53 protein-coding genes and 1 pseudogene (1 of these 54 running past the window's edge) are annotated in these 57,671 nt (G+C 63.0%); 20 read left to right on the top strand and 34 right to left on the bottom strand.

What is annotated here, in order from left to right; translation table 11 throughout:
• Positions 1–123 precede the first annotated feature (123 nt).
• The 3 genes from XI08_RS07835 to XI08_RS07845 form a co-directional block, all read right to left on the bottom strand.
• Positions 124–651, bottom strand: a complete 528-nt coding sequence (locus tag XI08_RS07835; protein ID WP_271574006.1) for a hypothetical protein — start codon at positions 649–651, stop codon at positions 124–126.
• 684 nt (positions 652–1,335) lie between these two features.
• Entirely contained in the window at positions 1,336–1,647 is a 312-nt protein-coding gene (locus tag XI08_RS07840) for a hypothetical protein (protein WP_271574007.1), read from the bottom strand.
• 95 nt (positions 1,648–1,742) lie between these two features.
• The gene (locus XI08_RS07845; protein ID WP_271574008.1) at positions 1,743–2,045 is read right to left on the bottom strand and encodes a hypothetical protein; all 303 of its coding nucleotides are present in this window, start codon (positions 2,043–2,045) and stop codon (positions 1,743–1,745) included.
• A 1,360-nt stretch (positions 2,046–3,405) separates the two neighbouring features.
• On the opposite strand from XI08_RS07845, the gene XI08_RS07850 reads away from it, so the two are divergent.
• From XI08_RS07850 to XI08_RS07865, 4 genes are all read left to right on the top strand, one after another.
• Positions 3,406–4,845, top strand: a complete 1,440-nt coding sequence (locus XI08_RS07850) for a hypothetical protein (protein WP_271574009.1) — start codon at positions 3,406–3,408, stop codon at positions 4,843–4,845.
• Positions 4,846–5,087: 242 nt separating this feature from the next.
• Entirely contained in the window at positions 5,088–5,546 is a 459-nt protein-coding gene (locus XI08_RS07855; protein ID WP_027549458.1) for a hypothetical protein, read from the top strand.
• 140 nt (positions 5,547–5,686) lie between these two features.
• The gene (locus tag XI08_RS07860) at positions 5,687–7,423 is read left to right on the top strand and encodes a type I secretion system permease/ATPase (protein WP_271574010.1); all 1,737 of its coding nucleotides are present in this window, start codon (positions 5,687–5,689) and stop codon (positions 7,421–7,423) included.
• A gap of 116 nt (positions 7,424–7,539) precedes the next feature.
• The gene (locus XI08_RS07865) at positions 7,540–8,892 is read left to right on the top strand and encodes an HlyD family type I secretion periplasmic adaptor subunit (protein WP_271574011.1); all 1,353 of its coding nucleotides are present in this window, start codon (positions 7,540–7,542) and stop codon (positions 8,890–8,892) included.
• A gap of 145 nt (positions 8,893–9,037) precedes the next feature.
• Here XI08_RS07865 and XI08_RS07870 read toward each other — a convergent pair whose 3' ends face one another.
• The 7 genes from XI08_RS07870 to XI08_RS07900 form a co-directional block, all read right to left on the bottom strand.
• Positions 9,038–9,823 (bottom strand): response regulator transcription factor, encoded by a 786-nt coding sequence (locus XI08_RS07870; protein WP_049824052.1) that lies wholly within the window; start codon positions 9,821–9,823, stop codon positions 9,038–9,040.
• A 213-nt stretch (positions 9,824–10,036) separates the two neighbouring features.
• Positions 10,037–10,315 carry a hypothetical protein gene (locus XI08_RS07875; protein ID WP_271574012.1) on the bottom strand — a complete coding sequence of 93 codons (279 nt, stop codon included), beginning with the start codon at positions 10,313–10,315 and terminating at the stop codon, positions 10,037–10,039.
• An 810-nt stretch (positions 10,316–11,125) separates the two neighbouring features.
• Positions 11,126–12,709 (bottom strand): adenylate/guanylate cyclase domain-containing protein, encoded by a 1,584-nt coding sequence (locus XI08_RS07880; RefSeq protein ID WP_271574013.1) that lies wholly within the window; start codon positions 12,707–12,709, stop codon positions 11,126–11,128.
• A complete protein-coding gene (locus XI08_RS07885; RefSeq protein ID WP_271574014.1) occupies positions 12,706–15,129 on the bottom strand; it encodes a response regulator in 2,424 nt (807 codons plus the stop codon). Before XI08_RS07885 ends, XI08_RS07880 begins: the two co-directional genes overlap by 4 nt.
• A gap of 95 nt (positions 15,130–15,224) precedes the next feature.
• Positions 15,225–16,364, bottom strand: coding sequence for an FIST signal transduction protein (locus XI08_RS07890; RefSeq protein ID WP_271574015.1), 1,140 nt, complete (start codon positions 16,362–16,364; stop codon positions 15,225–15,227).
• A gap of 253 nt (positions 16,365–16,617) precedes the next feature.
• Complete coding sequence (locus tag XI08_RS07895) at positions 16,618–17,001, bottom strand: response regulator (protein ID WP_271574016.1); 384 nt, start codon at positions 16,999–17,001, stop codon at positions 16,618–16,620.
• Between the two features lie 502 nt (positions 17,002–17,503).
• Entirely contained in the window at positions 17,504–18,376 is an 873-nt protein-coding gene (locus tag XI08_RS07900) for a LysR family transcriptional regulator (RefSeq protein WP_271574017.1), read from the bottom strand.
• A 152-nt stretch (positions 18,377–18,528) separates the two neighbouring features.
• Between XI08_RS07900 and XI08_RS07905 the strand changes: the two genes are divergently transcribed.
• Entirely contained in the window at positions 18,529–19,182 is a 654-nt protein-coding gene (locus XI08_RS07905) for a hydrolase (RefSeq protein ID WP_271574018.1), read from the top strand.
• A gap of 74 nt (positions 19,183–19,256) precedes the next feature.
• Here the strand turns inward: XI08_RS07905 and XI08_RS07910 are convergent, their stop codons facing one another.
• Both XI08_RS07910 and XI08_RS07915 read right to left on the bottom strand, forming a co-directional pair.
• Positions 19,257–19,985 carry a sulfite exporter TauE/SafE family protein gene (locus XI08_RS07910; RefSeq protein WP_027549466.1) on the bottom strand — a complete coding sequence of 243 codons (729 nt, stop codon included), beginning with the start codon at positions 19,983–19,985 and terminating at the stop codon, positions 19,257–19,259.
• A 47-nt stretch (positions 19,986–20,032) separates the two neighbouring features.
• Entirely contained in the window at positions 20,033–20,416 is a 384-nt protein-coding gene (locus XI08_RS07915) for a hypothetical protein (RefSeq protein ID WP_271574019.1), read from the bottom strand.
• 269 nt (positions 20,417–20,685) lie between these two features.
• On the opposite strand from XI08_RS07915, the gene XI08_RS07920 reads away from it, so the two are divergent.
• The 3 genes from XI08_RS07920 to XI08_RS07930 all read left to right on the top strand — a co-directional run bounded on the left by XI08_RS07920 (position 20,686) and on the right by XI08_RS07930 (position 24,682).
• Positions 20,686–23,790 carry an AAA family ATPase gene (locus XI08_RS07920; protein WP_271574020.1) on the top strand — a complete coding sequence of 1,035 codons (3,105 nt, stop codon included), beginning with the start codon at positions 20,686–20,688 and terminating at the stop codon, positions 23,788–23,790.
• Positions 23,791–24,006: 216 nt separating this feature from the next.
• Positions 24,007–24,468, top strand: coding sequence for a universal stress protein (locus XI08_RS07925; RefSeq protein WP_271574021.1), 462 nt, complete (start codon positions 24,007–24,009; stop codon positions 24,466–24,468).
• 85 nt (positions 24,469–24,553) lie between these two features.
• Entirely contained in the window at positions 24,554–24,682 is a 129-nt protein-coding gene (locus XI08_RS07930; RefSeq protein ID WP_256374932.1) for a hypothetical protein, read from the top strand.
• Between the two features lie 57 nt (positions 24,683–24,739).
• Here XI08_RS07930 and XI08_RS07935 read toward each other — a convergent pair whose 3' ends face one another.
• The 11 genes and pseudogenes from XI08_RS07935 to XI08_RS07985 form a co-directional block, all read right to left on the bottom strand.
• Positions 24,740–25,306 (bottom strand): DUF1697 domain-containing protein, encoded by a 567-nt coding sequence (locus XI08_RS07935; RefSeq protein ID WP_271574022.1) that lies wholly within the window; start codon positions 25,304–25,306, stop codon positions 24,740–24,742.
• Positions 25,307–25,433: 127 nt separating this feature from the next.
• A complete protein-coding gene (locus tag XI08_RS07940) occupies positions 25,434–26,528 on the bottom strand; it encodes a Gfo/Idh/MocA family protein (protein ID WP_271574023.1) in 1,095 nt (364 codons plus the stop codon).
• Between the two features lie 3 nt (positions 26,529–26,531).
• The gene (locus tag XI08_RS07945; RefSeq protein ID WP_271574024.1) at positions 26,532–27,539 is read right to left on the bottom strand and encodes a Gfo/Idh/MocA family protein; all 1,008 of its coding nucleotides are present in this window, start codon (positions 27,537–27,539) and stop codon (positions 26,532–26,534) included.
• 49 nt (positions 27,540–27,588) lie between these two features.
• The gene (locus tag XI08_RS07950) at positions 27,589–28,461 is read right to left on the bottom strand and encodes a carbohydrate ABC transporter permease (protein ID WP_442869776.1); all 873 of its coding nucleotides are present in this window, start codon (positions 28,459–28,461) and stop codon (positions 27,589–27,591) included.
• Positions 28,454–29,377, bottom strand: a complete 924-nt coding sequence (locus XI08_RS07955; RefSeq protein WP_442869779.1) for a carbohydrate ABC transporter permease — start codon at positions 29,375–29,377, stop codon at positions 28,454–28,456. The genes XI08_RS07950 and XI08_RS07955 overlap by 8 nt, the downstream gene beginning before the upstream one ends.
• A 17-nt stretch (positions 29,378–29,394) precedes the next feature.
• Positions 29,395–30,687 carry an ABC transporter substrate-binding protein gene (locus tag XI08_RS07960; RefSeq protein WP_271574025.1) on the bottom strand — a complete coding sequence of 431 codons (1,293 nt, stop codon included), beginning with the start codon at positions 30,685–30,687 and terminating at the stop codon, positions 29,395–29,397.
• A 250-nt stretch (positions 30,688–30,937) separates the two neighbouring features.
• Entirely contained in the window at positions 30,938–31,735 is a 798-nt protein-coding gene (locus XI08_RS07965) for an adenylate/guanylate cyclase domain-containing protein (RefSeq protein ID WP_271574026.1), read from the bottom strand.
• A gap of 123 nt (positions 31,736–31,858) precedes the next feature.
• Positions 31,859–33,050: pseudogene (locus tag XI08_RS07970) on the bottom strand (adenylate/guanylate cyclase domain-containing protein).
• A 64-nt stretch (positions 33,051–33,114) separates the two neighbouring features.
• Positions 33,115–33,744 (bottom strand): HutD/Ves family protein, encoded by a 630-nt coding sequence (locus XI08_RS07975; protein WP_271574027.1) that lies wholly within the window; start codon positions 33,742–33,744, stop codon positions 33,115–33,117.
• A 244-nt stretch (positions 33,745–33,988) separates the two neighbouring features.
• On the bottom strand, positions 33,989–35,197 hold the full coding sequence (locus XI08_RS07980) for an ABC transporter substrate-binding protein (RefSeq protein WP_271574028.1): 1,209 nt from the start codon (positions 35,195–35,197) through the stop codon (positions 33,989–33,991).
• Positions 35,198–35,235: 38 nt separating this feature from the next.
• Positions 35,236–36,207 carry an alpha/beta fold hydrolase gene (locus XI08_RS07985; RefSeq protein ID WP_271574029.1) on the bottom strand — a complete coding sequence of 324 codons (972 nt, stop codon included), beginning with the start codon at positions 36,205–36,207 and terminating at the stop codon, positions 35,236–35,238.
• A gap of 70 nt (positions 36,208–36,277) precedes the next feature.
• On the opposite strand from XI08_RS07985, the gene XI08_RS07990 reads away from it, so the two are divergent.
• Positions 36,278–36,802 (top strand): MarR family winged helix-turn-helix transcriptional regulator, encoded by a 525-nt coding sequence (locus tag XI08_RS07990; protein WP_271574030.1) that lies wholly within the window; start codon positions 36,278–36,280, stop codon positions 36,800–36,802.
• A gap of 120 nt (positions 36,803–36,922) precedes the next feature.
• Here the strand turns inward: XI08_RS07990 and XI08_RS07995 are convergent, their stop codons facing one another.
• Entirely contained in the window at positions 36,923–39,007 is a 2,085-nt protein-coding gene (locus XI08_RS07995; protein ID WP_271574031.1) for an adenylate/guanylate cyclase domain-containing protein, read from the bottom strand.
• Between the two features lie 307 nt (positions 39,008–39,314).
• On the opposite strand from XI08_RS07995, the gene XI08_RS08000 reads away from it, so the two are divergent.
• From XI08_RS08000 to XI08_RS08015, 4 genes are read left to right on the top strand one after another with little or no spacing between them, the layout of a single operon-like run.
• Positions 39,315–39,620: a BufA1 family periplasmic bufferin-type metallophore gene (locus XI08_RS08000; protein ID WP_027549481.1), complete on the top strand. Its 306-nt coding sequence runs from the start codon at positions 39,315–39,317 to the stop codon at positions 39,618–39,620.
• A gap of 49 nt (positions 39,621–39,669) precedes the next feature.
• On the top strand, positions 39,670–40,578 hold the full coding sequence (gene bufB / locus XI08_RS08005) for an MNIO family bufferin maturase (protein ID WP_271574032.1): 909 nt from the start codon (positions 39,670–39,672) through the stop codon (positions 40,576–40,578).
• Complete coding sequence (locus XI08_RS08010) at positions 40,568–41,350, top strand: HvfC/BufC N-terminal domain-containing protein (protein ID WP_271574033.1); 783 nt, start codon at positions 40,568–40,570, stop codon at positions 41,348–41,350. The genes bufB and XI08_RS08010 overlap by 11 nt, the downstream gene beginning before the upstream one ends.
• Complete coding sequence (locus tag XI08_RS08015; RefSeq protein ID WP_271574034.1) at positions 41,347–41,856, top strand: DoxX family protein; 510 nt, start codon at positions 41,347–41,349, stop codon at positions 41,854–41,856. Before XI08_RS08010 ends, XI08_RS08015 begins: the two co-directional genes overlap by 4 nt.
• A gap of 121 nt (positions 41,857–41,977) precedes the next feature.
• Here XI08_RS08015 and XI08_RS08020 read toward each other — a convergent pair whose 3' ends face one another.
• The 3 genes from XI08_RS08020 to XI08_RS08030 are packed head-to-tail and all read right to left on the bottom strand — an operon-like array spanning position 41,978 to position 44,058.
• Positions 41,978–42,823, bottom strand: coding sequence for an SDR family NAD(P)-dependent oxidoreductase (locus tag XI08_RS08020; RefSeq protein ID WP_271574035.1), 846 nt, complete (start codon positions 42,821–42,823; stop codon positions 41,978–41,980).
• Between the two features lies 1 nt (position 42,824).
• Positions 42,825–43,385, bottom strand: coding sequence for a carboxymuconolactone decarboxylase family protein (locus tag XI08_RS08025; protein ID WP_271574036.1), 561 nt, complete (start codon positions 43,383–43,385; stop codon positions 42,825–42,827).
• Positions 43,363–44,058 (bottom strand): TetR/AcrR family transcriptional regulator, encoded by a 696-nt coding sequence (locus XI08_RS08030; protein ID WP_271574037.1) that lies wholly within the window; start codon positions 44,056–44,058, stop codon positions 43,363–43,365. The genes XI08_RS08025 and XI08_RS08030 overlap by 23 nt, the downstream gene beginning before the upstream one ends.
• Positions 44,059–44,264: 206 nt before the next feature.
• Between XI08_RS08030 and XI08_RS08035 the strand changes: the two genes are divergently transcribed.
• From XI08_RS08035 to XI08_RS08045, 3 genes are all read left to right on the top strand, one after another.
• Positions 44,265–45,230, top strand: coding sequence for a Bug family tripartite tricarboxylate transporter substrate binding protein (locus tag XI08_RS08035; RefSeq protein WP_333927149.1), 966 nt, complete (start codon positions 44,265–44,267; stop codon positions 45,228–45,230).
• 40 nt (positions 45,231–45,270) lie between these two features.
• The gene (locus tag XI08_RS08040) at positions 45,271–45,807 is read left to right on the top strand and encodes a VOC family protein (protein ID WP_271574039.1); all 537 of its coding nucleotides are present in this window, start codon (positions 45,271–45,273) and stop codon (positions 45,805–45,807) included.
• A gap of 225 nt (positions 45,808–46,032) precedes the next feature.
• Positions 46,033–46,845 carry a class I SAM-dependent methyltransferase gene (locus tag XI08_RS08045; RefSeq protein WP_271574040.1) on the top strand — a complete coding sequence of 271 codons (813 nt, stop codon included), beginning with the start codon at positions 46,033–46,035 and terminating at the stop codon, positions 46,843–46,845.
• 31 nt (positions 46,846–46,876) lie between these two features.
• Here the strand turns inward: XI08_RS08045 and XI08_RS08050 are convergent, their stop codons facing one another.
• The 3 genes from XI08_RS08050 to XI08_RS08060 all read right to left on the bottom strand — a co-directional run bounded on the left by XI08_RS08050 (position 46,877) and on the right by XI08_RS08060 (position 50,938).
• Entirely contained in the window at positions 46,877–48,433 is a 1,557-nt protein-coding gene (locus tag XI08_RS08050) for a L,D-transpeptidase (protein ID WP_271574041.1), read from the bottom strand.
• A gap of 427 nt (positions 48,434–48,860) precedes the next feature.
• Complete coding sequence (locus tag XI08_RS08055; RefSeq protein WP_271574042.1) at positions 48,861–49,907, bottom strand: fatty acid desaturase; 1,047 nt, start codon at positions 49,905–49,907, stop codon at positions 48,861–48,863.
• Positions 49,908–50,629: 722 nt separating this feature from the next.
• On the bottom strand, positions 50,630–50,938 hold the full coding sequence (locus XI08_RS08060) for a GlsB/YeaQ/YmgE family stress response membrane protein (protein WP_271574043.1): 309 nt from the start codon (positions 50,936–50,938) through the stop codon (positions 50,630–50,632).
• Positions 50,939–51,217: 279 nt separating this feature from the next.
• On the opposite strand from XI08_RS08060, the gene XI08_RS08065 reads away from it, so the two are divergent.
• From XI08_RS08065 to XI08_RS08075, 3 genes are all read left to right on the top strand, one after another.
• Complete coding sequence (locus tag XI08_RS08065; RefSeq protein WP_027549496.1) at positions 51,218–51,493, top strand: hypothetical protein; 276 nt, start codon at positions 51,218–51,220, stop codon at positions 51,491–51,493.
• A 157-nt stretch (positions 51,494–51,650) separates the two neighbouring features.
• A complete protein-coding gene (locus tag XI08_RS08070; RefSeq protein WP_027549497.1) occupies positions 51,651–52,328 on the top strand; it encodes a Crp/Fnr family transcriptional regulator in 678 nt (225 codons plus the stop codon).
• Positions 52,329–52,385: 57 nt separating this feature from the next.
• A complete protein-coding gene (locus XI08_RS08075) occupies positions 52,386–52,613 on the top strand; it encodes a hypothetical protein (RefSeq protein ID WP_027549498.1) in 228 nt (75 codons plus the stop codon).
• 70 nt (positions 52,614–52,683) lie between these two features.
• On the opposite strand, the gene XI08_RS08080 is transcribed toward XI08_RS08075, so the two are convergent.
• Complete coding sequence (locus XI08_RS08080) at positions 52,684–54,120, bottom strand: lipopolysaccharide biosynthesis protein (protein ID WP_271574044.1); 1,437 nt, start codon at positions 54,118–54,120, stop codon at positions 52,684–52,686.
• A gap of 384 nt (positions 54,121–54,504) precedes the next feature.
• On the opposite strand from XI08_RS08080, the gene XI08_RS08085 reads away from it, so the two are divergent.
• Positions 54,505–55,572, top strand: coding sequence for an endo-1,4-beta-xylanase (locus tag XI08_RS08085; RefSeq protein ID WP_271574045.1), 1,068 nt, complete (start codon positions 54,505–54,507; stop codon positions 55,570–55,572).
• A gap of 12 nt (positions 55,573–55,584) precedes the next feature.
• Here the strand turns inward: XI08_RS08085 and XI08_RS08090 are convergent, their stop codons facing one another.
• The 3 genes from XI08_RS08090 to XI08_RS08100 form a co-directional block, all read right to left on the bottom strand.
• The gene (locus tag XI08_RS08090; protein WP_271574046.1) at positions 55,585–56,535 is read right to left on the bottom strand and encodes a DUF6492 family protein; all 951 of its coding nucleotides are present in this window, start codon (positions 56,533–56,535) and stop codon (positions 55,585–55,587) included.
• 95 nt (positions 56,536–56,630) lie between these two features.
• The gene (locus XI08_RS08095) at positions 56,631–57,425 is read right to left on the bottom strand and encodes a protein-L-isoaspartate O-methyltransferase family protein (RefSeq protein ID WP_271574047.1); all 795 of its coding nucleotides are present in this window, start codon (positions 57,423–57,425) and stop codon (positions 56,631–56,633) included.
• Between the two features lies 1 nt (position 57,426).
• Positions 57,427–57,671, bottom strand: partial view of an AAA family ATPase gene (locus tag XI08_RS08100; protein WP_271574091.1) — the end only. It continues 3,220 nt past the right edge of the window; the window shows 245 of its 3,465 coding nt (coding positions 3,221–3,465); its start codon lies beyond the right edge, outside the window — the gene reads right to left on this strand; the stop codon is at positions 57,427–57,429.

A 57,671-nucleotide genomic window follows, 5' to 3' on the forward strand; every position in this document is an offset into this window, starting at 1 on the left:
CTCGGACCTCACGGCGGGGGAATAGAACTTCTGCAATACCTCTGAAAGCAGACGCCAACCGGCGACTAGGCGAGAGACGGTGGTAGCGACGGCCCGGGGTTCCACCGCGCCGCCTGTATGGTGCTACAAGGGTGCGTACTCGATGCGTCCCATCGCTCTCACCGTGGCCAACAGAGTTTTGTCGTGGAGGTCTGACGTATCTTCGGGCTCTAGAACTCCGGTGGCTTCTCGAATCTGGCGGAAAGTGGCTAGACCTTGATCCTGTGCGCTTTCGTCGGCGGACATTAGTTTGAAGGAGTGTGAAAACTCCTTGCCCTCGTGATCGCCGTCCTCAATCCGGAACTTGATTTGAAGTTCGGATTCTTGCGTCCAGCCGCCTCCGGTCACATCGGTACCGACAATATTGACAGTATGGCGCCCGACCGGCGTTTTCGGTGATAGGCCCGACTTGCCGGACTCTTTGGACTTGTCGGTCTTACGTAGGCTGTTCTCTCTTGCGCGGGCTATCGCCGCCTCCTTTGGGTTTTCATATGGCTCCGGCAAGTCTTCAAGGTATCGCTCTTCGGCAAGCCAAGTGTGCAGGTGCTTCCACCATTTCTTTTCGGTAGCCGTTTGCTGGTAATGCGAAGCCCAAGCAGCGGCTTGCGTCACAAGGGTGGCGTGGAGTGCTGGCGACGGCGCCAACGCTCTGTACGCGGCCTGTGCCTTAGACCGATGGTGCTTCCGAGGATAGGCGGCCCAGAGCTCTTCGAAACCGCCGGGGTCCCGTGCCGTCCCCGCCGTGGTGGCCTATAGGCCACCCACGGGCGGCGGCGAAGCCGCGGCATGGGTATGTTCAATTCTGCTTACCTTAAGCGAGCTTGTAAGCTCGTTAAGTAAGCAGGATTCGGTATTGTCTACAGGACCGCTAGACACGCTAGCGGTATCGCCCACGGGACCGGCAGAGGTATGTCTATAGGACCGCTAGTAGCGGTATCCTCTACAGGACCTCTAGCGGTTATGGTGGCGAAGTCGAAGTTCAGGCCATACTCGGTCGGGCGAGTGCCGATGCCTAGCCGCTTGATGCTGATAGCTCCTTGGTCGGTGATGCGGCGCAGTGACTCAATAATGTTGGTTCGGGTCGCTCCGGTTGCCAATTCCAAGTAGCGAAGGCTAGCGCGAGCGACACCGTACTTGCCAAAATAGCGATCGATGACATGACTCGTGATCTTGTGATCCAAACGGGTGGCCCACGGCGCGTCAATAACCGCGCGTAGCAACTTGTATTGACTTAACAGAGAACCGGGAGCTGCGACCGGCGTTGCGCCAGTTGGTGATTGCTTCATCTGTTGGCGATCAACCGCGCGTCAGATTCGAGCGCAAGTTCTCCAGCCATGCCGTAAAGTCGGTAGGGTATGTACGAAATCCAACATCGCGATTCGTCTCGGAAATCGCTGCTAAGCAGGATTGGTCGGTCAGCAACGGTGCTAGCTTTGACCAATCTTCGTCCGAGACGGAAATTTGAGTTTCCAATTTTCTGAGACGCTGAGCTGCAGCGGCGTTGCGCTGATCATGCTTATAGCGGCTCGCGTTGCTATCGCGCCACCTTGCGGAAGTTTGGATTTGGTCAGAGAGTGCAGCGCTAAAATTTGTCTTGTTGTGGAACATAAGCACTTTCATTGTGAATAATGAGACGACAAATCGCGGGAGCGTCTCGTTGATGGAAACGCCCGCCGCAAATTAGCGACGGGCCGACATCGTAATTAGGTCTGCACTTCCGACGCGAGCATCGCGAAGTAAGCATCGAAGTCAGGTACGGACTTCAGGCCGGCAATGATGTCTGCGTTCAGATGCATCACTGCCAACTGCAGCTTAGGTGCGAATGGCTCGTACAGCGGCGCGATGCGCGGCCAGTAGCCATCGGACACGTTATCGCCCGCGGTCCGCACAATCTGATCAAGGCGGCCGGCTGTCGCCGTGTTGGTTGGATTGGCGGCAAGTAGCTTTACGGAGGCGGCCGTGAGGGTAGATTTAAGGTATGTAATAAAATCAAGTTTGTTGCTCATGTCTTCTTCTGTTGGTGGTGCGCACGAAAAAGCCGCTCGTGGCGGTGCGGTATTCTTAAGGATGAAAATGAAAGAGGCCGCCTCAGTTGGGCGGCCTCTTACTGCTAGCTTTTCGGTGTCGACTATTTCCGACGCCGCCGATCCTGTCGGCTCGCTCGGATTTCACCACGTATCGTCACTATAAGCGCGACGAGCGAGGTTATTACACCGAGCACCCCCGTGAGGGCCGTGATGGTATCTGTTAGCACTAGTCATCGCTCCAGCACCCCGCGGCCAGTACGATCAAGTAGCATCTAAACTGTCTTCGCAGCTGGGCTGCATGATGGCTGAGTCGGTGTAAACCCGCCACCGGAGGACTACGGCTTCCGCCCCATGGCTACGCAGCCCAACCAATCAATATCCAATACTACGGCGCAACCAAACGAGAACGAACGCGATCAATCCTCATCAAAATTCTTCAGCGTTTTCAGTATCCTTCGGGCACCCCTTCCCGCTCATAACGGTCTGGTTGCAGGTTCGAGTCCTGCCGGGCCCACCAAGAATATCAGTGACTTGCTTGGTCTTCGTTGCCCGCACCGCGACGACTGCACCAGAAACCGCACCAGATACGTCCACTTTTCGTTCGTGCGTAAGTTCGCGCATCGCAAATCCACTCGATGGCGCTAGACCGACTTAGGGTGAATGTAATCGTCGCCCACTCATCGGGTGGAGATGCTCCGACAGAGCCACTGGTAGCAAATACGCGCACCTCGCGAAAACCTACAAGATGAGGCGTCGGGCGTTCGAGTCAGGAGACCGCTACCGCCTTTCCCCACACGACGCAAATCTGCGATATTTCCTCCGATCGTCCGCCTATCCTTGCGTCCCAAGCTCGGGCAAGTCGCCAACTTGAAGAGCACGCCGTAACGGCCGAGCCGACCATCCCAAAACTGACTCTGCGTTGATTTTTCTTGATCTCCCAGTGCACACGACACCGACTACCTCCGACAGTTAGGACTTTTCCTAAGGTTAGATCGGTCCGCTCGTCTCAATTTGCCGCCCCACCTCGTGCATAGCTTGGTCGAGTACCCGGAACCCCGGTAGATTTCCTCGCGCGCATTCTTCTGCGCGTCATAGATCCTGATCTGGAGCATGGGAAAACACTTCTTTAGTTTTTCTCCACCTGCCCTGGCGCAGTTACGAATTCCGCGCCAGCAAAGGCTGTAACCGCACCCGAACGGATGTAGCCGATGTTACGGGTGCCAGACGAAGCGCCATATCCGAACTGACGACTGGGCTTTCGACCTTCCCGGGATGACATTCTGTCTGGAGTGCAGAACCCGTCCGATTGCATGGAGCGATTGCGATGAGGGAGGCCACGATGGATTTTTCGCGAATGTCGGATGGAATCCGGCTGCATCACGCCTCTCATCGGCACGATGGGTACGATGGTGACGACGAAGCGGGTCCGGCACCGAACGCCCCGTTCCTGACCGACGCGGTCGGCGGTAGCGCCCTGGTCCATGGTCCCGGCCCGTTTGCAGGTCAATTTGCAGGTCCTGGATCGCACCCCGCGAGCGCGAATACCCAGCACAATGACTCCGACCCGATTCAATCAAAACATCTCACATCGGGGGTCGACACGGGCGGCCACGCCGGCAACCACGCTACGGCGGGTTTGGATGTTTCGTCCACTACGCCCGCTTCCGGCGCATCACATCCCGGGAGGGGCGTCGCTTCGGTCGAGAGTGGGGCGAACACGTCCGGGAATGGCGGGGATGGCTACTTTTACGGAAGTATCATTCACGCGTCCCTGTTGATCTATGAACCGATCAACATCTCAATGAGCCTGGGATACGGCTCGGTCGCCCTGGCCAACCAGTCCAACAATTTGAATGTCGATCAATCAGCCTTTCAGATGGCCGGCGTCGGGGGCCATGGTGGCAATTATAATGTTGTATCGGGAGGCAGCATCGGTACGTCCTTAGGCGCCGGCGTGATCGCGAGCGGAGACAACGGCGCCGGAAACGGTGGCAGCGGCTATTTCTCGGGTGCGATAGTGGACGCTCCCGTGGTGATCTATCATCCGATCAATATTGCGGTGGCGGCCTCCGGCGGCACTGCGCATGCAAGCCAATCGAACACGGTCGACATCGATCAGTCGGCCACTCAGATCGCGGGTGTCGGCGGAAGTGGCGGAAGTGGCAATGTGGCCGCCGGCGGCAGCGTCATGACGCTCGACCCCAGTTGGGGATCAAGCAACGGAGGGGGCGTCCCGGATATTCAGACCGGCGGAAGCCAGGCCGGCAATGGCGGCGACGGCGCGTTCTACGGCGGGCTCGTCCATACTTCGTTCGTCCTGTACGACCCGATCAACATCGCAGTCGCGGGCTATGGCTCCAACGTTCATTCGGTCCAGACAAACGACGCCTACGTGGATCAATCCATCGTTCAGATCGTCGGCATTGGCGGGCACGGTGGCAACGCCAACGTCGCGGCGGGCGGCCATGCAAGCCTTCTTTCCCATAGCCTGTGGGACGGCTCCGACACGATCGCGACCGGTTCAAACGGCGCAGGAAATGGCGGCAACGGATATTTTGCCGGCAGCCTGATCGATGTCAGCGTCGCGATCTATGCACCCATTAATATCGCGATCGCGGGCCCCCATTCGACAGCCGTAGCCGATCAGGTCAACAACGTGCACATCGACCAGAGTGCGGTCCAGATCGCCGGACTTGGCGGGGACGGTGGCAACGGCAATCTCGCACTGGGTGGCGATCTCTCCGCCCATCTTCTGTCGGATCTTCACCTGATGGGATAGCGGCACATCGTGCCCCTATCACAAACCCGATCGCGAGCTGCGTCGATGCTCTGCAGGCCTTCCCGGATGTTTCGAACTCCGATGCGGCGCAATGAATGTCGTACTTTCGTACATAGGTCGACCAAGCCGGATGGTGTCCGTTTTGACATCTATCGCCATCGCGCGTGGGCGGATCAGACTTGCCGCGCGCGTCCGCCTGATCGGGATGGATGATGCACGAAAGCCAACAGAGGGAGGCACACATGATGCCCAAAGCGATCAACATCTCGGACTCGATCGAATTCAAATCGATCAGCACCGGTGGTCAGAACGTCGGAAATGGCGGCGACGGCACCTTCAAGGGAGCCATCATCAGCAAGCCGACGCTCAACTTCGATCCAACCAACAAGGCGGTCGGTGCCGACGTGCACGTGAACACCGGCGATCACGTCAAACAGACGGCTGATTGGGATGCGGGCGGCGCCAACGCAAAGGCCTCGTGGTTTTCGAAGGCCCATGGCGGAGACGCCGAGTCGAACGGAAGCCAGAAGTCCTACAGCGGCTACGATACCTCCAAGGTATACGCCAATACAGATGCCACCCAGATCAACAAGGTCGCGGTGGATCAGCACCAGGAGGTCGTGGCCGGCATCGGCGGAAATGGCGGAGACGGCAACGCCGCGCTGGGCGGAGAAGTGAGCTTCCATCTCGATACGTTCTGACCACCGGCTCGTCCGGCTGCCAGGACCGGTGGCCGCTGCCACCGGTCCTGAAGTTCGAGCCAATACCCTGCTGACCCGTTGGCAGATGGCGTTGGCCATCAGTCAAGTACGCCGGACCTCACTTTCAGGCGGTGACGATCATGCTGATGCCGCCCATTCGGTTGCCTATCCTGCCGCAGATCGGGACGCCACTGCACGCGGCCCTCCGGTCCTGCGCTGGACCGCTCGGTCTCGTATTCGCGTATAGCTGCAGCTACAATCTGCTTCTGTTTGCGCCTTCCATCTATCTTCTTCAGATCTACGACCGGGTGTTGTCGAGCCGGAGTGGCGATACGTTGCTGCTGCTCACGCTCATTGTCGCGATCACGGTGGTCGTCGGCGGCGTGTTCGATGCATTGCGGCGCGCCGTCCTTGGACGCCTTGGCGCATGGCTCGACGATCGCCTTCGTCCTTGCGTGCTTACGGCCGGCCTCGAATCAGCGCTTCGCAGCGATTGGACGCGGGCGTCGGGCGCGTATCGGGATCTCACCGTGCTGCGCCAGTTCGTCGAGTCCGGCGTATGTCCGATGCTGTTCGACGCGCTCTGGGCGCCCTTGTTCCTCCTTGTGCTCTTTCTGATCCATCCCCTGCTTGGCGTGGTGGGCGCCTGCTGCGTCGCCTTCCTGTTCGCGCTCACGGTTGCCGGAGAGCTGGTCACGGAAGACGTTCTGCTCAGATCCGGCGCAGCGCTATCCAGAAGCTGCGGCCGCCTCCAGACTGCAGCAAGCAACATCCACATGATCCGCGCCATGGGAATGCTCGATAGCGCTGCGCGCATGATCCACCGTGACGCGCAGCACGCCCGCAGAGAGCACGATGTGGCACTCCGGCGAGGCGAGATCGTCTCACTGGCTGCCAAGCCGGTTCGCGCGCTGTCGCAGGTCCTGATCATGGGGGCTGCCGCATGGCTCGTCCTCGATCACGGGAAGAGTCCGGCAATCATCTTTGCTTCAACGCTGATGTTCAGCCGGGCGCTCGCGCCGGTCGAAAGTGCGGTCGCAGGCTGGAAATCGCTCGTGACGGCCGTGAGCGCTTGTCAGCGGCTCGGCGCACTTCTCGCCGCATTCCCCGTCGCCCGGCAGCAGAGCCCGGAGGTTTCCCCGCTGCAGGCGCGAAGCGGCCTCGTCGTCGACAATGTTGACGTGAGGCTTGCGGGGACCAACCATCTGCTCCTGAACGGCGTCTCGTTCAGCCTCATGCCCGGAGAATGCCTTGGCATCATCGGTCCGTCCGGGTCAGGCAAGTCCTTGCTCGGCCAGGTGATCGCCGGGCTGTCGATGCCAACGCATGGCCGTGTCGTCCTCGACAATACCGACGTCTCGCTGTTTCGCGAGGGCCTAAAAGGCGACCGCCTCGGATATCTCCCCCAGGACATCAACCTCCTCGGCGACACGATCAACGACATCATCGCACGCCTTGACGATGCCGATCGGCGGAAGGTCATCGAAGCGGCCAAGCTCGTCGGTATCCATGGGGCGATCATGCGCTTGCCGCTGGGTTACGACACGGTGGTTCAGAGTGAAGCAACCTTCTCGCGCGGGTATCGGCAGCGCCTCGGTCTTGCCCGCGCCTTTTTTGGCAGTCCACGCCTCATCGTTCTCGACGAACCCAACGCCAGCCTCGACTACGGGGGCGAGCGAATGCTCCTGGATGCCATCGAGCGCATGAAGCTCGCAGGCGTCATCCTTGTCGTCATCACTCACCGGATGGGTCTTCTCGCCGCTACGGACAAGATTGCCATCATGGAGGACGGTGCGGTCGCCGCGTTCGGCGACCGCGAGGACATCTTTGAACGGCACCTGAGCCGACCCCAGGTTACTTCACAGATAGCGCCATGATTTGGAATTCTCTCACCATCTGGAAACTTCCCGCCGTCTCGAGACTTCCCATGATCAGGGACCAGCTCGTGCGAGCGCCGGCGAGCCCCCCGCCCGCTCGGCGATTTGGCGTCGTGGTGACCGCAATCGACGATTTCGAGCCTCTGGAATTTCCATGGTGCTCGACGCCCACGCCGACCTCTCCGCGCGGAAGGCTTCGCGGCATCACCGTCGCGGGCAATCTGCTGGTGCTCTGCTTCATGCTGGGGCTTGGTACATGGGCGAGCCTCGCGCCTCTCGAGAGCGCCGCGATCGCGTCTGGCGTCCTGGAATCGGAATCGAGCCGCAAGACGATCCAGCATCTGGAAGGCGGTATCGTCAGGAAGATCCTGGTTTCGGATGGCGATATCGTGCGCAGCGGCCAAACGCTGATCGCGCTGGACGACACCCGGGCCGGCTCGGAGATGCAAAGCCTCCAAGGTCAATTTTGGGATGCTGCTGCTCGTGCCGCACGGCTTCAAGCCGAGCAGCAGAGATTCGAGAGGATCGCAATCCCGGACGCGCTGGAACAGGACAGCAGGCAGAACGGAGTGGCCGCCGCTGCGGTGTCGGCGCAGCAGTTCATTTTTCAGGCACGCATGCAGGTTCACGAGTCGCAGCTTGCGGTCATTCGCGAACGAAGGCATCAAGTCGAGAAGGAGATCGAAGGTCTCAAGGCTCAGGAAACCGCCACCGGGCAGCGGGTCGACATCGTTCGGGAGGAACTGGATATGGTCGCGACCCTCGTCAACAAGGGGCTCGAACGGCGGCCGCGGCTTCTGAACCTGCAGCGGGAGCTGGCCGACGTCGAGGGCCGCCGCGGCGAGATCGCCGCGCAGATTGCCCGCGCCGGGCAGGTCATCAGCGAACAGCAGGCCACATTGTTCAAGCTCGAGAGCGAGAGGCAGAACGAGATCGCACAGTCGCTTCGTGAAGCACAGAACCAGATATTCCAGCTCCGCGAGCGGTTGCTTGCGGCCAGGGATCAGCTATCGCGAACGGAGGTCAAGGCGCCCGAGGACGGCGTGATAACCGATCTGCGGGTTCATACAGCCGGCGGTGTCATCGGAGCAGGTGCTCCGCTCATGGACCTAGTGCCCCGGCAAGACCGTCTCATCGTAACCGCGCGCCTGAGGCCCGAGGACATCGATGTGGTTCATCCCGGCCTCAGTGCCGAGGTTCACCTGGTACCGTACAATCAGCGTCGCGTGCCTCGCCTGAAGGGAACCGTCGTGCACGTATCCGCAGACCGGCTCCTCGACAAGCGTACCGACCAGCCATACTACGCGACAAAGATCCGGATCGACGATGGGCAGATCGCGGCAAACGACATCCAGATCGTCCCCGGCATGCCGGTTCAAGTGTTCATCACGACCGGGCGAGGCACCGTGGCTCTCTACGCGCTCAGGCCCCTGCTCGACAGCTTCCGTGGTGCATTCAGAGAGGACTAAAGCGCGATGAGATTGGGATGAATCGTCATCGCGCTTTAGGTTGTTGTTGGAGCATGATCTCCACGCAAACGCGTTCCGCGTTTGTCGCGAGGGAGAACCGCTGCGCACCTTGCGCTAACGCGGCCCTCCGGGTCCGGATCATGCTTTAGGTCTCCGGCATTAGAGCCGCACCGGGGTCGTGATCGCGACTCTGCGCGGGCAACCGGCCGCGCCAGCGGAGGACGGCTTCCGTGCGATTGTGCGCAGCACATTTCCTCATGATATGCTGAATGTGCATTTTGACTGTGCTTTCCGAGAGGCCCAATTTGGCGGCGATCAGCTTGTTGGGCAGGCCGAGCTCCAGTTCCGCCAGAACCTGTTGCTCACGAGGCGTGAGATCGGTCACGCTCCTCCTGTCGATAGCCACTCTGGCTCCCTCGTTAATCAGATATGCGGGCACAAGCCCGCGCGCATCCGGTGGCTCGAAATCCGGTATCCTGTTCATCCCGGCCACGGGCAACGGCCTGTAGGCGCCGCCGACAAGAACAAGGCGCAGGCCAGCTATGGCGATCTCGATCGGTAGCGAGGTGGAAAGAAAGCCGCGCACGCCCCGCTGCATCGCGGCCTGCACGGTCGGTTCGTCGTCATGGTTTGAGAGGACAACAGTGGCGGCGTTGGGACAACACTCCGCAACGAAGGCGAGATCGTCCTCAACCGAGGGATCGCCGATGGGCTTGTCCGCGATACTCAGCATCACCAGACGAACATCGCGGGCTGACGTGCAGTCCAGGCCTTGGACCGTTGCCATGTCAAGGATCTCAAGTTCGTCCAACTCCCTCCTGAGGACGTGCAGAATGCATGTACGAGGCAACACGAGCGGCTCGATGATCACCAGAACCGGCAAGTGAAGCGATTCATTGAGCCGCTTTGACGTGTTGATTATGTCGTGCATGATGCCCTCGAGATGAAAAGAATTTCCGCTATATTCCCATTCCGTATTGCGTCTCCCGTGCTGCTGCGTTCATCCTGAATGCATCATCACGAGAGCGGCGCAGTGCCGCCGTTAGTGCCGCATCCACTGCGGGATCACTTGACACCTGGGTGGAAATTCTTTCCGCTCAAATCATTTTGGCGTGTACCGCGCGGTGGCGCAGTCGACGCATCCCTAATTGCAGATATTTCGATACGCCGTTGAGGCCGCCGACCCTGACCTACCGTCGACGACGTATGCTTCATCCTCCTTCACGAGATACAGAAACGGCCTCTCTCCAGTCTCGCCGCCTGTCGCGATTCTTCCTTTCACGCGCCCGCAAATCGTATCCACGCGGCGTCCAAGCATGTTCTTTCGCATTGCGCGCTTCACGTCGCTGAGTTCGACCGTTTCTGGGTCCCCCATCTGCGTCGCGATCGCAACCTTCGCCTTGTCCAGAGCAGGATCCGACATTTCCGCGGTCCGTTCGGGTGCCGGGACGCTGATCCTCGTCCGCGGGGACGCCGCTTTGGCAAGATCGGTCGATCCGCGTTTCTTCGGAGTTGATGTCTTGCCGGGCCTTGCCTGCGTTGCGGAATTCGATCTGACAACCGCAGGCTCTGGCGCCAACGCAGTCGGCATCGGCTGCGCGGTTTGGGCGACAGCGCCCCTGTCGAAACAGGGTCGTGATGCGCACCCGAGGAAATACCCCCGGGACGGCGCGAACCAGCCAAAGCCGATCAGGACTCCTGCCAGCACTCCGACAAATAGCAGTCCCATCCGATTCCCCTCCTCGGGAGCTCGGCTCGCACTCGTAACTAGGACTAATTCCGCGCTGGTGATCTATCTGTTGCGCAAAAGCATTAAGCGCCCATTAAGCGCGCGCCGTTGTCCGGCCCATGCCTCGATGGACGGATTAGATCGGACTCCAGACCCGTGCCGCGATGATCGCAGAAGGCCAATCGTGAAAGCAATCATGGCCGATTTGGTCCGCTCTCGGACTATTCTGCAACTTGCGAGTTCGTCCGAAGGTTTGCACCACCAAACGCTGTCGATCGCCGACTTAGGGCCTTCAGGCAAGTTTCGGAGCACGCACCAGCTTCGTACCAGAACCGGCGTAAACGAAACGCAACGAAAGCACTTGGACCCGAACAAAACCGCAGGAGATCAACGGAGCTGACCAATCTTCGGCCGCTCATAACGGTCTGGTTGCAGGTTCGAGTCCTGCCGGGCCCACCACGCTTCGCCCTTCCTCGGACTACGCGTGGCGCAGCCACGCCGAGCCTAAATCCGGCTCAAGAAAAAAGTCTCCAATTTGCCCTTGCCCTTCACGTCAATGCTGCCGCGTGGCTCCAGCGCGAAGCGACCGACGAGGTGGCGGGCGATATCCCGGGACACATGGATTCGATTGGGCAGAGAGTAGGCCTCGAGCCGGCTGGCGACATTTACGGTATCGCCCCACACGTCGTAGATGAAGCGGTGTGCGCCGATGATGCCGGCAACCACGGGGCCCGAATGTATGCCGATCCGGATTTGCAACGGCCAGCCGAAATGGCTGTTGACGCGTCCCAGTCGATCGATCATGCCAAGTGCCATTTTCGCGATCGCTGCGATCGCATCGGGGTTCGGATCGGGCAAACCGGCGACGGCCATGTAGGCGTCGCCGATGGTCTTGATCTTCTCGACACCGAGCTCACGGGCAAGCGCGTCGAATTCCGAGAACAACCGGTTCAAGTACTCGACCATCGCTGCAGGCGTGACCCGTGACGAATGCTCGGTGAAGCCCACCAGATCGGCGAACAGAACGCTCACACCCTCGAAGCGGTCGGCAATCATGGCTTCGCCGTGGTTCAGACGGCCAATCACCTGTCTTGGCAGGATTGTCAGCAGCAGCCGCTCAAACTTGGCGGTCTCCTCCTCGATGCGGCGAAGATACTTCTGCTCGCGGTCGCGCCAGCGCTTCTTGTGCAAGCAAGCATTGATCCGCGCGCGCAGCAGGATCGGATCAAACGGCTTCGGCAGATAGTCCTCGGCCCCGGCCTCGATGCAGCGGACGGCGCTCTCGGTCTCCGCCAAGGCCGTGATCATGATCACCGGAATGCGGCGCAGCCGCTCATCCGCCTTCATGCGCACCAGCACATCAAGCCCGTTGATATCGGGCATCATCAAATCGAGCAGGACGAGGTCGAACTCATCGTTGGCGAGCGCCTGCAGCGCCTGCTGGCCGCCGGCCACCGAAGAGACGCGATGGCCGTCGCGGGTCAGTCGGCGCGACAGGAGGTCGCGATTGGCCTCGATATCGTCCACGACGAGAATAGAACCGGTTTCGGTGGCAGCATACTGCCGGACCGGCCCGAGGCTGCGCATCAGGTCGCTAACCATTACCGCGCCGGTCTGATCGGGAGCCAGGCTCGTCTCCTCGGCATCAACCGAGAATCGCACGATGCGATCGAGGCGCAGCAACAGGTCGGTGGCCGCAGCCAGCAGGCGATCGAAATCCGCCCGCAGGGAGTCGCTTGAGAAACTGGCTGCATCCTCGCGCAGCATCTCACCATAGCCCTTGATCGCGTTGAGCGGCGTGCGCAGCTCGTGACGAATATCCTGTTCTTGCGTGGTGGCCGCTGAGCCGGGCGGGCTCTTGGCGCGATCGCCGTCCATCAGCCGGTCGACCTTGCCGGCGAGATCCCGGGCTGCGCCGAGGATACGGTTCATATCGGGGAGGATGTCCGAGCGCCCGTTCCGGGACGCCTCTTCGTGCAGGATCTCTGCGTAGCCGAGCAAGGCGTTGACCGGGGACTGCAGTTCCTGGCGAAGATGGGCAAGCTGAATGCGCCAAGCGCGCGCGCTGTCGGTGTCAATGATACTCATGGCCGATCCGCGCGCGCGCGCCGGGCGTGCAGGGGTACCAGTTCGTCAAGCGCCGCCAGCACGGCCTTGCCGCTGTATTCGCCCTTGTGCACCAAATGCTGTACCTGGCCGTTGAGGCGCGAGCGATCCTCAACGGTCAGCGTCTTTGCGGTGACGACGATGACCGGGATGCTCCGCCAGCGGGACTCGGCTCGCACCCGTGCGATGAACTCGAACCCGTCCATCTCCGGCATCATCAGATCGAGCAGAATTGCATCGGGTGAAGCCTCATTCAAACGCTCAAGACCAATCCGACCATTCTCTGCTTGCGTCACCATGCAATCGATCTGCCGCAAGGCGCGCCCCATCAGCTCGCTGGCCGACGCGTCATCCTCGACTATCAGCACGTGTCGCGGCGCGCCCCTTGGGCAGCACTTTTCCACCGCGCTGACCAGTCTGTCGCGATCAATCGGCTTGACCAGGTAATCGGCGGCACCGAGCGAGAAGCCAATGCCCTGGTTGTCGACGATCGTGACCATGATCACAGGAATTTTCGCGAGTACCGCATCTTCTTTCATGGCGCTGAGCACGGCCCAGCCATCCATCTGCGGCATCAGGGCGTCGAGCGTGACGACATCGGGGTGCAGCGTGCGGGCGAGTTGCATCGCCTCCTCGCCATTGGCAGCCACGCGAACGGCGTAACCGCCGCGCTGCAGGTGTCGGCGCAGCAGCTCACGCGCATTGGGATCATCGTCGACCACGAGAACGATCGGCGCATGCTCGGGCTCGGCAGCCTGCGGACCCTCGGAACGCTTGCCTGCCGCCGAGACTGTAGCGTCCGATGCAGCGCGTGTTACCGCCGGCAGACGAACTACAAACGCCGTCCCCTTGCCGGCTTCGCTCGTCAGCGTCACGTCGCCACCCATCAGCCGGCAGAAGCTCTTGGTGATGGCGAGGCCCAGCCCCGTACCACCATAGACGCGGGTCGTCGAGTCGTCCGCCTGAGTAAAGGCCTCGAACACCTTGGCCTGCTGATCTGGCGTCATGCCGATGCCGGTATCGCGCACCTGGAACTCGATCCATTCGCCAGCCGCATTCGTGTCACGCAGCGCGGTCAGCGTTATCGTCCCGTTCCGCGTGAACTTGCAGGCATTGCTGAGAAGGTTGAACAGGGTCTGCCGCACCTTGGTCAGATCGCTGTGGATCGTGCCGATCTCGTCAGCACAGTTCGCCACCAGAGCGTTGCCGGTCTTCTTGGCCAGCGGGGTGACGGTCGCCGCGACGCTATCGATCATGGGGCGGAGCTCGAAGGTCTCGAGATAGAGCGTCATCTTGCCAGCCTCGATCTTGGAAAGATCGAGGATGTTGTCGATCAGGCCGAGCAGATGCTTGCCGGCATCCTGAATCTTGCGCAGGTCCGCCATCTCCGATTCGCGGCCGGCGCTCTGGGCGTCCTCGAACAGGATCTCACTGTAACCGATGATCGCGTTCAAGGGTGTGCGCAGTTCATGACTCATGTTGGCTACGAAGTCCGACTTCGCGCGTGTCGCCTGCTCGCTCGCCCAGATCGCCTTGTGCAGCTCGCCTTCCATGCGCTTGCGGTCGCTGATGTCGGCGAGGCCGTTGATCATCGCCGGGCGCCCTTCGAACTCGACGCGCTGAGAAGCTATGAGCGCCCAGAACTCCTCGCCTCCAACCCGCTTGAGCAGCATCTCCATGCCCTCCACATGGCCGTGCTCGGTGAGCGCGCCGATGAAGCGCTCGCGATGTTGCGGGTCTGCGTAGAGGGTTTTCGCTTGCAGGCCCAGGGCAGACGAACCTTCGAGCTCGAACATCTCGCTGAAGCGCCGATTGGCATACCGGATGATCCCGTCATCAAAGGTTACGATCGCCACCGCCATAGGCGCGGCCTCGGCGATGACGCGCAGCCGCTGTTCGCTCTCTTGGATCGCCTGCTCCGCCTTCTTCACGTCGGTGATGTCGGTGTAGGTCGCCACGGTGCCGCCGTCATCGGTTTTGCGCTCGTTGATCTGGATCCAGCGCCCGTCGGAGCGGCGTTGCACATGCGTGCCCTTGGGATCGCGATGCTGAGCGAGGCGTTGCTCGATCCAGGCTTCGACGCGCCCCTCCGCGTCGCGGATCTCGCCGCTCGCGGTCGCGTTGCGGAGGATTGTCTCGAACGATACGCCCTGATTCACGACATTGATGCTGGCGGTGCCGTGCATGTCCCGGTACCGCTGGTTGTATATAACCAGCTTGTCGTCGGCATCGTAGAGCGAGAAACCCTCGGAGATGCTCTCGATCGCGTCGACCAACCGGCGCTGCGCCTCTGTTGCCTTGTCGCGTGCCTCCGACAGCTCCTTCGAGCTCAGCTCTTGCGAGCGCTCGACCATCGCCCGATCGCTATCGAAATCGGTGTATGCGGAATCGACGGCCGCCACGAAAGACTGCAGCGCAGCCGGTACTTCGCCCTCCACACCGAGGTGCTTTCTGAGCTGGCGTCGTAGCAGCCTGTGCATCTGTGCCCTGTGACCGTTCAGTCCTCGGCGAAAGTTGTAATTGTCATGGTTTGATTGTGCAGGCGGCAGTCGCCGCCATGCATGAAGGGGCAAAGCTCGCCGTAGGAGTAGAACCCGGAAATCTTCGCATCCGCCCCGAAGACATTTCGAATTGCTTCGATTTCTTCCTCGGTGCGCTGCTTCATCACGAGCTTACGACCGACGCAGCTCACCAGAATTGCAAGGTCCGGTCGCCTGCCGCCGAGCCCGCTGAGACTGGCGTTGGCGGCAGCGGTCGCGCCGTCGACCAGATCGTCGACATTGGTCTTCATCAACTGCGCCGTTCCGCCCTGTGGGATGTCGCCCGCGAACGTCATTGACTTTTTCTGCTCGTCCACAGACAGGACGGTTCGGACGACACCCTGGCCGCCCTTTGCCTCGGTAACCAGGATGGGAAAAAGCAAGGCAGAGCTTGGCAACTGGTCGGCGTGGGGGCCCAGGTACGATTTATAGAGATCGAGCGCCGAACGCTCATCCAGCTCATAGAGGATGTTGCCTTCGGCCCGTGTGATGGTGCGCAGGGGCCCAAATGCCTGCCAGCCGCCCATCGATCCGTAGCCAATGCGCAAATCGTCGCCATACAGACCGACCGCCGCCACGCGCTGAGGGCCAGCGCCACCGTCGGCAATGACCCAAGTCTCGGCGAAGTTGGTTCCATCTCCGGAAAGGCCGCCAGTGATCGACACGCCTTCCGAGACGCCGCTCGCGAGACCGCGCGCCAGGTCGGAGCCGTTGACGTGCAAGCCGTCCGAAAGCACGAACACGTGGCGCAACGAGGCGTCGTTCAACTGCTGCGCGAGCTCCTTGCCGACGTTGTAGCTTGCCTTTGCGTCACCAATCGTAGCGGAGGCGAACCGCAGTCGCGTATGTTCGAAGTCGACAAGGGTGGCACTCACAGAGTCGTCGACGACCACGTCGCCGAGAATCTCGCCGGAAGTCGAGCAACCAAGCATGGCGGCCCCTTTGAAGTGGTCGCGCAACTCGTCCACGAGGCTGCCTGCCTGCACCAACGACCTAGCACCGAAAACGAACACGACACTCTGACGTCCGACTTCGCCAGTTGGCAAATTCGGCCGCCACCCGTCACTTTTGGACCACTTGTACTGCGCTGTTTTCATGAGTCGTCTCCATCACAAAGACAAACTCTCCGCCCCGATCGGGCCTCTGCCCCGGTCAGGACGTCCGCCTGAGCAGGGTAGCTGATCGCCGGTGCCGGCGATGAAATTCGCAGGACTGCACCCACCGCCTGGCCAGAGTCCATCCCATCTGGAGCGCGGCGAGCGGCCATTTTGTGTGTTCTTACGCCGGCCGCAATATGGCGACGACAACCTCCTGAAGCCGTGTAGCTAGCTCGTCATCAGTCCGGAATTTCTAGCTCCTCCATTGTCCCGTAGCTGCGAGCAGCGTCTCGATCTTGCCCAACAGCCTCTGCAGCTCGATCGGTTTTGTGTCGTAGTCGTCACAGCCGGCCTTGAGGGCCTTGTCCCGGTCGGTCGCCATGGCGTGCGCCGTGAGCGCGATGATAGGGATCTTGCGCAGTTCGGGCGTCGCCTTGATCTGGCGCGTCGCCTCCCAACCGTCGATCACCGGTAGGCTCATGTCCATCAAAATGAGATCTGGCCTGTCGCTCGTCGCGATCGCGACGCCGCGCGCTCCGTCCTCGGCAAGGATGACCTCGTACCCACCGCGCACGAGGCGTCGCGAGAGCATATCGCGGTTCATCTCGTTGTCTTCGACCAGCAGGATCTTGGGCATCGCACCGCCTCGAGCCGGACTGTGAGCACCGCTTGCCGAGACTTCCAAATAGACGCCTGAAGAACAATTTAGCACCCAAGCCTACCTGTCGCATCACAAAAAATGGCGAGCAGTGGCGCCGACATTGAATTGAGGCGGGACGCGTGATCTGGGGCTGCGCCGACAGGTAGCTAACCACCTCTGCCACAAGGACGGCCGTGAGCCGGCGTTGCAGATGGTTGATGCGGGGTCATTTTCCCTTGTCCGCAAGGCGAGGTCGACAGCGCTCCGTACCGCGACGCAGCTCTTGCTGCTCGCTTACGGAGATCGACGCAATCACCGTTCCCACCAACCACCACGCGCACCGCACCAGTTTCGCACCAGAAACGACCGCGCCAAAATGCAACGAACGCGATCGAACCCGAACAAAGGCACAGCAAGATCAACGAAGCTGGTCGATATCCCGCCGCTCATAACGGTCTGGTTGCAGGTTCGAGCCCTGCCGGGCCCACCAGCAAATCAATCACTTGACCCGATCGCAATGCTCGATCAGCAATTCCGTGAGGACTCGGATCTTCCGCGCGGGATGCTGGCCTGGCGGGCGGATGACATAGGCACCCGCCGGAGGTGGTGGATGACGGGTCATGACTGAAACAAGCGCCCCCGATGCCAACAACTCATCAGTGAGGAAATCGGGGAGGTAGGCAATCCCGAGTCCTGCTGTTGCCGCGGCCACCAGAGCTGTGCCGTTGTCGGCCTTGAAGCGCCCCTGTGGACGAACCGTGATGATCTTGTCGCCGTCCATGAGCTGCCAAGTTTCGGTGCCCTGCATCAGAGCTTGATGGGCGATGAGTTCCTCGGGTGTCTCAGGCGACCCGTGCTCTTTGACGTAGCCAGGACTCGCAACGAGCTTGCCGTAGATCGGTCCGACGCGCTTGGCGATCAAATTCGAGTCTTGAAGATGGCCAATCCGAATCGCGCAGTCATAACCTCCTGCGATGAGATCGACGAACTGGTCACTGTAGCAGGTGTGGATTTGGAGCTGGGGATGTCGTCGCGCCATTTCCGCCATCACGGGAGCGAAGTAGTTCGAGCCGAACGACAGCGGCACAGCAACTCGCAAGCGTCCACGAAGCTCGCCGGCAGGCAGGATCGTCTCTTTGGCCACGTCGATTTCGGTGCAGACCCTCGCAGCATAGTCTCGGAACGTCGTCCCGGCTTCCGTTAGAGCGGCGCCACGGGTGGTTCGTGCAAGAAGCTGGACACCAAGTTCCGATTCAAGCCGCAAGAGCCGTCGACTGACGATCGACTTGGAGACGCCGAGCCGGAGCGCAGCAGGCGAAACTCCGCCAGCATCGGCAACTTCTACGAATGTCCGCAGCTCTTCGATGTCCACTTTGGCGTTCCTCATTTCGCGACACAGCTTGCCACGAAACGGTACTACCGCATCGAAGACGGGAACGGCAATAAGCCCTCCAGGTGGCGCCGCCTGTGGCGAGCGTCTCTCCAAAACCGATGCCGCATTCCACGGCAACAAAGGATGTCATGATGAAACTTCGCAACGGCCTTGCTTCGCTGCTTCGTCCCGAAGACTCAGTGCTCGTTCTGATCGACCACCAGCCCTACCAGCTCGCGAACGTGAACAGCCACGAACCGCAGATGGTGATCAACAACACGGCAGCTCTCGCGAAGGCAGCAAAGGCCTTCGGTGTCCCCACGATCCTGACGAGCGTGATTGCCGAGCGGGGTGGCCTCCTCTTCCCCCAGATCACCGAAGTGTTCCCCGGACAGGAGGTGATCGACCGGACGTTCATCAACACCTGGCAGGACCAGAAGGTGGTGGACGCGGTCAAGGCCACGGGTCGCAAGCAGCTGATCATCGCCGGTCTGTGGACCGAGATATGCGTCGCGATGCCGACGATCCAGGCCCTCGGCGAAGGCTGGGACGTCACTGTGGTCACAGATGCGTCCGGTGCCGTCTCGGTCGAGGCCCACGAGGTCGCCATCCAGCGCATGATTACCGCCGGCGCCAACATGATGACCTGGTTGGCAGTGGCGGCCGAATGGCAGCGCGACTGGGCCAGGGCCGACCAAGCCGTCAAGCTGACGGAGGTGATCCTGCAGCATGCCGGCGGGAGTGGCATCGCGTTCCTGTGGGAACAGCAGCTGCTCAACACACCGGTCCCGAAGAGCGCGGGCTGAGCTGAACCGGGTGACGAGGATCCTGGAACCGTTGCGGGCCTCGTCACCCTCGCCTGGTGGCGCGACGGGCGTAACTACAACACCAGCAACAGTCCCGAAACCAGCAAGATGCTGAGAATAATTCGCCGGAACAGCGCGTCATTGACGCAGCGAAAGACAAAAATCCCGAGCGCCGTTCCTACAAGGAGCGCCGGGATGGTGACGGCGAAGTCAACCAGGACCTTTGTCGACAGATCTCCTCGGATCAGCATGAGAACAAGTGCCAATATCTGCATAGCGGCGATGAAGGGTTGAACCATTCCGCGCTGCTCGGTTTTTGGCACGCCGTGGATGTCACACCATATGGTCGGTATTGCACCCGGCATTGCCGTCAACCCGCCGACAAAGCCTCCGCCGAAGCCGATTAATGCATTACGTCCCGCATTCATCTGTAAGCGATGAGAAAGCACCGGCCGGAATAACGTGTAGGCCGCGTAGCAGGCGACGGCGATACCAAAGCTCTCTCTGAAGATCCGCGCGTCTGCAGCTTGCAGCAACCACACGGCGATCGGAACGCCAAGCAATCCACCGACGACCAGTCCCGAGCTCTGTTTCCAGCGGATGCTTTTTCTCAAGGCCCAAAGACCCGCGGCTTGCACGGTGATGCTGCAGGCCATCATCAGCGGGACCGCCTCCCGTGGTGGGAGAACGTGAAGGAGAATCGCGCCGGCCACCGCCGAAAAGGCAAAGCCCGCGAGGCCCGAGACGAAAGCGCCGCAAAACACAGCGATACTGAGCAGGCAAAACGACGCCATGTCGCCCATGAGCTAACCCTTCTTGTCTGTCAGATCCTGGAATAGCGACCTGGCGATCAGTCCCCGGACGACAGTCCGGGCGGCTCGGGCGGTGCCCCGGCATCGCTCTGGCGGATCGAAGTCAACATCGTGGCTGCGAGGATGTGAAAAATGACAACGCAGATGGCGATCGTTGCGAGCAGCGTATTCTCGCCCGGCGCCGAACTTCGAAGCTTGCGTTCGGACGACTTTTCACTGACCGGCATTGTCGCGCCCTCCAACATCTGACCGGGAGGCAAACTGGGGCCACCCACTGTCGACCAGGTGACGATTCTGTCGAAGGGTGCGCTCTGCCTGCAGGCGTCGCGAATGGTGGAGCGCTTGAAGGAGGTGCCCAAACCAGCCGTCTTTTCGGGAAGAGCCCGTGGAGGCGCCAAACGAATTCGCTGAAAATAACGCATCGCTTCTGGTTGAAGCTCTGCTGTTAAACAATGGTACGGAGGATGCCACGATCGACTGAAACATCTTGTGAAGCAACAAGCTATAGAACACGCGGGTGAGACGCCGCGCCTTTTCTTCCAAGCGCATGACACGAGCACCTTGTGTGAGTGACTGGATACGGCTGGAAGTATCGGGCGGGACGCCGCGCCACGCTTTAAGGCGAGCTTAATTTGTTCTTATCGTTTCCTTGATTCTGAAGGGTGTGCTTGATTTCGGGCCGGTGTACCGGTTGAATATCCGCCTCGCGCGCACCTCCGAAGGCATTGTTTTGCTGTATCTATTTGACGAGTTTGTCCTCGACACCGACCGGCGGGAATTGCGCCGTGACGGACGTACGATCCCGTTGCAGCCTCAGGTTTTTGACGTCCTCGAATATCTGATCCGCCACCGCACCCGGGTGGTGACGAAGGACGATCTGATCAGTGCAATTTGGGGCGGGCGCATCGTCACGGAGTCAGCGCTCACCACCCGCATCAACGCAGCCCGTAAGGGAATAGGCGATTCCGGCGAGATGCAGCGGCTGATCAAGACCTTACCGCGCAAAGGCGTCCGCTTTATCGGCACGGTGCGGGAAGCGGCCAGGGAGGTCGAGAACGCGGTCGCACCTCTGAAAACCGAAATCTCCACCCTGGTGGTCGGCCGGACACCCTCCTTCGAGACGATCGACCAGATGACACGGCACGTCTTGTCCGGCAAACGGCAGATGGCTTTTGTCACCGGAGAAGCCGGAATTGGCAAGACGGCCTTCATCGCCAAGGCGGTCGAGCAGCTGACGGACCAGGGCTTCGATCAGCTCTATGGGCGCTGCACCGAACGATTCGGAGCAGACGAAGTTTTTCTTCCACTCATCGATGCGCTGGTGAGCCGTTATCGCGCAAACGGTCCGGAATTGATTTCGGCAGTTCGCGCCCACGCCCCCACCTGGATCCTGCAATTGCCCGGCGCCATCGACGCATCGGAACGCGCGGCTTTCCAGGAGGAAGTGTTCGGCGCGACGCGCGAACGGATGCTGCGCGAATTCTGCAATCTTCTGGAAGCGCTGAGCATCGACCGCCCCTGGGTTCTTGTTCTCGAAGATCTGCATTGGAGCGACTTCGCGACCCTCGACGTACTGTCTCGCTTCGCGCGCGGGAACGGCAAGGCGCGCGTGCTGGTCCTCTGCTCCTATCGTCCGGCCGACAGTTCCGTCGGCGGGCATCCCATTCCTCGCCTGCACCGGGATCTCGAGATTCATGGATACTGCAGCGAATTGCGCCTGGATCGGTTGTCGCGCTCGGAGGTCGAGCGTTACCTGGCATTGCGCTTCGACGACGAGGAACTTGCCTCCAGCCTGTCAAAGCCGGTGTTCGAGCGAACGCTGGGACATCCCTTGTTTGTTGCCACGCTGCTCAAACACTTGATCGACCAGGAGTCGATAGTCGAAATGGACGACGGATGGCGCCTGTCCTTACAGGCGGCATTTACGCAGGACCGCATTCCAGACAGCCTCGTGAACATGATCGGCCACGAGCTCGATCGCCTCACCGACAACGAGCGGCGTCTGCTCGATGTCGCCAGCGTTGCCGGCGAGGAATTTTCTGCGGCGCTCGTTGCGGCCGGCCTGTCCGACGATGCGATCGATGTTGAAAGGGACATCGAAGCGTCGATCCGGAAGCATCAAATCCTCGTTCGTTCGGGGGTTTCCGAGTGGCCCGATGGCACATATTCGGGCTCCTACGCCTTCCGTCACATTCTCTATCAGAACATCATTTACCAGAATCTTCCGCCCGGGCGCCGCGCACAAACGCACAAGCGCCTGGGCAAGAGGCTGGAGGAGGCCTATGCCGGCCGCACCTCCGAAATAGCGCCCGCGCTCGCACTTCACTTTGAGTTGGGTCGCGACTTTCCGAGCGCGTTGCGCTACCTCCAGGAAACGGCAAAGAGCTCGACGAAACGCCTCGGCCATGCGGAGGCCGCAAGCTATCTCACCCGCGCGTTTGGCATACTCGATCGTTTCGATGCTGCCGACAATTTCTCAACCCGCGTCGCTCTTCTGCGGCAGCGAAGCTGGGCGCATCGCTCGTGCGGTGACCTCGTCGGCTCCATCCGTGATCTGCGAGACATGATTGCCTGCGCCGAACAAGCGGGCGATGTCCAGCAACAGCTCAACGGCCTCACGGCTGTGAGCAGTCTCTGCTTGCGCGTGGATCGCCACGCCTGCCTTGAGGCCGCTGAAGATGTACTGTCGCGAAGCCAGGCGCTTGCGGACGACACGTTCAAGGCCCTGGTCCAGGGCAGCAGCGCGAGCGTCAACCTGTTCCTCAACGGCTGGCGCAAACAGGACGCCACGCTCTGCGACAGGGCGATCGAGCTGAGCGCGAATGCCACGAATTATGGCATCTTGATCAGGCGCAACGGAATATCCGGTATCGTTGATTGCTGGAGGTCGCGGTACCAGGAGTGTCGGCGCGCCGGTACGGAAGGCAAGCGATTGGCGCGTCTGGCTGGCGACGTTTACACTTTTGTTCTGTTCAACGTTCTTGAGTCAATCGCGCTTATTCATCTGGGCGAATGGCGCGAATTGCGACGCGAAATCACGGCCGGCCTCGAACTGGCCGTCAGGAACGCGAACGGCCCCAGCAGCGCATTGTGCCGGCTGACGCTTGCGTGGCTGCACGTCGAAGCGATGGACTTTGATGGAGCCCGGGAGCTCTGCGAAAGCGTCGACGATAGTCTGCTGGTCGGCGATCAGTCGACGTACTTCCACAAGCGGGCCGTCCTTGCCAAGGCCTATGTCGGCCTGAACGATCCGTCGGGAGCTCGCAGGCAATTTGACGATATTGAGCGCCGCCGGCTTGAAGAAGGCATCGACATCGAATTTACCGCCGCGACGCAGGTGTATCATTGCCTCGGCGAATATTACTTGCAGGTTGACGACTTTACGCAGGCTCAGAGCTGTGCTCGCCAGCTCCACGACTATGTGGCTACGGCTCCGGATCTCAATCACCTGGCCCAGGCCCACGGACTGCTCGCGCGTACTGCGCTTGCCTTGGGCAATTCAGCGGAGGCTCAGTTGCAGCTGTCCCGCGCGCTGGAGATCGTCGACAGTGCCGACTTCCCGATTGCTTCCTGGCGGGTGTACCGCACGGCCGCCGAGATCTTCGCGAAGTACGGAGACGTCGACAGAGCGGCGACGTATCGCATGCGATTTGTCGAGACCGTCCGAAGGCTCGCGCAAAATTTCGAACCCGGGGATCGGCTGCACAAGAGCTTGCTCGCCATGTTGGCAACGCGAACAGCGCAGCTGGAAGCCATGACCTCTCTGCCTTCGCGGCCCGACAGCGCACTCCATTGACCCAATCCGCCTCGGATTACGGTGACAGAGCACTCAATAGCGCAAGCCGCGTTCGCCAGGTTCATAACCTCATGAATCAAGTGCACTATCACCGTAACAGCCGCCCGTCGAAGCTTTGACGGCGAGACCGTAGCCGAGAACGCGCATGGACCCGCGCCGCGCATAGGATCATACTCCCCGGGCATCACTTTGTTCGACGAGCAAGGGAGCCACCGAATGTACGCCAACATTCTCTTGAGCACGGATGGATCGGACGTCGCGAGAAAAGGCGTTGAGCACGGCATTGCCCTGGCGAAGGCCTTGAACGCCAGGCTGACGATCATCACGGTGACGGAAGCGCTGCCGATCGACTATGGGGGCGGACACGACTCGGGATGGATTCCTACGCGGGACGAGATTGACAGCTTTGACGCAGCCTGCAAGGCCCGAGCGGGCAGAGTGCTCGATGAAGCGCGCGCGATGTCGGAGCAGATCGGTGCGCCCGCAGAATTTTTGCATGTTCCGAATGCGCACCCGGCGACTGCGATCATCGAAACGGCAAAGTCCAGGGGCTGCGACTTGATCGTCATGGCCTCTCATGGGCGTCGCGGCCTCAGGAAGCTGTTTTTGGGCAGCCAGACGTCCGAGGTCCTGGTGAACGGACGCGTCCCGGTGCTGGTGGTGCCGAAGCCGACATAAATGACCGTGCAGGGTTGACCCGGCGACGCTCGGCTGTTCCGCTGGGCTACCGCACACGACCGCTCTCTCGCGGCAGGAGAATTTCATGGTTAGTGAAAAAGGCCCGAACATCAAAAAGAAGCAGAAATGCAAAAATTGCGAGGGCAAAGGTTTGCTCAAGAAGGGCGACAAGGTGGTGAAGTGCCAGCGATGCAAAGGCACCGGGGTGCGGTGATGTTGGGTTGATGGCCTCTCTATTGCCGCGGCCGCTGCATTGCCTCGGTGATCGATTTTATTTTCGATCAGCAGGGCTGGATCTGGCCGAGGTCACGGCGTCACCGATTCGCCTCAGCGTATTGGTGTTGCGCAACGTGCCGACGCCTTGCAGGCGCCCGGCGCCTATCGCTGACAGCAAACGCGATCGCGCTGGATCGCCCGGAACGTGGATCCAAAGATCGCCACCGGCAACCGCAATTCGTTCATCGCTGATATAGGGTTTCAAGGCGTTTGCGCCGCCTCTCGGAATTGGACTGCGCATCACGCGAACGGCGACCCTTGCCGGATCGGCGGTCGCCTCAGCACGAAACGGGTTCGCGCGTAGCAGGCGTCGCCATGCGTCGGCGTTGCGAACGATGATCGCGATAGGCTTGCCGAACCGCGCGTCGAAGGCCGCTTCGAGATTTGTCTCCAGCTCGCCAATCGACGACTCGTCGCTCTCGAATGTCAGATTTCCCGTCGCGCCGATGGTTCTGGGGTCATGGAGGCCGAGGCCTTGCGCCATGGCACGCAGCTCGGCCATCGCCAATCGCCGGCCGAGCGGCAAAACCACACTGTAAAGCAGGGCCACATAGGTCGTCATCGCGGGATGGCTCTCGTTTTCGGTCGGCTGTCCCGACCAGTTGCATCTTTCACAAGGTCAAATATCTAACGGGGTGCAGCCCAGCACTGTCGCCGAACCAGCCCGCGCCATTCCGCCTCGCCCCCGGCTACGCCGTCGTCGCTCCCGGGCGCCAGCCGCGATATTTCGGATGCTCCTTGCCGATCGGCAGCGCCACCACTGTTCCGGTTTCCGCGGCGTGATAGAGCGCAGTGATCAGCTCCAGCGAACGCCGCGCGTCCTCTAGCGTCACCGGCAACGGCCCGTTGCTTTCCAGCGCCTGATGATAGGCCGCCATCAAGCCTTCGAACCGCGATGGCACGAACGTAAAACCTTCCAGCGCCTTGGCGATACGCGCCTCGGCCTCGGGCGACGTGGCGATGATCTGCCAGGGATCGTCGCCGGGGGCATAAGGCGCGAGCGAGCTCTCAAAGGTGACGTGCTCGAAGCAAAGCCGAAGGCGGCTGATCTCCCTGGCCGAACCCAGCGTTGCGACCAAGGAGGCCAGCGCGCCGCTTTCCATTACAAGGCTTGCCACGGCGCAATCTTCAACCTCGATCGTGTTAACGCGCGTTGCGGTGCGCGCGAACGCCGAGGCGACGTCGCCCATCAGCCAGGTGAGGATGTCGTGGGAGTGGATGGCGTGGGTGAGCAGCGCCCCGCCCAGTTCAGTCTCGAAGCGGCCGCGCCACGGCACCGAATAGTATTTGGCGCCGCGCAGCCAGGCGGTCTCGACGGTCGCGAGATACGGCTTGCCGGCGAGGCCGAGCTCGATAATGCGCCGCGCCTTCTGCAGGCCGTTGCCGAAACGATATTGGAACACTGGCATGATGCGCCCGCGCGCCCCGGCCTCGGCGGCGGTGAGCTGGTCGATCTCGTGCAGCGAGCCGACCAGCGGCTTTTCGCAGATCACGTGCTTGCCGGCGGCAAGCGCCGCGATGACTTGCGGAAAGTGCAGCGTTGGCGGCGTGCAGATATCGACGATGTCGATGTCGCCCATGGCCAGCACCTCGTCGAACGAGGTGGTACGACGCGGCACCGAGAACTCATCGCCGACTGCGGTAAGGCGCTCCTCGCTGAGGTCGCAGATCACCTGCAAATCGAACTGATCGCGCAAGCGCGCATAGCCCTCGGCGATATGGTTGCGGCCGATGCCGCAGCCGATCACGGCGACCGTCTTCGGTTTCGACTTGGGTTTCGACATGCCTCAAGCCCTTCCTTCCGCCATCGCCTGCGCGGTGAGCGCCAGCTCCATGGCCTTGAAGCAGCGCGCCTGCGGTATAGCGGTCTCGGTGCGATTGAGCACGTCGGAGATGAGCTGGCGGCCATAGGGCAATTCGACATTGGAACAGTCGATCCGGTGGACACCCTTGCGGTCGACCATGATGAGATGGTCGATGCCGGGCTGCCCGGCGACGTCGATATATTTGCGCAGCTCCATGTACCCCTCGGTGCCGAGAATGGTGATCCGGCCGTCACCCCAATTGGGCAGACCGTCGGGGGTAAACCAGTCGACGCGGACGTAGCCGGTGACATCACCGGTCCGCAGCAGCATTTCGCCGAAGTCCTGCAATTCCGGCCTATCAGGATTGGCGCGGTTGGCGACCGTCGCGCTGACGACCTTGGCATCGAGCGCGTCGGCGAAAAACAGGAACTGTTCGCATTGATGCGAGGCGATGTCGGTCAACACGCCGCCGGTGCGCTCGCGCGAATAGAACCAGTCGGGCCGCGGCAGATTCTTCAGTTTGTGCGGGCCGAGCCCGACGGTGTTGATGACCTTGCCGATGGCGCCGGCCGCGATCAATTCGCCGGCTTTCACGGTGGAGCGGGTCTCGAAATGCTCGGAGTAGCAGACCGAATAGATCCGCTTTGTCTCGGCCTGGACCCGGCGCACCTCGGCCAATTGCTCCAGCGACGTCATGCCCGGCTTGTCGCTCATATAGTCCTTGCCGTGGCGCATCACCTCGATGCCGAGCGGAGCGCGGTCGGCGGGGATGCCGGACGAGAGGATCAGGGCGATGGTCTTGTCGTCGAGCAATCTCGCCCGCTCGGCTACGCGCGGGACTAGCGGATATTTCGCCGCGAAGGCCCTGGCCAGGTCGTCCTCGACGGCATGAAAGCCGACCAGCTCGGCGCCGGCGCGCAGCAGGCAATCGACCTGGCCATAGATGTGAGCATGATTGATGCCGATCGCGGCGAAGCGCAGTTTGCTCATGACTTTTCTTCCCTGGTTAGCAGTCGATGCGGGGATGCGTCCGATATCGTCACCCCTTCATCCCGGTGGTGGCGATGCCGTCGATCAAGAGACGCTGGAACAGCAGGAAGAGGACGAACAGTGGCAGCAGCGTCAGCGTCGACATGGCGAACAGGCCGCTCCAGTCGGACTTGCCGGTGGAATCGACAAAGCTGCGCAAGCCGAGCTGCACGGTGTAGGAATTCATGTCGTTGAGATAGATCAGCGGCCCGAAGAAGTCGTCCCAGGTCCAGATGAAGGTGAAAGCCGCGGCCGTGGCAAGCGCCGGCACCGACAGCGGCAGGATCACGATCCAGTAGATGCGCCACGGCCCGCAGCCGTCGATCATCGCGGCCTCATCGAGTTCGCGCGGGATGGAACGGAAGAACTGCACCAGCAGGAAGATGAAGAAGGCGTCCACCGCCAGGAATTTCGGCACGATCAGCGGCAGGAAGGTGTCGACCCAGTCGAGATTGAGGAACAGGATGTACTGCGGGATCAACGTCACGTGGTACGGCAGCATCAAGGTGCCGAGCATCAGCGCGAACCAGAACTTCTGGCCGCGGAATTTCAGTCGGGCGAACGCGTAGGCCGCGAGCGAGCACGACATCACGTTGCCGACCACGCTGCACAGCGAAACCACGAGCGAGTTCAGGAAGAACCTTCCGAAGGTCACCTGCAGCCCGGACCAGCCGCGCCAGTAGGCGTCGAGGCTGAAGTGGCGCGGCCACAGCGAGGCGTCGCCAAAGATGTCGCTGTCCGGCTTGAACGAACTCGCCAGCATCCACAACAGCGGATACAGCATGGCAATCGAGGCGAGGCACAGCCCGACATGATAGATCAGCGCGCGGCCGCGTCCGTTGCGAGGGGGCGAAACCTCATCCGATGTCGAGAGATCAACCATCGTAGTGCACCCAGTAACGCGATGACAGGAAGGACAACGCGGTGAAGGCCGCGATGATCACGACCAGCACCCAGGCCAGCGCGGAGGCATAACCCATGCGGAAATAGGCAAAGGCTTCCTGGTAGAGATAGAGCGTATAGAACAGCGTCGCATCGATCGGGCCGCCGGTGCCCCCGCTGATGATGAAGGCCGGCGTGAACGCCTTGAAGGCGTCGATGGTTTGCACCACGACGTTGAAGAAAACCACCGGCGTCAGCAGCGGCAGGGTGATCCGCCAGAATTGCTGGCTGCGGCTGGCGCCATCGATCTCAGCGGCCTCGTAGACGTCCTTGCGAATTTGGCGCAAGCCGGCGAGGAAGATGATCATCGGCGAGCCGAACTGCCACACGCTCAGCGCCACCAGGGTGTAGAGGGCGGTGTCGGGATTGGAGATCCAGCTCGGTCCATGAATGCCCACGAGCTTCAGCGCCTGGTTGAGCAGGCCGTCGCCGGCGAACAACTGGCGCCACAGCACCGAGATGGCAACGCTGGCGCCGATCAGCGACGGCAGATAGAAGATCGCCCGGTACAGCGGCAGGCCGCGGAGGCCCCGATTCAGGATCATTGCCACCAGAAGCGCGAAGGTGAGCTTGAACGGCACCGCCAGCGCCACGTAGATGAAGGTGACGTGCATCGCCGCGCTGAACTTGGGATCGCTGGTCGCGATGCGCACGTAGTTGGCGGCGCCGACCCAGCGAGGATTGCTCAACAGGTCGTAATCCGTGAACGACAGATACAGCGAGACCAGCGCCGGCCCCAGCGTGAGCCCGAAAAAGCCGATCAGCCAGGGCGCGAGAAACAGATAGCCCGCGGCGCTGTCGCGCCATGAGGATTCGGGCGCGCGTGCGGCCGCGATGGGTGTGGCAGCGTCGATCAGCGTATCCGCCACCGCCTCTATCCGCGGGCCAGCACGGCGGCCGCCTCGGCGACAAACTGCTTTGCACCGTCGGCGGGGGTCAGGCGGCCGAAACCGACCTGCTCATTGACGCGCCGCAGCACGCTCTGGATTTCGCCGGCGCCGCGCGGCGGCGGAGGCGGCAACGGCCCAACCTTGTCGCTGACCAGGCTGATGTAGTCGACCATGGTGCGACCGAGGTCGTCGAGCGTCGGCGTCACGACGTTGCGCACCGCTGATGACGGCGGCACGCCGCGTTCGACGCCGAGCACCTTGCCCGCTTCGAGGTCGGCGACGAAATAACTCACGAGCTTGACCGCCGCCTCGGCCTGTTTCGACTGCGCCGCGACGCTCCACATCATGGCCGGCTTCAGATACTGGCCGGGTTTCGCGCCTTTTCCTCCGTCGGGATAGGTGGAGAGGCCAAGCTTGCTCTTGCTGATGGCCTGGAAACCGACCAGCTGGTTGGAGTGGGCAAACGCTATCGCCGTCTTGCCGATCGACAACAGGTTCGAGTCGATCTCGCCGCGGTCGAGCGCCTGGGTATCCGGCGCGGCGCTGGCGCCGCGTTTGCGCAGGTCGCTCCAGAACGCGAACCATTCGGCCATGTCCTTTTCGTCGTAGCCGACCTTGCCTTCGCCCGTGTACAGCGACTTGCCGCGCTGGGTGAGCCAGACCTCGAGAAGCGGCTCGTTGCGGCCGCCGTCCTCCATGCCCGTAAAACCGTCGCGCTTGGCGGCCTTGGTGATCTCGGCGGCGAGATCGCCAATCTCGCTCCATGTCATGTTCCAGACCGGCTCTCTCAAGCCGAGACTCTGGATCAGCGCCTTGTCGTAGACCATCGCCGTGGAATTGAGGCCGAGGCTGACGCCGTAGATCTTGCCGTCGACCTTGCCGCTGTCGACCGCGGCCGGGCTGAAATCCGTCAGGTTGAGAGCGTTCGGCACGTAATTGTCCAGCGGCAACAGGGCGCCGCGGCGGGCGTATTCGTAGATGTAGCGGTAATCCATCTGCAGCACGTCGGCTGCATTGCGGCCGGCGGTTTGCGTCGCAAGCCGCGCCCAGTAGTCGGTCCAGCCCAGCGACTCGCCGGCGATCGTCACCTCCGGATGGCCGCTCACATAGAGCTTGTTGACTTTGTCGGTGCGCTCCGCCCGTTCCTTGGCGCCCCACCAGAACATGCGCAGCCGCAACTCCCCCGCCACAGCGGAAAAATCGCCGAGGCTCGCCAGCGTTGCACCGCCGATACCGGCTCCGATCAAAGAACGACGCGAAAGCGCAAAGCCGCTCATGACTTGTCCTCCCTGACCTCGTGTCGATCAAGGCGCGTGTACGGCCCGGCCGATGACACCAGTTAACCGCGTGCCAATGCGCAAATTGGCGCAACGTGCCGCTTTTTTACCGAAGGTAGCGGGGCCGTGTCGACTTTGTCAAACGCGAGCTCGGTTCCTACACACAACGAACACGATCGAACGCAGACGAAAGCGCAGCAAAATCACAGAAGCATGACGGACGCTATCCTGCCGCTCATAACAAGCCGCCTCACACCTCCACCCGCCACAGCCGCCACTTCTCCGGCACGCCCTTGAGCTGATGCACCCCGTGATCCCTGAAGCTGATCGCCGACTGCGTCTTCAGCAGATCCTTCACCGCGCTCGACACCAGGACTTCGCCGGCGCGCGCCTTGGCGGCGACACGGGTGCCGATGTGGAAGGCGAGACCGACCATTTCGCCACCGCTCACCGTGTACTCGCCGGCGTGCAGGCCGACCCTGATGTCGAGGCCCAGCGTGCGCACGGCTTTCTGGATCGCAGTCGCGCAGCCGATGCCGGCGGCCGGCGCCTTGAACGTCGCGAGCACGCCGTCGCCCGTCGTCGTGACTTCCTTGCCGCGCGAAGTCTTCAGCTCCTTGCGGACGGCCGCGTAATAGTGGCCCATGATCTTCGTCCAGCGCGCATCGCCCAGCTTCGCGGCCTTTGCGGTGGAACCGACGATATCGACGATCAGGATGGTGGCGAGCGCCTGCTTGGGCTCGGCGCTGCCGCCGGCCGACCGGCGCCGGTTCGCGATCGGCCCGGCCAGCGGCTCGTAGCGATGGTTGCGGCGCCGCGCGATCGCGGCCTTGGCGTAGTCCTGGGCACGCTGCGCCGTGCCGCAACGAATGGTCTTCTCCTGCGGCAGACGCGACCAGTAGACCTTGCGCCCGTCTCCGGCGCCATGGACCTCCACGGCGCCCCACTTCAGGAAAACCGCCGAGCCAACCCGCCTGACACACCAGGCCTTCGACGTGTATCCGGAGACGTTGGACTGATGGACTCCGATGCGAAGAAATTTTGGCATGAACGCGCGGCCAATCGTAGGAACGTTTGGGCTACCCAGGGTAAAGGGTAGTCGGACATTCCCGCGTTGGCAACAAGACTCCCTGATCGAAGATTTGCCGATAGCGCTCGCGTCAGCTCGCGATCACGTCGTGGGGGGCTCAAACGCAAACAGCTCGATCGGTTCGCTGAATCCCCGCACCTCGTGTTCGCCTACCCGCTCCAGCTCGAATATCGGCTCCACCAAATCGGCGAACGCGCGGGACAGCAGCACCTTTTTTCCCAGTTGCTTGGTGAGCGCCTCGAGACGCGAGGCCATGTTGACGGCGGGGCCGATCACGGTGAAGTCGAGCCGGGTGGTCGAGCCGATATTGCCGTACATGACGTCGCCGACATGGACGCCGATGCCGTAGTTCAGCGGCGCGCGACGCTGCCGTTATTCCGCTCGTTCAGCGCGACCATCGCCGCTCGGGCCTCGGTCACGGCAAGCAGCAGGTTTGCGCAGGCATTGGGCTGGCTGAGCGGGAAGATCGCGAGCAGGCCGTCGCCGATGAACTTCAGGATCTCGCCGCCGTGCCGCGCGATCGGCTCGGACATCGCGTCGAAATAGTCGTTGAGCAGGTCGATGACGTCGTCGCGCGGCCAGTTGTCGGAGATCTTCGTGAAATCCCTGAGGTCGCAGATCATGATCGCGGCGCGCACCGTGGTGCCGGTACCGCGCCTGGTGGCGCCGGCCAGGATCAGCTCGCCGGCATGGGAGCCGACATAGGTCTCCAGCAGCGTTCGCGCCAGGCGGTTCTTGATGCGGATTTCGCTGACCAGCGCCAGCACCGGCAGCAGTTTCTTCAGCGCAGCGATGTGCGCGTCGTTGAAACCGCCGGGACGGTCGGTCGCGAAGGTGACGAGATGGCGCTTGCCGAGGGTGTGGTAGAGCGGCCAGGCCACATAGTCGGTCAAGCCCTTGGTCCGCATCTCGTGTGCTTGCGGCCGAGCGCCGGATCGCGTTCGAGGTTCTCGCGCACCTCGGTCGCCCCCTCGAACATTTCGTTGGCGGGACTGCCGATGAATTCGGACCGCTCGCGCACGTCATAATCGACCCGCGCGATCTCGGCCTCGCGCATGCCGTCGGACCACATGAAGCGGGCCCCCAGCCATTGCGGATGATGGATCAGGACATGAAGCGTGGACCGCTTCAGCGGAATGCCGGCCTGCTGGAGGCGGAGACACATTTGCGCAAAGATATTGTCGATGAAGCGCTCGTCGCGCGTGCCGTTGGTCAGCCAGTCGACGACGCCGTCGGACAGCGTGGCGGGCGGATTTTTGTCTGGCGCGTTCATATCCTGCCCCTTCGCGGCGGTCTGCACGTGAGGAGATATCGTGCTCCGGCGCGACCGCGTCAACCTAGCCAGTTGCCCGGATTGTGCGCATCGGCTGCGCGGTTGCCGCCTCGCCGGCGAGCCGGATCGATCCCAGCACCGCCAGCCCCGAAACGAGCGCGAGTTGCGATGCCTCGGTCAGCTCGACCTTCAGCGTGCTGCCGTCGGGGATGACAAAATCCTCGCTATTGAGGCGAATGCTGCAATTGCCGGAAACCGCGTAAACCAGATGCGTGCCGGCGGACAATGGCCGATCGCCGGGTTCCCGCAGCGCCACAAGCGCGATCTCCGCCGCACCGCGCCGGGCCATCAGGTTCACGACCTCGACGGGACCTGCCTCGAGCTCGGTCACGATCTCGAGCTCTCCGGTGAAGCGCACGGTCGTGAACGGTTCGCGCTCGTCGAATTCCTGTCCCGGTGCTTTCAGCACCAGCCCGCGCCCCGCGACGACCATCTGCAAGCGGTCGATGCCGGGCATGTAGGAGAACGGACCGGGCGCCACGATCGGCGTGGACGCAAGGCGCCAGAGCAGGCTGTCCCAATCCTTCGCCGGGCTACCTGCACGATGGGCATCCGCGATATCGGTGAAGATGCCGCCGCCGTTCTTCCAGGGCGAGCGGGTGTAGTCCTCGGATTTCAGCAGCGTGGTCTTCATGTCTTGGAAGCGTCCGGGATGGGAATGGCCGGGATCATCCGCCCATCATGCGCGCGAGGGACTGGTCTTGCCAACCGGTTTGACGGACGACGAACGGCATTGCGCGGAAATATTCAGCAGTTCATGTGCCGGAGACAGACCCGTTGATTTTCATCGGCGTTTTTTTCCGTCAGAGCCGCGCGCAATACGACGCTGCAAAAATTGCCCGGCATCTTGATCCATAGCCCGGACGGCGCGGTGACGTTCAGGGCTTGGTGCCCTTGAGAAGTGGACATTTGCTCTCCGCGAGCGGCCAGACGGTCTCTTCAGACGGGATCTTGCGCACGATGTCGAAGTAATCCCAGGGATATTTCGAATCGGACGGCTTCTTGACGCGAACGAGGTACATGGTGCGCGTGACACGGCCGTCCTCACGGATGCGTGCGTCCTCCGAGAAGACGTCCTCGACCGGTATCGTCCTCATGGCGGCCGCAACCCGGTCAGCATCGTCGCTGCCGGCGCTGGCGACGGCCTTGAGATAGTGACGCACCGCGCCGTAGACGCCGGCGTGCAGCATCGACGGCATCATGCCGGTCTTCGCGAAAAACGCCTTCGACCATGCACGCGTCGCCTCGTTCATGTCCCAGTAGGAGGCCGTCGTCAGGTAGGTGCCCTGCGCATCCCTGAGGCCGAGCGCGTGCACGTCCTGGAGGAAGAGGATCAGCGCGGCGAGGCTTTGGCCACCCTGCACCAGCCCGAACTCGCCGGCCTGCCGCATCGCGTTGACGGTGTCATTGCCGGCATTGGCGAGGCCGATGACCTTGGCGCCCGAGGATTGCGCGCTCAGCAGGAACGAGGAGAAGTCCGGCGTATTGAGCGGATGACGCGCGCTGCCCAGCACCTTGCCGCCCAAGGCCGCAATCACGCTGGTCGCGTCCTGCTGGAGCTGATGGCCGAAGGCATAGTCCGATGCCAGGATGAACCAGGTGCCGCCCCCGGCCTTAACGACCGCGGACGCGGTCCCGTGCGAAACCGCATAGGTATCGTAGGTCCAGTGGAAGCCGTAGGGCGAGCACTGCTCGTTGGTCAACGCCGTCGTCCCCGGCCCCGAATAGAGAACGATCCGTTTCTTCTCGCGTGCGAGGCTCTGGACCGCGAGAGCAACGCCGGAATTCGGCACATCGACGATCGCATCGACATCCTCGACATCGAACCAGCGCCGGGCGATCGCCGTGCCGACATCAGCCTTGTGCTGGTGATCGGCCGAGACGATCTGGATCGGCTTGCCGAGAACCGTGCCACCGATCTCGCTCACCGCCATCTCGGCGGCGGCGACCGAACCCTTGCCGGTGATGTCAGCGGTCACGCCGGCCATGTCGGTGAGGACGCCGATCTTGACGACATCACCACTGACTTGCGCCAGTGCCACGACGGGCAGCGCCAGCAGCAGAAGCACACACGCAATCCGTCTCATCCTTGGTATCCTCCGATGTGCCTGCAGGGCGCGGAATCTCAGCATCCGACCGCATCGAGCCAGGCCAAGATCATGGCGGCGAGATCGTCGCTGTTGTCCTCGATCATCATCATGTGACCGTTTCCCTCGATGCCGCGATCCGGAAGCCAGACGAACTCGGCGCCGAGATAGCTCGCCGTCGCCGCATCCACCTCACGCGGATGGCGCGGGTCGCGGTCCCCGGTCACGATCATGATCGGGCTTTCTCGTAGACGCTCGGGATCCGCGATCCTGAGCCCCCGCCCGCCGATGTTGAAGCGCTCGTTCAGGATTCGCGCGCTCTCCGGCGCAAACGAGCGGCAGTAGTTTTCGAACGCGTGGTGCGGAAAGCGCGGCCCGTTGGCCCAATAGGCGGCGGCAAACTCCGCCGTCAGCCGTACGGGCGCATCCTCGCTCGAGTAAACGGGATGACCGGCGCTGGCGTCATCGCGCAGCGCGCCGATCGCCGCGGGATCGTCGGGCAGATCGCGCAGCAGATTGGCCGGTGGACCGGGGGCGATGCCAACCACGGCGCGGACCAGATCGGGACGCCGTTCGGCCATCCACCACGCCATCGGACCGCTCGCCGAATGCACCAGCAGCACGGCCGGCCCGATCTCCTCGATCAGCGCCAGCAGCGACGTCGCCACATCCCGCGTTCCAAGCCGAGAAAAGTTCGGACCTGACGGCGAACGGCCGTGACCGGGCCAGTCCGGCACGAACACGTCCCGGCTAGCCGCAGCGAAGCGCGGCGCCCAGCCCGGTCTCCGATCTGGCGTCGCGAGATAGCAGGTCCCGGTGTGACCGGCGCCATGGACCATGACGACCGGCATTTTGCGCAAGGCCGCGTGGGACGATCGCACCTGGTCGACATAGACTGGATGCTCCGGCGTTCCCGCATGGAAGCACCTGACCTCGCCGTCGCACGACAGGTCCATCACCCTCTGCCCGGCCAGCGGCATGCTCCTGCGATCCTCCACAACTATCGTCACCGGCCGTTCTTGCGGGCCTCGCAGCGATGTTAAGATCAAGCCGGATCGAAAATCAACCAGAAAGTCTCATATGAGACCATCTCGAAAATCGACGAACGGCACCACCGAAGGCCGTTCACCCGAGCGAAAACCGCTCGCGGCGGTGATCGGCGGCACCGAACTCCAGATCGCCTACAGGATGGGCTACGTGCTGAACTTCTACCGCGAGCCGTCATTCCGGCGGATCGAGATGGAATTCGGTCTGACGCGGCCGGAGATCGTCACCCTGATCTTCCTGGATTTCCGAGAGGGCGTGACCGCGAGCGAGATCTGCGAATTCTCCGGCCATCTCAAGGCCAACATCAGCCGCGGAATCATCGCGCTGGAGAAGAAGAAACTGATACGCCGCGCCGCCGACAAGGCGGACAGCCGCCGCCAGCAATTGTTCATGACGGCGGCCGGCCGGGCGCTCTACGCACAATACATCCCGGCCCTGCGCGAGCGGGAGCGCGCCATGCTTGCGTGCCTCACGCGAGCCGAACGCAACGAATTCGAGCGCCTGCTCGACAAGCTCGCCGCGCACGTCCCGCACTGGGCGGCGCTCGACGAACTCTGAGGGCGGAGCGATCGCGCGGGCAACGTGAATCTTTGGGGGCGGCTGGAGCGAAAGAGGGTCGGCGGAATCTGCCCACGACGGCCCGCGTTGATGCAGGCCGCCCGGTCCTCGCTTCCGCGACTATTTTGTCGTCAGCGCCGCGATCGGGCGCCACGCCGCATCGGGCGCGGCGGCAGCAAGCTGCCGGCAGCGGTCGCGCATGAGTTCGGCCGGGCGATCGGCGCCGCGCGCGCTCAGAACGGCTTCGAAACAGGCGAGCGCGTCGGCAAACCGGCGCGAGCGGTAATTGGCAAGACCGCGTTCGTAGTCCGCGATCCATCCCGCCGCGACCGGGCCTTCATCCGCGATTCCGACGAGCTCGTGGACCGAGAGCCCCTCCTCTCGTCCGTAAACCGCAATGCGGTCGATCTCACGCGAGACGATGGCACCGCGCGCCAGACGTTCGGTCGCCTCGCCGATCAGGATTTGCGTTCCGTAGGATTTGTTGGCGCTCTCCAGCCGGCTGGCGACATTCACGGCATCGCCGATCACGGTGTAGTTCAGCCGCAGCTCCGAGCCGATATTGCCGACCAGCATGCGGCCGGAATTGATGCCGATGCGGATCTGGAGCGGCTGGCCGAGATCGTCGGCAAGGCCAGACTGGTCGACCCTGCGGCAGGCCAGCGCCGCGCGGCAGCATCGCGCAGCGTGGTCCTCTTGCGGCTGCGGCGCGCCCCAGAACGCCATGACGGCGTCGCCGATGAACTTGTCGATCGTTCCGCCGTTGGCGACGATAATTTCCGAGGTGAGGTCAAGATAGCGCGACAGCAGCGGCACCACGCGGTCGCCCAGCCGCTCGGACAGTCCGGTGAAGCCGGCGATGTCGATGAACATGACGCTGAGCTCCTGGATGCTGCCGCCGGGCCTTGCCTCGACGCCCTGGCGCAGCAGGTCACGGACGAGATCGGCCGGAATGAACTTGCGGAAGGCGGATAGTCCGGACGCCATCTCGGCAATCGCGCCCGACAGGCTCGCGATTTCCTTGAGCCGCGACGGATGGCGACGGACCTGCTCCAGCGCGAACGCCTCGACATGGCGAAGCTCCCCGACGACGCGGGACAACGGCGCGGCGATGACCGAACGCGCCAGCATTGCCGAAGCCAGCGCCGCGAACACGGCGCCGACGGCAAGACCGAGAATCAGGCGCCGCAGCGTCGTCTCGACCGGGCCGAGAAATTCGGCCTCGGGGATCACGGTCGCGAGCGACCAGCCGGGAAACGGCAGCGGCGTCAGCGCAACCTCGTAGGCCGCGCCGCCTGACGTGAGCCGGCTACGCCAGGCCTCCTTGCGGCCGGCCTCACCCGCCTTTTCGAGTGCTGCGCGCGCGAGCGGGAGCAGCGTGGTGTCGCCGCCTGCCGGATGCAGCTCGTCGGCATCCTTGTCCGGCGCGGCGACGAGCTCGCCGCTGCCATCGACGATGAAGGCCGTTCCCGTGCGACCGACCTCAAGCTGCGACAGGAAGCGTGCCAGCCTTGTATATTCGATGATGACAGCCAGAACGCCTTGCCGCTCCTGATAGACGTCGATCGGGCCCGCAAAGGCAATCGACGGGCGCTCGCCGGTCGGATGGCCCATGACCCTGAACCATTGCGGCTCGTCCCCGGCGAGCCCGACCTTGAACCAGGCCTGATCGGCGACACGGAAATCAGTCGGCTCGAAGCGGCGATTGGCAAATTCGATATCGCCGGGCACGACGTCATATTCGTCGACGCGGCGCTGACCGGGATGATCGGTCAGCGAGATCTCCATCATCTCGAGGCGGCGATCGCCAAGCTTGTGCGCTGCAAAAAATGAGCCGTCGGGCCAGCCGAAAGCGACCCAGGAGATCGTCGCCTGCGACTGCAACTGCGACAGAAAGACGAACTCGCGCTTGTCGGCCTCACGGGTATCGAGCACGTTCTGCAGGAACAGGGTGCGGATCGCGGTGTGCGCGGCGCGCGCCTCGTCGACGATGGCCGAGACCTCCTTGCGCACCGCCGCCACGATCTGCTCGTTGATGGTCGCGGCGAGCTGCCGGCTGGTCGCCTCCGCGGTGCGCCACCACAACAGGCTGGAAAAGGCAGCCGTCAGCAGGATCGCCGCGAGCACCAGTGCGGACACGGCGAGACGGATGCTGACCGTCAGCCTCGCGATCGCCTGAAGCCGCCGTCCGGGATCAACATTCATCGCCGTTTTCGCCTTCGCGGACCTGCGCATCCTCTGACATCTACGCTGCTGGCCCTCATTCGTTACGTGTGGCAGGTGCGAGCCGTCCTCGCCAATGCCCTGTGGCTAACGTCTCGATAGCGCCAAGGCATTGGATTTGCGCCGGCGATTGCCCGCTAATCCCGGCCCAGGCGCACCATACATGCGCCCGACCCAATCGGTCTCACGGACTCGTGAGCGGCCCTGCGGTAACGCTGCCTGCGTACGAAGCGAACGAGACTATGCGCTTGTCGCCTGCCAGGCGATGCACCTCGAAAGGAGAACTCCGATGTCTGCCAAACACGCCATCACCACGCTCGCGCTCGCCGGTGCCATGTCGACCGCGCTCGCGACCCTCGCCGCCGCCGGCCCGCTGACCAAGGCCGAAGCCGATGCCGCCGTCGCCGCCAAGAAGGAAAAGTGCTTCGGCGTCGCGCTGAAAGGCCAGAACGATTGCGCCGCCGGACCGGGCACGACCTGCCAGGGCACCTCGACCGTCGACTTCCAGGGCAACGCCTGGAAATTCGTCCAGGGCGGCACCTGCACCAGCATCGACCTGCCGGGCGGCAAGAAGGGCTCGCTGAAGCCGGTCTGACGTCGGCCAACCAACACATCCCCTCAACAGGACAAAGCGGAGAAGCACCATGATCACGGCCCTCAAGCCAGCTTCCGTGCCGCTCCGCTTTTCACTGCCAATCGGCGGCATCGCCGGGACCAGCTTCAAGCCAGAACACCTTGCGGCGATTCTGGAAGCCGGCCCGAAAGCCGGCTTCTTCGAGGTGCATGCCGAGAACTACATGGGCGCGGGCGGTCCTCCGCATCGCGCGCTGGAAGCGATCCGCCGCGACCATCCGCTGTCCCTGCACGGCGTCTGCATGTCGATCGGTGGGCCGCAGCCGCTCGACAAGGCGCATCTGGCGCGCTTCCGCAGCCTCGTCGCGCGCTATCAGCCGGCGCTGGTCTCCGAGCATCTCGCCTGGTCGACGCATGAGACCAGCTTCTTCAACGATCTTCTGCCGCTGCCCTATACCGAGGCGACGCTGGCCTGCGTCTGCGATCACATCGACGAGGTGCAGGAGGCGATCCGCCGCCCGCTGCTGCTGGAGAACCCGTCGACTTACGTGACCTTCCGCGAGTCGTCGATGAGCGAAACCGATTTCATTCGCGGCATCGTCGAGCGCACCGGCTGCGGCCTGCTGCTCGACATCAACAATGTGTTCGTGTCCGCGACCAATCACGACTTCTCCGCGCTCGACTATCTCGCCGGTTTTCCGCTTGCTCACGTCGAGGAAATTCATCTTGCCGGCCATGCCGAGCAGACCGACGACGATGGCAATCTCCTCCTCATCGACAGCCACGACGGCCCGGTCGCGGACGCCGTGTGGAAGCTGTTCGAGATCATCGTGGCGCGGCGCGGTCCCGTGCCGACGCTGATCGAATGGGACAGCAATATCCCGGACTGGCCGATCCTGCGCGCCGAGGCTGTCGCCGCGCAGGCGATCCTCGACCGCAGCCAAACGGCCACAACGGCGGAGGATCGCCGTGCGGCCTGAAGCTGACCTCGGATTTGCCGCGGCCTTCGCGCCGCCGCTACTCGACCCCGCGCGTAACGCGCCGACAGCCGTGATCGGCCGAAACGGCAAGCCGGCAGGCAGACGCTACGACGTCTACCGCAACAACGTCACGGTCAGCCTGATCGATGCGCTGGCTGCGACCTATCCGGCCGTGCAGCGCATCACCGGCACCGATTTCTTCCGCGCCATGGCGCGCTTCCACGTCCGCAATACCCCACCGACCTCGCCGCTGCTGTTCGAGTACGGCCGCGACTTCCCGGACTTCGTCGCGAATTACGCGCATGCGCAAGACATGCCCTGGCTGGCCGACGTTGCCCGCATCGAGCGCGCCTGGCTCGATGCTTATCATGCTGCCGACGCATTGCCGCTGGCGCCTGCGCTTCTGTCCACCATTGCGCTGGAGCGGCTTGGCGGTCTCGTCCTCACGCCGCATCCGGCCACACGGATCGTACGCTCGCAATATGCGGCCGTGACGATCTTTGCCGCCAACCGCGACAGCGCGCCCGTGGCACGCATCGACGCGTCCACGCCGGAAGACGCCCTGATCACCCGGGCCGAATTCGACGTCGTGGTGCGCCACCTTCCGCCCGGCGGCGCCGTCTTTGCCGCCAGCCTGATGTCCGGCCAACCGCTCGGCGCGGCCGCAATGGCGGCGTTCGACGCGTCAGCCGGCTTCGACATCGCCGAGAACATCGCTGGCCTGATCGAATCCGGCGCATTCACCTCAATTGCTTTTGGAGATCCAGCATGATTACGGACCAGCGCATGCCCGCAAGCGGCAGCCTTCCGCCCCTCGGGCTGCTCGTCGACAAGGCCAATCAACTGGTGCAGACCATTGCGGCACCGTCGGTGGTTCAGCTCGTGCTGCGCATCGCTCTGGCAGTGCCGTTCTGGCGCTCGGGCATGCTCAAATGGGGCGGCTTCCTTCGGCTCAACGACACCGCCGTGACGCTGTTCAGCGACGAGTTCATGCTGCATCTGCCGGGCGGGCCGTATCATTTTCCGGCACCGGCGGTGATGGCCTTCCTGTCGGGCTCGGGAGAGATCATGTTCCCGATCCTGCTGGTGCTGGGACTAGGCACGCGGTTTGCGGGACTCGGACTGTTGTTCATGACAGTGATCGTCGAGCTCACGGTGCCCGACGGCTGGCCGATCCACCTCACCTGGGCGGCCATGGCGCTCGGCATCATGGCTTACGGGCCGGGGAGCCTCTCGCTCGACCATCTCATCTGTCGTGCACGATCGCACGGGCGATAGGCACTCGCCGCCGCTCGCGTCCGTAGCCCGGATGGAGCGCAGCGCAATCCGGGTCAGCTCGGGCGATGAGACAGCGCTCCCGGATTACGCTTTCGCTCCATCCGGGCTACGGGATCAGATCCTACATCCCGCTCAGGCCGCTATCCACCGCGAGCGCCTGCGCGGTGACATAGACGCTCTCGTCCGAGAGGAAGAACAGCACGGCATAGGCTATCTCCCACGCCGTCGCCTGGCGGCCGAAGGGGACGTGGCCCTTGCCGCGCGAGGGGCGGCCGGCGCCGGCTTCGCGGCCGTTGGGGGTATCGACGAGGCCGGGATAGACGAGGTTGGCGCGGATGCCGCGGCGCGCGCCGAGATGGGCGATGTTGCGCATCAGGCCGCCGAGCGCGGCCTTGGAGGAGTCATACACCGCCATCTGCGAGCCCGCCTTCAGCGCCGCGATCGAGGAGATGAAGACGATGGCGCCGCCATCGTCGAACTTCGGCATGGCGGCGCGGCAGCACAGCATGGGGCCGCGGACATTGATGTCGTAGATCCTGTTCCACTCCTCGGGACTGACGGCATCGAGACCGACCTTGCCGAAGGTGCCGATGTTCAAAACCATGCCGTCGAGCCCGCCCATCGCGCGGTGCGCTTCGTCGGTCATGCGCACGACGTCGGCTTCGCTCGTGACATCCGCCGCGATGGCAAAAGCCTCGCCGCCTTCGTCGGCGATGTGCTTCACCGTCTGTTCGGCGGAGGTGCGGTTGAGATCGGCGACTGCGACCTTCGCGCCTTCACGGGCGCAGAGGATGCTCATGGCGCGGCCGTTGCCGATCGGATCGGTTAAGGCATCGAACACGCGCTGGCCGCCGCCGACGATCAGGACGCGGCGTCCGTTGAGACGTCCCCTCCCCGGCGCCTCGCCGAGCGACTCTGCGCTTGGCGGACGGACATGACGCTCCGGCTTGATCTCAGTTTCCGTCATCTCAGCCGCCCGACTTCTTACCGCCGTCATAGACCTTCATGCCGGCTGCGGGATCGAGGTCGGTCTCGGTCGCCTCGGTGACGCGCGCCATCATCATGTAGAAACCGAGCGCCACGATGGATTCTACGACCTCCTGGTCGCTGAAGTGGCGGCGCATGACGGCAAAGGTCGCCTCGGGAACGCGGACGTTCTCGACGACCTCGCGGCCGAATTTGAGCAGCGCGCGCTCGGCCTCGCTTAAGCCGGCGGAATCGTAGTCACAGCGCTCGACCGCATCGATCTGTTCTTGCGTGCAGCCGACGCCGAGCGCGATCGGCACGTGCTGGCGCCATTCATAGGCGCCGCCTTCGAGCTGCGCGGCCTGGAGGATCAGGAGTTCGCGGTTGACCGCCGAGAGCTTCTGCTTGTGCAGGATCGAATTACCGAGCCGCATCGCCGGGATCATGTTGGCCTCGGCATGCGCCATCATGCGAAAGATGTTGAGCTTGACCGGCATGCGGTCGAACGAGGCGCGGATGTCGCCGCTCGTCGTCTCCGGATCAATCAGGGGCAGCCTTGCCACGCGTTTCTCCCTTGGGTTTTCGTTTCTTGTCGTCGCCGTTGCCTGCCGCGATCAACGACAGGAAGAAGGCGAGATAGCGGTCGATCGCCTCGATCACCTTCGGCCGCGAGGACGGCGTCGCGCCCATCACGTAATGTTCGAGACGGATATAGATGAGGCCCGCCGCGAACAGCCGTGCGGTCTCGCGCGGATCCGGCGTCGCGACGAGGCCGGCGAGCGCAAAGCCGCGGAAGTAATCCGTCATCAGGCTCTGCTCGCGCGCGTAAAAATGGTCGGCGAACTTGGCGCGGATGCCGGGCACGCGGTTGCGCTCGGCGGTGATCACCTTCTGGAACTGATGCTCGCGCGGATCGGACCATTGCTCGACGAGGTCCAAGGCAAACTGCCGGCAGAACGCGGCGGGCTGGCGCGCGAGCTGCTTGTAGCGCGGCTCCTCCAGCCGGCTCGCCGAGCTGGCCGGGCCGTGCTCGGCAACGATCGCTTCGAGGATCGCGGCCTTGCCGGCGAAATGATTGTAGAGGCTGCTCTCGCGGATGCCGACGCGGCGCGCGAGCTCGCGCATCGAGGCGCCGCCATAGCCGCTCTGCGCGAACAGATTGAGCGCTTCGATGAGGATGCGCTCGCGGGTGGTGGGCGCGGCCGCTTCCGCCGCGCTGGAGGTGTGGACAGCCATGCGCTTGACTAACGAACGATCGTTCGCTAGTCAACCGGACCGGCGATCGCCGCCTGGCTTCCCTTACGAGGATCGCCGGCCACGGCTCAGCAACAACTCCGCCACAGCGGTCGCATTCAACTCCGCTGCCTCGATAAGCGGAGAGCAATTTGGGGGACGACGTCATGGCGCGCTTCGCTCGCCTTTTGCCCGCGCGGCAAACCATCATGAAGCTGCGCATCATCATATTGTCGTTGCTTGCCTTGTCGGCGTCGCTGCCGGCGCGCGCCGAGGATCCCTCCGCCTACCCCACCCGCAAGATCAGGATGCTGCTTCCTTACGCGGCCGGCGGTGGCGGCGATGTGGTCGGCCGGTTGCTCGCGGACAGGATGGGCAAGACGCTCGGACAGAGCGTCTATATCGAGAACCACACGGGCGCGGCCGGTACGCTCGGCACGCAGATGGTCGCGGCGGCGGCGAACGACGGCTACACCATCACCATCGGCGGCATGACCACGCATGTGTTGGCGCCCGCGATCTATCCAAAGCTGGCTTACGATCCGATCAAGGATTTCACGACGATCGGGCGCGTCGGCACCTCCTCGATCATGCTGGTGGCGACCAAGGATTTTGCCGCCAACGACATCAAGGGCCTGATCGCACTCGCCAAGAAGGGCGAGCCGATCCAGTATGGCAGCTGGGGCGTCGGCTCGACCGGGCAATTCTGTGCGGAGATCTTGATGCAGCAGAGCGGCATCAAGATGGATCACGTGCCATTCAACGGCATCGCAAAACTCGCCGGCGACCTGCTCGGCGGCCACATCTCGCTGGCGACACTCGACATGGCGACCGCGACGCCGTTGGTGAAGGACGGCTCGATCAAGGCGCTGGCCGCCTGCGGCGAGCGCTCGCCGAGCCTGCCTGACGTCGCGAGCTACAAGGAGCAGGGCGTGGCGTTCGACCGCAGCCTGTCCTGGGCGATGTATGCGCCGGCAGGCCTTGCCGAGCCGGTTGCGAAGAAGCTCTCGGCGGCCCTGAAGGACGCGCTCGGCGATGCCGAGGTGAAGGAGAAGCTGCTCGCGCTCGGCATCACGCCGCAATTCGTCCCCGGCGAGGAGCAGCGCGACATCAACGCGCGCGACATCGCGGCCTGGAAGCAGGTTGCCAAGGACGCCGGCATCGAAGTCAAGTGAATCGAGGTGAAGTGACCAAGGCGGCAAGAGGAGCGCGGGCATGAGCCGCATCTTCGGCGCGGTGCGCCAGAACGGATATGTGGTGCGGGACATCCACGCCGCGATGAAGCACTGGGTCGAGGTGATGGGCGTCGGCCCCTGGTACTACATGGACCGCGTCCGGACCGACTGGTTCCGTCATCGCGGCCAGGACTCCGCCGTCGAGATGAGCATTGCGCTGGCCAATTCCGGCGATCTCCAGATCGAGCTGATCCAGCAGCGCAACGACGCGCCCTCGCTCTACAAGGAATTCCTCGACGCCGGCCACGAAGGCCTCCAGCACATGTCGTACTGGAGCCACGACTATCAGGCGCTCTACGACAAGGCGCTCGGGCTCGGTTACAAAGTGGGCCACGAGGGCCAGATCGGCGGCGACAAGGGACGCTTTGCCTATTTCGACACCCAGGCGCATCCGGGCACCGTGATCGAGATCTCCGACATCAGCGGCAGCAAGGGGCCGTTCTTCGAGAAGGTCCGGCAGGCGGCGATGAACTGGGACGGCACTCGGCCGATCCGGGAGGTTGTCGCGAAATCGTAGGACCGGTCACTGGCCACCGCGTCCGCCTATGGGGTGGGCGTTCTGTGCGCTGAAGCTTCCGCAGCGTCATGGCCGGGCTTGTCCCGGCCATCCACGTGCCAGCCAGGCGGAAGGAAGAAGGTGGATGCCCGGATGCAGGAACCGGCAGGATTCACGTCGCTGCTCGCGCGGTAGATGGCGTTCATGGTAGCTTGATCCCGTGTCCGAACCTTCAGCGAGGCAAACATGTCCTCCACCGACAAGGTCTTCGCCGGCTCGATCCCGAAAATCTACGACGAGTATCTCGTCCCGCTGATCTTTTCCCACTACGCCGCCGACATCGCCAGGCGTGTCGCCGCGCTCGCCCCGTCAACGCTGCTGGAAACCGCCGCAGGCACTGGCGCGGTGACGCGCGCCGTGGCGGCGGCGCTGCCTGCCGGCATCCGTTACGTCGCAACCGACCTCAACGAGCCGATGCTCGCAATCGCCGCGCAGCGCCAGGGCGAAGACGAGCGCATGTCCTGGCGCCAGGCGGATGCCACCGCGCTGCCTTTCGACGATGCCACGTTCGACGTGGTCTGCTGCCAGTTCGGTGCCATGTTCTTTCCGGATCGCATCATGGGTTACGCCGAGGCGAAGCGGGTCTTGCGGCCGGAGGGCACGTTCGTGTTCAACGTCTGGGACCGCATCGAGGAGAACGTGTTCGCCGACGAGGCGACGGCCGTGCTCGGAAAAATCTTTCCTGACGATCCGCCGCGCTTCATGGTGCGGACGCCGCACGGCTATCACGACAAGGCCGTCATCAAGGCCGATCTGGAGCAGGCGGGCTTTCGCCACATCTCGATTGAAACGCTTCCCGCGGTGAGCCGTGCGCCGACACCCGAATATGTGGCGTTCGCATACTGCCAGGGGACGCCGCTGCGAAACGAGATCGAGGCAAGGGATGCGAGCAAGCTTCAGGCTGCGACGGACGCCGTTGCCGAGGCGATCCGAACGCGCCATGGAGCCGGACCGGTCGAGGGCAAGATCCAGGCGCTGGTGATCACGGCGCAACCGTAGTTGCGGGACGCTTCAGCTCGCGTCTCGCGTCCTACCAGAAGCTCCGCGGCATCGGCTGCGCCGGCTGATAATACGGGTAGCCGCCGCGCTGGCGGCGCGGATTGACGGGTTGCGGGTTCGGATCGCGCTGGAAGAAGAAGCCGAAGCCGTTGCCGCCATTGTCCCAGCTGTCGTCGCTCGCAATGTCCATCGGCGCGGTCGGCTTGCGCGTAATGAACCCGCCCTGGGGCTGGTTGCTCAGCACCGCGACGAATTCGGTGCGGTAATTGGTCTCGCTGCTCAGCGGCTCGTCCGAGATGATGATCGACGAGCGCGGCAACGCGGTCGACGCGATGCGATCCCACACGTCCTGCGGAATGGTGATACGGTCGAGCGCCTCCTTGGCGTCGTCGCCGTTTTCGATCGTCACGACGCTCCAGCGCAGGCCGGTATCGTTCTTCGCCATCGCGGTGAAGATATGCGTGCCGAGCGGCCGGTCGGGATTGCGGATCGTGACCGGGACCTCGATGCTGGTGTCGAACACCTCGCCGCCGCCATCCGGCGCCGGCTTGTGCGTGTTCCGCCGCACATAGAGCCTCTGCGTCGCGCGGCTGATATAGACAGACACCGGCTCGAGCGCGAGTTTGGCGTCGGTCGCCGCCTTGACCGCATCGGCCTTTTTGGTCGCAGTCGCCTTCGCGACCTCCTTCGTGGCAGCAACCGCGTCGCGCTTCGGCTGCGCAGCGGCCTTGGCGGTGTCGAGCTGCGTTGCCGCATCGGCAGCCCTGGTGGCGGCCTTCTGCTTCAGCTCCTCGGCCTTGGCGCGGGCCTGATCGGTCTTTGCCGCCGCGAGCGACTTGTCGGCGAAGGCGAGCTCGGCATCGGCGCGGGCCTTCTGCTGTTCCAGCTTGCGCAGCGAGGCGGGAAGCGATGCCGCCTCCTTCGCCGCCATTGCCGCGGCCTTCTTGGCCTCGTCGGCGGCCCGGGTCGCCTCCTCGGCCTCGGCGGAGAGCTTGTCGGCCCGGCTCGGCACCGCCGCGATGGCTTCGCGCTTCGGCACGAACAGCGAGGGATGGGTGAAATCGATCGGGGCCGCGTCGTTCGGCGAGATGATCACGCGCATGCCGATGTTGGTCTTGTCGAACAGCCCCTCCGCAAAGCCGAAGGGCATCCGCACGCAGCCGTGCGAGGCGGCATAGCCCGGCAGCGGCCCGCCATGCAGCGCAATGCCGTTCCAGGTGATGCGCTGCATGTTCGGCATCCAGGCATCGTCATACATGGTCGAGTGGTGGTCCTTGTCCTTCTCGACGACGGCGAAAACGCCGGCCGGCGTCTCGCGCCCGGTGGTGCCGGTCGAGACCGGCGCGCGCAGGATCCAGCCGTCGGCGTCGTAGAAGGTGACCTGCTGGCTCTTGATCGACACGATCGCCATGATCGGCTCGCCGGCCTCCCGCGGCGCCACCGCCTCGGCCGGCTGGCGCGCCTGCTTGGCCGCGGTCGCCGGGTTCACCACGGCAAGCACGGCCAGCGTCGCAAGCGCAATCATGCCGGGATGGGCCCAACGCCGCATCGCCAGGGTGGATTGCACCGTCGTCAGTCGGTTTTTCATGCCATGCCCCGGTCGAAATGCCAGTCCGCGCTCATGTCGATCACGTCTCAGATTGCGATCTTTGGATTAAGAAATCGCAGCCGCCATACGTTCCGTCTGTGGCGATATTCGGCACGTTCCGGCGACAAATCTCTCATATACGACGGCTTGCGCAGGCGGAAGGGTGGCTCGCGGCCGAGGCTGGCCTGAGGCTGGCGGTCTATCGCTGCGACAGAATGTCCGCCTTGGAGGGGGCGGATCCGCCGGTTTTGTCCCCGTTGCGGAAATGGAGCTCCCGGCAATCACAATCCGGGTCACGCGATGCGGCCGGAAACCGGCATATATTCTTTGGACCGACAGGCTTTGGTTGAGAAAGGCGGCTAAACGCCCAGCACCGTCCGGCCGAACCTCAGCCGTAAACGCAACTGGGCGCGCACCTTCACGACCTTCAGCGACCCCGCCGCGAGGCGACCGCCGTCGGCGAGGCGGTTGAGGTCAAGGCAGCCTCTCCAAAGGAAACGAGTTGCAGCCGCTCCTCATCCCACAAGGTCAGCCGCACGGTCCGCAAGCTCTGCAGCAGCGTGATCCGTCCGACGCCGGCGAGCTGCGGATGGTCCCGCAACACGTCCGGCAGGCGATAGCAGGGAATTCGGCTGCTCAAATGATGGATGTGGTGGACGCCGATATTTGCCGTGAACCATCGCAAGACAGCCGGCAATTGGTAGTGCGAGCTGCCGTGCAGCGCAGCGTCGTGAAAATTCCAGGTCTCGTCATGGGACCAGTAGGTGTGCTCGAACTGGTGCTGGACGTAGAACAGCCAGACACCGATCGACGCAGCCAGAACGACGATCGGCAGGTGGACCAACAGGAATGGCCCATAGCCGACCAGCCAGATCATCGCGGCGACGAGAATCGCGATCGCGACGTTCGTGCCCATTGTGCTCAGCCAGGGCTTCCAGCCGCCGCGCATCAGCCCGACCGGCAACCGATGCTTCAAGATGAACAAATATGTGGGACCGACGCCAAACATCACGATGGGATGCCGATACAAACGATACAGCATCCGGCGCCATCGCGATTGGTCGCGAAACTCGCGCACGGTCAACGTATCGATGTCCCCCGAGCCCCTGTGATCGAGATTGCCGGAGTTGGCATGATGGCGGGCATGGTTTTGCCGCCAGTAATCGTACGGTGTCAGTGTCATCACGCCGATGGCTCGGCCGACCCAGTCGTTCGCAACGCGGCCGCGGAAGAACGAGCCATGTCCGCAATCATGCTGGATCATGAACAGACGGACCAGCAAACCCGCCGCGGGCACCTCGAGCAGCAGAGCAAACCAATAGCCGTGGTCAAGAGCAGCCCAGATCAGAGCCCAGATGACGCAGAGCGGCACCGCCGTGATCACCAGTTCGAGAACACCGCGCGCACTGTCGGCCTCGCGATAGCGGGCGAGCAACTGCGCCGACGCGCGGATCTCCGGCGTTCCTTGAGTCATTTCTGGTCTGCTCCCGATGTCCACCGAAGAAGTACTGTTATCGCCCACGGACGCCTCCGGCAGCAGTTATGAGGTCGTGCCCCGCACGCGCTCATATTGATCCGTACCAGGATGTCCTGCTGAGCAATATTGCTCACGCCGGGAGCCGGCGTTGTCGCCGAAATTAGCCTGCCCCCCATGACACACCGCGACTGAGATGGAAAGGGTTAGGTCGGACGCATTCGCCGGTCGGCCGGCGATTTTCCGGCAATGTGAGCAATATAGAACAGAGGCTGACAGGCGAGCGCGGCATGCTCACCACTTCGCAGCCGTCGAATCGGCTGTTATCGGCGGCGGCCAGCACACCCCGCCATATGGGCAGGAGCTTCATATGTCCGAGGTCTATGCTCGTCCAGAACCGACGCTGATTCCGATACCCCGGCCACTCTGCCCGACCTGCCAAAGCCGCATGATTCTGGTCCACGTCGGGGCAAATTGCGACGGTCCCAATCTGCGAATCTTCGAATGCTCTAGGTGCGGGAACGTCCGCAAAATATCCATGGACGATCCGACGAGATCAGCCAGGTAGCAGCTGAAGGGAAACGCGCGAGGAAGCGGCCCCAGCACGGGGGTGCGAACCGGGGCCGCCATTCATCAGATATGATGAGTGGGCATCACATCCGGTCGCCCTCACCAAGTCACCCCGGTGACGTTCGTTCCAGGCAGACTCTCACGACGCGCGCCTACCAGCGTTTGCGCCAAACGCCGCCGCCCCAGCTTCCGCCCCACCCTCTTCGTCCGCGGACGAGCCCGATGATCATCAGCAGCAAGACCGCGCCGACCGCAGCGTCGATGATCTGCGAGACGATCCCCGAACCGAGATGAATTCCCAGTTGTGGGAATAGCCAGCTCGCAATGAAGGCGCCCGCTATTCCCACGGCGAGATCGCCGACCAGACCCAAGCCCGTGCCCATGACGATCTGGCCCGCAAGCCAACCGGCCGCGATGCCCACAACCAATATGACGAAAAGGCTTTCACCAGAGATGTTCATTTTCACATCCTCACCAACGGACGACCAAGCGGTGTTCCGTCGCCGGTCAGCCTAGACCTGAGCAGGGGTGGATGATGTGCAAAACTGCTCAGATGCCGATCGCGTGATCGGCGCGGCTCACGATCAATTGCGGACTATTCCTTCAAAGGTGAGCAATTCTGCTCTGCGGCAGAGCGAGCCAACCGATACAGTCTCTAACGGCGCCTCCCGACCGGCGCGACGAGCCGCGTCGGCAAGTGACCGGCTATGCCTCTGCAGGTTGGTCCAGGAGATCTCATCTTGACGATCAGAACAACGCGGACCACCGTCTCGTTCGCCAATCCCTTCGTGCTTCAGGGCCTGGAGGGCGCTCAGCCCGCCGGTGAATATGTCGTCCTCACTGACGACGAGCAGATCGAAGGGTTGTCGAGGATCGCCTATCGGCGCGTGGCGACGCTGTTTCAGACGCCCGCGAGGTCTGCCTCCCAACTGCTGATCCAGTCCTATGCGATCAGCCAAACGGAGCTGGATGCCGCACTCATGAAGGACCGGCATCAGACGGTCGTACGGCATTGAGCGCAGGCGAGGCTTATGGCGAGCCGGCCGAAGCCGCCGCCACAATTGCCTCGTCGGGATCACCGGCAGACCCGTGGGTGGAAGCAAGATTTGCCTAACGCGCCCGGCACCGGGCCTGCTAAACTGAAGGTCCTTCCACCAGGTTTTTGACGACGTCATGCCAAGAGCGGTGAAAAGCGCGTTCGACCCAAAACTCTTTCTCGCCAAGGTCGGCGACGGCAAGGCCATATTGAATTTCGACAAGAACCAGGTCGTGTTCTCGCAAGGCGACGCCGCGGATACCGTTTTCTACATCCAGAAGGGGAGGATCAAGGTTCTCGTCGTCTCCGAGCAGGGCAAGGAAGCCGTGGTCGGGATCATGGAGCCCGGACAATTCTTCGGCGAAGGCTGCCTGAACGGCCATCCCTTGCGGATCTCGACGACGATGGCGATGGAGCGGTGTGTGATCACGTCCATCGCGAAATCGGCGATGCTTACGGCACTCAAGGGTGAACCAAAGTTCTCCGAGTTGTTCATGGAGTATCTGCTCAGTCGAAACAGCCGCATCGAAGAAGACCTGATCGACCAGTTGTTCAATTCGAGCGAGAAGCGGCTTGCGCGTCTTCTCCTGCTGCTGGCGAATTTTGGCAAGGATGGCGCCCCGCAGCCCATCTCGGCGCAGGTCAGTCAGGAGACCCTCGCAGAGATGATCGGGACAACCCGCTCACGTGTCAGCTTCTTCATGAACAAGTTTCGCAAGCTCGGTTTCATCACCTACAACGGCAAGATCGAGGTTCACAGTTCCCTCCTGAACGCGGTCTTGTATGACAAGCCTGAGATCGTGAGGGACGACTGAGACGGTTGGAGGCAAGAACGCCTCGAGCCGTCTCCTGCAACGATATGAAGGTACCCCATGAAAAAGCCGACCGCGCACGTCGACGAGATCGCGCCGAGAATCATTCAAAGGGCGGATGTCGCACCGGCCGATGGCTTCACGCTTGTGGTCGATGGCCACTTCAAGACCCGCTACGACAGCGAAACGGCTGCCCGAGAAGCCGGCGCCGAGTTGCTCGGCAGGTTCCCGATGCTGCAAATCCTGGTCTACGATGCTGCGACCGGGGTGCGGTCGCCGCTGCAATAGATTCGCGGCCAAATGTCCAGGACGGCAGTTCGCGACTGCCGGCCTGCGCCGGGCGCCTCGTCAGCTCCGGCTAGACGCCCAGCGCCTTCCGGTTGAAGGTCCGCAGGAGGCGCAGCGACAGCGTTCGCACATTTGCGACATTGAGGAGCCACGCCGCGGCGGCGTAAGCGAAACCGCCGGCGAGGCTCACGATGATCAGCGCGACGAAGCCGGTGCCGTTGACCTGCGATCGCGCGATCAGGATCGCAGCCGCCATCGCCGCGGCGGAGGCGCCAACGCCGGCGAGACGGTTGACGTCGAACGGCACGGGATGGGCGCGGTGCATCAGCGCGACCGCGACGACGAAGCCGATCGCCTCAGTGGCAAGCGTCGCCAGCGCGGCGCCGTTGAGGCCGTAGCCTGCGACCAGCGCGAACATCAAGGCGACGCTCACCACTAGCGTAAGGAACGACTGCGCCGCCAGCATGAAGGGCCGTTCGGCGAGCTGAAAACTGATCTGGACGTAGAACTGATTGGCGATGCCGAAGAAGCGGGCGAGCACTAGGGTCGGCAGCAGCGCCGAAACGCCGGCGCGGAAATCGACGCCGACCAGCGTGCCTGCGACCTGATCCGCCGCCAGCGCCAGCCAGATCGCGACGGGCGCGACGACGACGAGCAGCAGCTCGAGACTCTCGGTGAGCCGCTCGCGCGTGGTCTCATTGTTCTTCTCCGACAGCGATCGGAACACGAGCGGTACGGTCGCCGCAGCGACGCTGGAGGCGATCATCACCATGAACTGGCGCGGCAGATCGGCGGCGACGCCAAAGATGCCGGCGGCGTCCTTGCCGAGGAGATAAGCGACGATGAGGCGGTCGCAGGTCGAGTACAGCGCGACCGAGAGGCCGGCCAGCGTCAGCGGCAGGCCATAGCGCGCCAGCTGCATGAACTGGCTACGCTGGAAGCCTGCGATCCTGGTGCGGTCGCCGACGAGATTGAGGATGATGCCGGTCAGCGAGCCCAGCCCGAACGCCGCAAGCAGGCCCATGCCGCCCCAGCCGAGCCAGATCCCGAGCAAGCCGAAGCCGACGCTCGATACGCTGCGTACGATCGAAATCGCCGCGAACCGGTAGGGGCGCAATTTGGCGCGCTCGAACTCCTGGCCGACATCGACTGCACTGGCCATGATCGCGACGAACATGCTGGCGAGCAGCAGCTCGACGCTGACGTCGCTGCGGAACAGGAAGACCAGCGGGGTCGCGGCACAGAGCACCGCGACCGTGAGCCCAAAGGCGACCATCGCCGTGCCGCGAAAATCCACCTCCGCCGACATCGCCTGATAACGGGACACCGACAGCTTGATCCAGGCGAAGAAGATCGCGCCCAGAATGCCGGCAAGGCTGATGCCGACGACATAGACGCCGTACTCTGCGGGCGTCAGCAGCCTCGTGTAGGCGGTGACCGCAAAGAAACCCACCGCCGCAGGCAGGATGTAGGCGACCAGGTAGATGGAGAAATGGCGGTTCAGCATGCGGGCACGGGACCGGAAGCGGTCATGCGAGTTTTGCGGCCGTTAATCAGTCGGACCTTGGCGTGGCGATCGACTGCGCCGCAGCATCCCCGAAGAGTGTCACATAAGTCTGCAAATCGGGCCGCGAATGGAGCCACGCGGCGGATTTCGCGCGTTAGCGTTAAATTTGCCCTTTCCTCGAACCGGCTGCCGCGATCACCGAAAAGAAACCATGATTCAGGCGCCGTGCGAGCTTTTCCAGCGCGTGACCGCGCCGGAACAGCGATGCGGCGGTATACGCGCTGACGCGCCGGATCCCCGGCAAAGGTTAACCCAACACGACGAAACCCCGGCGTCGCACGGCCCCGCTTGGTACGGTAGCGCGTTGGTTCCCGAGGGAATGCCGTGGCCAGGCTCGACAGACGCGAATTCCTTCTCGGCACCGCCGCAACGCTTGCGGCGGGCGCGTCCGCGTCGGCCCTGCCGGCGTCGAAACTTGCCCGGCGCCGTCCCGGCTTCGGCGCTGCGGCAACGCTCTGGGACCTGCAGGCCGATCCGCGGCTCGGCGAGGCCATCAGCACCTATTGCACGCAGGTCGTGCCGGTGCTCGAGCTGAAATGGCCGATGCTGCGGCCGAACGCACACACGTTTGCGTTCGAACGCGCCGACGCGATCCTGGATTTTGCGCAGGCGAACGATCTGACGATGCGCGGCCACGCGCTCGCCTGGTATCACGACATTCCGGACTGGACCAAGCAGATCAAGGACGCCAAGGGCGTCGAGCGTGCGTATCTCGACCACATCGGCACCGTCGTCTCCTACTACAAGGACAAGCTGACGTCGTGGGACGTCGTCAACGAGCCGATCCCGGACAATCCCCGCAGTCCGAAAGACCGGCGCGACTCGTTCTGGACGCAGCATCTCGGCAGCAGCTGGATCCCGCTCGCCTTCCGCACGGCGGCCGCGGCCGATCCCTTCGTCAAGCTCGCGATCAACGAATACGACATCGAATCGGCGAAGGATGCCTTCATCGCCAAGCGCGCAGCCTACCGCAACCTGATCATGGAGCTGCTCGACCAGGGCGTCCCGCTGCACGCCGTGGGATTGCAATCGCACCTGCATGCCGAGCTCGAGATCGACACCCATGGGCTGGCCGAATTCGTCACCGAGCTACGCTCGTGGGGGCTGGACGTTCTCGTCACCGAACTCGACGTCGACGATCAGAAGCTGACGGGCAATCCGGCCGAGCGCGACGCCATCGTCGCCAAGCGCGTCGACGATCTGCTGACGGCCATTTCGGCCAGCGGCCCGGTGCGCTCGATCCTCACCTGGGGCCTCTCGGATCGCTACAGCTGGATCAACGGCACCTTCGCCCGCGCGGACAAGCAGCCGAACCGCCCGCTGCCGCTCGACGGCGAGTTCAAGCCGAAGCCGTTCATGGACGTCATCAGCAAGTTCACAAAGGACGTTTGAGGGCAGCTTGTTCTAGCGCGTCCTCGGCGTCTCGAATTCGGCCGTGTCCCCCATATGATCGGGAGACAGGCTCGGTCCGCGACGGTCGCGCGAGCTGAGACGGAACACGTCGCGGATGTCGTCGATCGAGGTCGACGAATAGGACTGGATGCAGAGCGCGACCTGCTCGGGCGCGGCGGCGTGCATCATCGCCTCGATGGCCGGACGGTCGAGGCGCGTGTCATCCCAATGCGAGACCGCGATGCTGTCTTCCGTCACCCGATGCGCTGCCAGATGCTTCGGCGAATTCGCGACGAAGTGGCCGTAGAGCAGGTACTCGGAAAACTTCTTCTTCCGGCACAGTGCGAGAGCCCAGCTGAGGCCCGTCGCCGACTTGATGGCGTCGGTCATCGCGCGTGCGGTGTCCTTGTCCCAGACCAGCGCGTTGCCGACATAATCGTCCGCCGGGAACGCACGCTCCTTGACACCGAGAAGCTGATCGACGGTGCGCAGCCACAGCACATGCAACGGATGGTCGGCGTCGATCCCCCTGCGCGTGACGAACAGCGGTGTCTTCTCGCCGCCGGCATAGTGGCCGACGTCGAATTCGCGGAAGAACAGATTGTCCGAATCCAGGATGCAGACGCGCTGCTCGGGCGCGTTGAGGACGCCGGCGATCTTCAGGATCTGCTGGATGTGCCAGCCATGCACGGGCGACGACAGCAGCGACAGCCAGACGCGTCGTTTGCTGATGAACTGGAGCGCCGGAGGCAGCGCGAACAGCCATTTCGGCAGATATCGCGAGGCCGGAACGATGACGCGCTTGTCGGACGCGAACCGCTCGAACAGCGGCACGTCCTCATCGTTAACGAGAACATAATGCCGCGTATATCCCGTCAGCCAGGTGTCGATGCTCTCGCTGAGCAGCGAAAAGCGTTCGATATCCTTGGCATAGCTGGCAGTCAGCAGTGCAACGGAATGCATGGAGCGTGCTCAAATGGCCATCAAGCCCCAGTCATAGCCGCACCCGGAGGCGGGGGAAACTCGCAACCTGAATCAAGGTAAAGTGAAACGAAGCATCAGCCGTCCGACGGCAGCCCCTGCTCGATGGCGCGAAACCGCAGCGGCGCCAGGGCGGAGGCGCGCTGCCACCAGTCGGCGACGCGGTCGTCGAGCGCGGTCGTGCCGCGGCCCCGGCCGGGAAAGATCCGGATCTGCTGGACCGGCTCGGCCTCGAACCCCTTGCCCTTGCGCGTAATCCTGATGACCGCGCCTTCGCGGTCCCGCTGGGTCAGCGGCACCAGAAGGCGACCACGCGGACGGAGCGACTGGAGCCAGAGCGGATGCGGATGCGAGAAGCCGGCATGCACGATGATCACATCCGCGGGCGCGCCGATGTCCTCGCATCCGTCGCCGTGGACGACCTCGACATTGCGGTAGGCGCGAAGATAGTTCGCGGCACGAGCCGCAAGCCGCTCGTCGCATTCGATTGCACGCACCCCGCCCTTCGGACCGACGATCCTGGACAGCACCGCCGAGAAATAACCGAGCCCGCAGCCGACCTGGACCACGCGGTCCTTCTCCCCGACGTCGAGCAAATCGATGAAATGCGCCCACAGGCTCGGCAGACCGGTGTCGAGCTTGCGGCGCGCGTCGATCGCGACCAGCACATTGTCCTGGAGATGAACGGGATCGGCGTCGGGAGTCAGCCGGTAGCTGCGCGCCGCCTCGCTCTTGATGCGCCAGGGTCCTTTCGCCAGAAAATCCTCGCGCGGCACGGCGGCGAGCGCTTCGAGCAGGCGCTTCGAGGAAATCCGCTCACGCTTTGCGATTCTTTCCACGTAGCGCGCACGCGCGGCGGCGAGATCGCTCATGTCAGGGATCGGCCCGTTCACGAACCGGCGCGTCCGACCCGAGCTCGTTGACCAGCTGCATCGCCTGCTTCAGGTCCGGCGTGTAGAAACCCTCGCTGAACCTGCCGACGATCGGCACAAGCAGGAGCCTTGCGTGCTCGCGCTTACCGGCCTCGAGCGACAGGCGCGCGAGGCTGACGGCGGTGCGAAGCTCCCAGGACAGCGCGCCCTGCTTGCGCGCGATCTCCAGCGACAGGCCGAACAGAT

This window comes from Bradyrhizobium sp. CCBAU 11361, from assembly GCF_028128935.1.
In the GTDB taxonomy this organism is placed as follows: domain Bacteria; phylum Pseudomonadota; class Alphaproteobacteria; order Rhizobiales; family Xanthobacteraceae; genus Bradyrhizobium; species Bradyrhizobium niftali.

Bases quoted from the DNA above. Each gene is read 5' to 3' on its own strand.
- XI08_RS07840 (WP_271574007.1), bottom strand. From the start codon at position 1,647: ATGTTCCACAACAAGACAAATTTTAGCGCTGCACTCTCTGACCAAATC.
- XI08_RS07845 (WP_271574008.1), bottom strand. From the start codon at position 2,045: ATGAGCAACAAACTTGATTTTATTACATACCTTAAATCTACCCTCACG.
- XI08_RS07850 (WP_271574009.1), top strand. From the start codon at position 3,406: ATGGATTTTTCGCGAATGTCGGATGGAATCCGGCTGCATCACGCCTCT.
- XI08_RS07855 (WP_027549458.1), top strand. From the start codon at position 5,088: ATGATGCCCAAAGCGATCAACATCTCGGACTCGATCGAATTCAAATCG.
- XI08_RS07860 (WP_271574010.1), top strand. From the start codon at position 5,687: ATGCTGATGCCGCCCATTCGGTTGCCTATCCTGCCGCAGATCGGGACG.
- XI08_RS07870 (WP_049824052.1), bottom strand. From the start codon at position 9,823: ATGCACGACATAATCAACACGTCAAAGCGGCTCAATGAATCGCTTCAC.
- XI08_RS07875 (WP_271574012.1), bottom strand. From the start codon at position 10,315: ATGTCGGATCCTGCTCTGGACAAGGCGAAGGTTGCGATCGCGACGCAG.
- XI08_RS07880 (WP_271574013.1), bottom strand. From the start codon at position 12,709: ATGAGTATCATTGACACCGACAGCGCGCGCGCTTGGCGCATTCAGCTT.
- XI08_RS07890 (WP_271574015.1), bottom strand. From the start codon at position 16,364: ATGAAAACAGCGCAGTACAAGTGGTCCAAAAGTGACGGGTGGCGGCCG.
- XI08_RS07895 (WP_271574016.1), bottom strand. From the start codon at position 17,001: ATGCCCAAGATCCTGCTGGTCGAAGACAACGAGATGAACCGCGATATG.
- XI08_RS07905 (WP_271574018.1), top strand. From the start codon at position 18,529: ATGAAACTTCGCAACGGCCTTGCTTCGCTGCTTCGTCCCGAAGACTCA.
- XI08_RS07910 (WP_027549466.1), bottom strand. From the start codon at position 19,985: ATGGGCGACATGGCGTCGTTTTGCCTGCTCAGTATCGCTGTGTTTTGC.
- XI08_RS07915 (WP_271574019.1), bottom strand. From the start codon at position 20,416: ATGCGTTATTTTCAGCGAATTCGTTTGGCGCCTCCACGGGCTCTTCCC.
- XI08_RS07925 (WP_271574021.1), top strand. From the start codon at position 24,007: ATGTACGCCAACATTCTCTTGAGCACGGATGGATCGGACGTCGCGAGA.
- XI08_RS07930 (WP_256374932.1), top strand. From the start codon at position 24,554: ATGGTTAGTGAAAAAGGCCCGAACATCAAAAAGAAGCAGAAATGCAAA.
- XI08_RS07935 (WP_271574022.1), bottom strand. From the start codon at position 25,306: ATGACGACCTATGTGGCCCTGCTTTACAGTGTGGTTTTGCCGCTCGGC.
- XI08_RS07940 (WP_271574023.1), bottom strand. From the start codon at position 26,528: ATGTCGAAACCCAAGTCGAAACCGAAGACGGTCGCCGTGATCGGCTGC.
- XI08_RS07945 (WP_271574024.1), bottom strand. From the start codon at position 27,539: ATGAGCAAACTGCGCTTCGCCGCGATCGGCATCAATCATGCTCACATC.
- XI08_RS07950 (WP_442869776.1), bottom strand. From the start codon at position 28,461: ATGGTTGATCTCTCGACATCGGATGAGGTTTCGCCCCCTCGCAACGGA.
- XI08_RS07960 (WP_271574025.1), bottom strand. From the start codon at position 30,687: ATGAGCGGCTTTGCGCTTTCGCGTCGTTCTTTGATCGGAGCCGGTATC.
- XI08_RS07965 (WP_271574026.1), bottom strand. From the start codon at position 31,735: ATGCCAAAATTTCTTCGCATCGGAGTCCATCAGTCCAACGTCTCCGGA.
- XI08_RS07975 (WP_271574027.1), bottom strand. From the start codon at position 33,744: ATGAAGACCACGCTGCTGAAATCCGAGGACTACACCCGCTCGCCCTGG.
- XI08_RS07980 (WP_271574028.1), bottom strand. From the start codon at position 35,197: ATGAGACGGATTGCGTGTGTGCTTCTGCTGCTGGCGCTGCCCGTCGTG.
- XI08_RS07990 (WP_271574030.1), top strand. From the start codon at position 36,278: ATGAGACCATCTCGAAAATCGACGAACGGCACCACCGAAGGCCGTTCA.
- XI08_RS07995 (WP_271574031.1), bottom strand. From the start codon at position 39,007: ATGAATGTTGATCCCGGACGGCGGCTTCAGGCGATCGCGAGGCTGACG.
- XI08_RS08000 (WP_027549481.1), top strand. From the start codon at position 39,315: ATGTCTGCCAAACACGCCATCACCACGCTCGCGCTCGCCGGTGCCATG.
- bufB (WP_271574032.1), top strand. From the start codon at position 39,670: ATGATCACGGCCCTCAAGCCAGCTTCCGTGCCGCTCCGCTTTTCACTG.
- XI08_RS08015 (WP_271574034.1), top strand. From the start codon at position 41,347: ATGATTACGGACCAGCGCATGCCCGCAAGCGGCAGCCTTCCGCCCCTC.
- XI08_RS08020 (WP_271574035.1), bottom strand. From the start codon at position 42,823: ATGACGGAAACTGAGATCAAGCCGGAGCGTCATGTCCGTCCGCCAAGC.
- XI08_RS08030 (WP_271574037.1), bottom strand. From the start codon at position 44,058: ATGGCTGTCCACACCTCCAGCGCGGCGGAAGCGGCCGCGCCCACCACC.
- XI08_RS08035 (WP_333927149.1), top strand. From the start codon at position 44,265: ATGAAGCTGCGCATCATCATATTGTCGTTGCTTGCCTTGTCGGCGTCG.
- XI08_RS08040 (WP_271574039.1), top strand. From the start codon at position 45,271: ATGAGCCGCATCTTCGGCGCGGTGCGCCAGAACGGATATGTGGTGCGG.
- XI08_RS08045 (WP_271574040.1), top strand. From the start codon at position 46,033: ATGTCCTCCACCGACAAGGTCTTCGCCGGCTCGATCCCGAAAATCTAC.
- XI08_RS08050 (WP_271574041.1), bottom strand. From the start codon at position 48,433: ATGAAAAACCGACTGACGACGGTGCAATCCACCCTGGCGATGCGGCGT.
- XI08_RS08055 (WP_271574042.1), bottom strand. From the start codon at position 49,907: ATGACTCAAGGAACGCCGGAGATCCGCGCGTCGGCGCAGTTGCTCGCC.
- XI08_RS08060 (WP_271574043.1), bottom strand. From the start codon at position 50,938: ATGAACATCTCTGGTGAAAGCCTTTTCGTCATATTGGTTGTGGGCATC.
- XI08_RS08070 (WP_027549497.1), top strand. From the start codon at position 51,651: ATGCCAAGAGCGGTGAAAAGCGCGTTCGACCCAAAACTCTTTCTCGCC.
- XI08_RS08075 (WP_027549498.1), top strand. From the start codon at position 52,386: ATGAAAAAGCCGACCGCGCACGTCGACGAGATCGCGCCGAGAATCATT.
- XI08_RS08080 (WP_271574044.1), bottom strand. From the start codon at position 54,120: ATGCTGAACCGCCATTTCTCCATCTACCTGGTCGCCTACATCCTGCCT.
- XI08_RS08090 (WP_271574046.1), bottom strand. From the start codon at position 56,535: ATGCATTCCGTTGCACTGCTGACTGCCAGCTATGCCAAGGATATCGAA.
- XI08_RS08095 (WP_271574047.1), bottom strand. From the start codon at position 57,425: ATGAGCGATCTCGCCGCCGCGCGTGCGCGCTACGTGGAAAGAATCGCA.